Source organism: Pseudomonas soli (genome assembly GCF_900110655.1).
GTDB classification, from domain to species: Bacteria; Pseudomonadota; Gammaproteobacteria; order Pseudomonadales; family Pseudomonadaceae; genus Aquipseudomonas; species Aquipseudomonas soli.
The window spans coordinates 114,623-169,616 of the sequence record NZ_FOEQ01000004.1; the positions used below are offsets into that span (position 1 = coordinate 114,623).

A 54,994-nucleotide genomic window follows, 5' to 3' on the forward strand; every position below is an offset into this window, starting at 1 on the left:
AATCCCACCCGGCTTCTGGAGCCAGCATGGGGAGTCCTTGCGTCCGGCATGCGGCAACCTGATCTGGTCGGGGACCGAAACCGCCGAAATCTGGGCGGGCTACATGGATGGCGCGGTGCGTTCGGGTCATCAGGGCGCGCTGCAGGCGCTCGCTTCGCTGCGTCAGGCTTGAGGGGCGGTCATGAAAAAGAAACTGTTGTTGGTTACCGGTGTAGTGCTGGTGGTACTGCTGGCGCTGTTCGGGCGCGACCTGCTTGGGCTGTACCGGCTGCAGGACTATCTCGACACCACCACCCAGGCCTACGAGGCAGAGGGACCCTGGCCACAGACGGCGGATGCCTGCCTGGCGTGCCATGGCAAACAAGGCAGCTCCCTGCACCAACGTTATCCGAGCCTGGCGGGACAACCCGCGGACTACTTGAAGACACAGCTGCACACCTTTGCCAGTGGCCAGCGCATGAACCCGAACATGCAGCCGCTGGCCATGAGCCTGACTGAAAAACAGATCTTCGAACTGAGCGATTACTACGCGCGTCAGCCGGCGCTCGACAACCATGGGTTCGACCCCGACCCGGCCCTGCGCGCGCAAGGCGGCAAGCTGGCGGCGGCGGGCGCTTGCATGGCCTGCCATGGCGAGCATCTGCTGGGGCAGGGGCCATTCCCCCGCTTGGCGGGGCAGGGCGCCGACTACCTCCTGGCACAACTGGATGCCTTTGCCGAGGGGCGGCGGACCGATCCGAGCGGTTCGATGCAGGCGATCAGCGCAACCTTGTCACCAGCGGATCGCAAGGCGCTCGCCCATTACCTCGCCTCGCTCGCCACTGCGCCGAAATGACGTTCCGATTTCTATAACAAGAGAATTTCGCTATGGAAACCAAAGATGTTTTCGCCTTGCTCACCTGTGTGCTCTTGATCGCGTCCGGGGGTATCTACGGAATCAAGTTTCTACGCAAGGGCAATTTCCTACTGGGGTTGGAGTGGTTGATCGTCGCGTTTTCCGGCAGCAACCTGTTGATCTTCCTGCTGACCCAATCGCAGATCTCCTATGGCATCTCGTTCTTCTGCGATGCGTTCTCCCGAGGCTTCGGCATCCCCATCGTCACGGTGCTCGGCCTGATGGCGGTGACCCACAACTACAAGCCTTCGAAGCTCAAGGACGCGGTGATCTTCGCGATCACCTTCGCCAGCACGCTGGTCATGATCAAGAGCGACTTCATGGCCAAGCCATTGCCTTACTTCTATGTCGTCATGTGGTTCGCCTATTCGGCTTACCTGGCGTATTTCATCGCCAGGCTGGCCCGCGCGGGTGAGCGCCTGCATGCGCTGGGCGTGACCGTCGCGGCGATATCGGGATTGGTCGTGGCGTGCATCTACGACTTCTACCCGATCCCAGGCGACGATACCAAGGCGATCTTCCTGTCCATCGCCCTGGTCACCTGGTCGTACATGCTGATCCAGCTGTACTACGCCTTCTTCGCCCTGGAGCGCGCCAAGGGCTGCGCGCGCTGATGCAGCCGTTCGCGGGCTCTGCGCAGCCTTGCAATCCACCCCGGAGTACATCCCATGTCCATTGAACAAGTCGCGCCGGCGGTCGAGCGCATGCGCGAGGTATTTGTCCTCCAGCGCCAGGCGTTTGCCGAAGCACGTTATCCCTCGTACCTATCACGTCGAGCCAACCTTCAAGCGCTCAAGGCGCTGGTACTGGAGCACGCAGATGCGATCGCGGCGGCCATTTCCAGCGACTTCGGCCACCGCTCCGTACACGAGACCAAACTGCTGGACGTCTTTGGCCTGGTCAGCGAAATCAATCATGCGATCAAAAGCCTGAAACGCTGGATGAAACCGCGCCAGCGCGGAGTCGGTCTCTGGTTCCAGCCCGGGCGTGCGGCCGTGCTCGCCCAGCCGCTCGGCGTGATCGGCATTGCCGCGCCCTGGAACTACCCCCTCTACCTGACCTTGGGGCCGCTGTGCGGCGCCCTGGCCGCCGGCAACCGCGCCATGATCAAGGTCGCCAGCGATTCGAGCCACTTCGGGCGGCTGCTGGCCGAGCTGCTGGGCAGGCGCTTTGCCGAGGACCTGGTGGCGGTCATCCAGCCAGGTCCCGGTATCAACGACGGCTTCTCGCGTTTGCCGTTCGATCATCTGATCTTCACCGGCTCGCCCGCGGTAGGCCGGCAGGTCATGCGCAACTGCAGCGAGAACCTCACCCCCGTGACCCTCGAACTCGGTGGCAAGTCCCCGACACTGGTGGCCCCCGATTACCCCTTGCGCAAAGCAGCCGACACCATCCTCTGGGGCAAGTGCCTCAATGCCGGGCAGACCTGCGTCGCCCCGGACTATCTGTTCCTGCCAGCCGGCAGCGAAGAGGCGTTCATCGAGCATGCGAGTGCGGCGGTCAGCCGTCATTACCCGGTACCGCTGGCCGACAACCCCGACTACACCTGCATGATCAACCCGCGCCAGATGGCACGGGTCGAAGCCCTGCTGGCCGATGCCCGCGACAAGGGCGCGCGGGTCGTCGCCCTGGCCGACGCCGAAGGCGCCCGCCGGGTCGGCAAGCTGGCGCCGCACCTGGTGTTCGACGTGCGCGACGACATGCTCATCATGCAGGAGGAGATCTTCGGGCCGGTGCTGCCGGTGCTCGGTTATCGCCGGCTGGAAGAGGCGGTGGACTACATCAACGCCCACGAACGGCCGCTGGCCTTGTACCTGTTCGATGAGGACCAGGGGCGTGTCGAGACGCTGTTGCGGCAGACGATCTCCGGCGGCGTCTCGGTCAACAGCGTGATGCTGCACGTGCTCCAGGAGAACCTGCCATTCGGTGGCGTTGGCCACTCGGGGCTGGGCCACTATCACGCCGAAGAGGGTTTCCAGACATTCAGCAAGATGCGGCCGATCTTCTATCAAGCCAAACGCAACGGCAGCTTCCTGCTCAAACCGCCTTACGGTCGCCTCACCCAGGCGCTGCTGCGTCTGATGCTGCGCTGAGGCTCGGTGTGCTGGGCGGGCATGACGAAGTCGCTCCGCGTTGACGCTGCTCCCATGCTCGTCATGCCCTTTTTGGCGCCCTTCGGGGCGCCTTTTTTTTCCAGGGTGCTGCCTCAGGGGTAGGCTGGTGGAGCTTTCACGCAGGACGCCACCGCCGGATTGCTCGTTGGGCGGTGGCGACGTGGGGCCTGAACGATATCAGCCCTGGGCGACCCACTCGGCGCCGCGCTCGCCGATCATGATCGCGGCGGCATTGGTGTTGCCGCCGACCAGCGTTGGCATGATCGAGGCGTCGATCACACGCAGGCCATCGATGCCGTGAACCCGCAGCTGGCTGTCGACCACGGCCATGTCGTCCTGGCCCATCTTGCAGGTACCGACCGGGTGGTAGATGGTGTCGGTGCGTTTGCGCAGGATCTCGACCAGCTGTTCATCGCTGTGCAGGCCGGCGCTGTAGAAGTCGCGCAGGCCGAAGCTGGCCATCGGTGTCTGGGCGATGATCTCGCGGGTCATGCGGTACCCCTTGAGCAGGGTCTCGACGTCGTCGTCGTGGTCCAGCAGGTTCGGGTCGATGCGCGGGGCGACACGCGAGTCCGGTGAAGCCAGGCCCACGCTGCCGATGCTCTTGGGGCGCAACACGCAGACGTGACAGCTGAAGCCGTGGCCCCAGTGCAGCTTACGGTTGTGGTCATCGACCGTGCCGATCACCGAGTGCAGCTGGATATCCGGTCGAGCGAGGGTCGCGTCGGTCTTCAGGAATGCACCGGCTTCGGCGCAGTTGCTGGACAAAGGGCCGCGACGGTGGCGCAGGTAATCATAGGTCGCCTTGCCCATCTTCAGGCTGCCCGCCAGGGACACGCCAAGCAGCGAGGTATCGCTGCTCTTGTAGCACAGCACCACATCGGGGTGATCGCGCAGGTTCTGGCCCACCCCCGGCAGCTCATGCCTGACGGCGATACCCTGGGGTTCGAGCTCGGCTCGCGGGCCGATCCCCGAGAGCATCAGCAGATGCGGGCTGCCGAAGGACCCTGCGGCCAGCAGCACTTCCTTGCGCGCCTTCAGGTGTACCCGAGTTCCCTTGATCAGCGCCTGCACGCCAGTGGCGCGTTCGCCCTGGAGCACGATGCTTTCGACATGGGTGTTGGTCAGCACCGTGAGGTTACGGCGCTGGCGCACCGGTTTCAGGAATGCGGTGGCCGTGCTCCAGCGCCGGCCATCGCGGATGGTCACGTCGTAATAGCCGACACCCTCTTGCCGGGCACCGTTGAAGTCTTCGTTGAAAACGTGTCCTGCACGCAGGGCCGACTCGACGAAGGCTTCGGTGACGACATGGCGATGCGCGGGGCCGACGTAAAGCTCGCCTTCGCCGCCGTGGTAGTCGTTGTCACCGCCATGGTGCATCTCGCTCTTGCGAAAGTAGGGCAGCACATCGTCGAACGACCAGCCTTCGTTACCCAGCGCGTGCCAGTCGTTGTAATCGTCGTGATGGCCGCGGATGTAGATCATGCCATTGATCGAGCTGCTGCCGCCCAGCACCTTGCCGCGAGGCTGGTAGCCATGGCGACCGCCCAGGCCTCGCTGCGCAGTGGTCTTGAACGCCCAGTTGACATGCCGTGTCGGCAGGATCGCGGCCATGCCGACGGGGGTGTGGATCAGCGGCGAGCGGTCTTCCGGGCCCGCTTCGATCAGGCCCACGGTGACGCCGGGGTCGGCGCTCAGGCGATTGGCAAGGACGCAGCCGGCGGAGCCTGCGCCTACGATCAGGTAGTCGAATTCCATCTTGTTGTTCTCGAGTGGGTGGCAAGGTAGAGGAGGCGAGCGGGCGGGCTAGCCGTCCCAGGCGGTGTACTGGTTGACGAAACGGGTAATGTTGCGTTGCGCCGCCTGGGCCTGAGGCAGGGCGGCGATCATCTGGAACACATGGGGCAGGCGCTTCCAGATCTCCAGGTGAACCGGCACGCCGGCCGCCGAGGCCTTGGCGGCGGCGCGCACCGAGTCATCCAGCAACATCTCGGTGCTGCCTACCTGGAACAGCAGCGGCGGCAGGCCATCGAAGCGGCCGAACAGCGGCGATACTGCCGGCTGCCCGTGGGATTCGGCCGGGGCATAGAAGCCGCGAATGCCGATGGCGAAGGCCGGGGTGAAGATCGGATCATGGCGCGCATTGTCCAAGGCACTCGCGCCGCTGAGGGTGAAGTCGAGAAACGGCGAGAGCAGCACGGCGCAGCTCGGCAGCGGAGTGTCTTCGTCCCGTAGCCGTTGCAGCAGCGCAAGCGCCAGGTTGCCACCGGCGGAGTCGCCGGCGACGACGATGTCGCTGGCCTTGAAGCCCTGTCCCTGCAACCAGCGGTAGGCGTCGAGCGCTTCGTGAAGCGCGGTTGGGAATGGGTGCTCGGGGGCCAGGCGGTAGTCCAGCATCAGTGCCCGGGTCTTCAGTGGCCGGCACCAGCTCGCGACCATCGCGGCGTAGACCTGCGGGGTGTAGGCAACGAAGGCGCCGCCATGGATGTACAGCAATACCCGTTCAGGCCGGCAATGGGCCGGCGTCAGCCATTGGGCGGCGACGCCATTGCAGTTCACGTCGGCGCGGTGTACATCGGTCGGGAATGTCTTGGGCGCCTGGCCATCGAGCCGTTCGAACTGCCGGCGCAGCTTGCCGATGTCGATGCGCAGGCCATGGCTGGACTTCACCAGCAGGCGCAAGGCCAGGTTGAGCAGGCGGTTCTTCCAGCGGCCCTCGGCTGGGTCGATTTCGCGGGTATGAAGCTGCGCGTTCATGACACCACCTCGTGCTGGCTGGGGGTAGGCCAGTGGTAATCGTGCAACTGTTCGCGCAGCAGCACCTTGCTGACCTTGCCGGTTGCGGTGTGCGGCAATGCCTCGATGAACACCACATCGTCGGGGTAACAGAACCGCGCGACCTTGCCGGCGTAATGGGCCAGCAACGCTTCGCGGCTCACGGCCTGGCCGGGTTTGAGCACCACAACCAGCAATGGGCGCTCGTCCCACTTCGGGTGGGCGATACCCAGCACGGCGGCTTCGGCGACCGCAGGGTGGGCCATGGCGATGTTTTCCAGGTCGATCGAGCTGATCCACTCGCCACCGGACTTGATCACATCCTTGGCGCGGTCGGTGATCTGCATGAAGCCGTCAGGGTCGAGGGTGGCGACATCCCCGGTGGGGAACCAGCCATCGACCAACGGGCTGGCCTCGATGCCGAAGTACCGCTCGATCACCCAGTGGCCACGCACCAGCAAGGCGCCTGTGGTCTTGCCGTCACGCAGCAGCTCGTTGCCATGCTCGTCCACGATTTTCAGGTCCGTGCCGAAAGGCGGTCGCCCCTGCTTTACGCCGATGGCGAAGCGAGCTTCGTCTTCCAGGTCGAGGTGCGAGGCCTTGGGCGTGTTCACCGTGCCCATCGGCGACAGCTCGGTCATGCCCCAGGCGTGTTGCAGGCAGATGCCGAACTCCTCTTGGTAACTGCGCATCATCGCCGGTGGGCAGGCGGCGCCACCGACGATCATGCGGCGCAAGCGGGGAAGGCGGCTCCCGTATTGGCGCATATGCTGCTGCAGGCTCAGCCACACGGTGGGCACGCCAGCGGAGAAAGTGACGCGCTCGCGCTCGAAGAGTGCGAACAGGCTCTCGCCGTCCAGGCAGGCGCCTGGAAACACCAGCTTGGCGCCCACCAGTGGTGCGGAATAGGGCAAGCCCCAGGCGTTGACGTGGAACATGGGGACCACCGGGGCGACGACCTCGCAGGCAGACAATGCCAGCGCGTCCGGAAGGGCGCTGGCCAGTGCATGCAGCAAAGTAGCGCGATGTGAATAGAGCACCCCTTTGGGGTTGCCGGTGGTTCCCGAGGTGTAGCACAGCGCCGCCGCCGTATGCTCATCCAGCACGGGCCAGGCGAAGTCCGCCGACTCCGCCTCCAGGAGCTGTTCGTAGCACAGCAGGTTGGCGATCTGCATGGCTGGCATGTGCGCAAGGTCGGTCATAGCCACCCAGTGCCTGACGCCCGGGCAATCCGCTGCGATGGCCTCGACCAGCGCAGCGAAGCCAAGGTCGAAGCACACGACCTCGTCCTTGGCGTCATTGATGATCCAGGCCACCTGTTCGGGGAACAGCCGGGGGTTGATGGTATGGGTGATCGCGCCGGTGCCCGATATTGCGTAGTAAAGCTCGAAATGCCGGTAGCCATTCCAGGCCAGGGTGCCCACGCGACTGCCGGGCCCGGTGCCGAGGCGTAACAGCGCGTGGGCGGCCTGCCTGGCCCGTCGGTGCGCGTCGGCATAGGTATAGCGATGAACGGGACCTTCAAGGGTGCAGGAGACTATTTCCGTATCGCCGTGATAGCGCTCGGCATGTTCGAGCAGCGAAGGGGTGGTCAGCGGCAGCGTCATCATTTGGCCTTGCATCGGGTTCTACCTTTCTTGTTGTCATGCCCCGGCCACGCTGGTCGTAGCCAGGTGGACGGGAACGGGGTGTGGTCAACCGGTGACGCGGGAAGGTCGTGGGGCAGGGATTTCCCGTGTGCTCTGGAGGAAGGCCAGGCGCGGATCTTCGACGGGATCCTTGAGCAGCATCTTCTTGTCGCGGCCGTAGTGCATGAAGACGAACCACGGGTAGGCCTTGCCCTGGCGCGGGAGAAACTGCTGGTCGCGCTGGATGTAGCCGGACTTCATCGAGTTCATGATCCCGTCGTCCAATGCGTTGCAGGCATCGTCGCGGGGAGTCACGACATCGAAGTCGTGCTCGTCCATGTAGTGGAAAAGCCGGCACAGGTATTTGGCCGCCAGGCCGACCTTGAGGGTCCAGGAAACGTTGGTGTAGCCGAATATCCAGGCCATGTTCGGCAGGTTTTCCAGGAGCACGCCCTTGTAGGTCATCTGCTCGCCGATCGGATAGGGGGTGCCGTCCACCGACACGATCATCCCGCCCAATACCTGGAGCCTGAGCCCGGTCGCCGTGATGATGATGTCGGCCGGCAAGTGCTTGCCGGACTTGAGCACAATGCCGCTTTCGCTGAAGCGCTCGATGTGATCGGTTTCGATCGAGGCGCGGCCACTACGGATGGCTTTGAACAGGTCGCCATCGGGCACCGCGCACAGGCGCTCGTCCCACGGCATGTAGTGGGGGGTGAAGTGGCGCATGTCGGCGTCGGGGCCGACCTGGCGACGGACGTGCGAAAGGATGATCCTGCGCATCAGCCGCGGCCATTGCCGGCAGGCGATATAGGCCGCCCGATACAGCACGATATTGCGCTTGCGGGCCAGGCCATAGGCCCAGCGGGCGGGCATGATGCGCGAGAGCGTGGCCGTCAATGTGTCGGTGGAAGGCAGCGAGTAGATATACGACGGGGAGCGCTGCAGCATGGTGATATGCCCGGTTTTGTCGGCCATGGCCGGTATCAGCGTGGCCGCGGTGGCACCGCTGCCGATCACCACGACGTGCTTGCCGGTGTAGTCCAGGTCCTCAGGCCAGTGCTGCGGATGGACCCGCACCCCTTTGAACGCCTCCTCGCCGGGAAAGCTCGGCAGGAAACCTGCGTCGTGGTTGTAGTAGCCGGTGCAGCACAGCAGGAACTTGCAGCTGTATTGCCGCACCGTTGCGCTGGCCTCATGCACGGCGCTGACCTGCCACAGGCGTTGCTGGCTGCACCAGTTGGCGCCGGTGATCTTCACGCCGTAATGGATCTTCTTGTCCAGGCCATGCTGCCTGGCCGTGTCCTGGATGTACCGCCGGATCGAGGCGCCGTCGGCGAGCACCTTGGGGCTTCGCCACAAGCGGAACTTGTAGCCGTAGCTGAGCATGTCCGAATCGGAACGGATGCCTGGGTAACGGAACAGGTCCCAGGTGCCGCCCATGCAGGCGCGCCGCTCGAGGATCGCCATGCTGCGCTCAGGGAACTCCTGCGCCAGCTGGCAGGCGGTACCAATGCCTGACAGGCCAGCGCCGATGATCAAGGTGTCGAAATGTTGATGGTTCATGAGGTCTCCGGGCCTGGCGGCCCAGGCTTGTACTTGTTGTTATGGCGGACTGTAGAACGAGGAATAAATTTACGCAACAGATGTTATGTTTAGTGTCGAATCAACCCCGCTCAGGTCCTCCGGTCGCTGCGGCACAACTCCTTACGGATAGTGATTCACGATCGCCGCCCGGTTGAAAACAGGCATCTCTCTAGTCAGCGAACGCTCGGTGCGAGCCCTGCGATGTAGTGCGCCAGGGCCTCGAGTTCTTCCTCGGAAAGGACGGCGGCGGTAGCGTTCATGGCGCCGCTGGGATCGCTGCGCTGGCCTTGCTTGAACGCCTTGAGCTGCTCCAGCAGGTAGGCCTGGCCTTGGCCGGCCAGACGCGGCGCCACCGGGCTGCCGGACAGCGTCTCGCCATGGCATGCGGTGCAGCCCCGCGTAGTGGCACTGGCGTGGCCGCGGGCACGCATGGCGTCATCGGAGGCCGGTGCGTCGGTCACCCGCGGAACCTGACGGGCGAAGTATTCGGCCAAGGCCTTGATCCGTTCATCGCTCAGGGCGGCCGCCAGCGGCTGCATCTGCGCGCTGTGTCGCGTGCCCTGGGCAAACGCCTGAAGCTGCGCCTGGATATACGCTGCCGGCTGCCCAGCGAGCGCCGGGTAGAGGCTGTTATGCGGTTGCCCGCGAGCGCCATGGCAAAGCGAGCAGGCATCCTGCGGTTGCGGCCAGGCGCCGCCATTGGCCTCATAGCTGGCGTAATGCTGATCGAGGGCGTTCATGAACCTGTAGCCTGCGAGCAGCTCCGGGCCCTGGAAGGCCGTGACCCCAAGCAAGCCTGCGACAAGCATTGCACTGCCCAGCAGCAGGGTGCGCCTTTTCATGCGTGCCTCCGGGTGCCGGCAAGTGCCTGCAGGGCTTCGAGCGCCGCGCGGTGACCGGCGCGTACCGCGCCGTCCATGCTGCTGGCCCACAAGTCCGCGGTCTCGGTGCCCGACCAGATCAAGCGCCCGACAGCAGGCTTGAGATAGCGCCCCCAGCGGGTCAGGAAGCCGGGGGGAATGGAGCCGACGCAGGTCAAGGTCCAGGGGTCGACCTTGGCCCAGTCGTGATCGTGGAACTGCGTGACGTCGAGAGCTTCCTCGCCCAGGGCCTTGGCGTAGATGCTCGCGAGAGTGCGTGCGGCCTGCCCAGGGTCATCGCTGAGCTGCGCGCTGCGCACGAAGCCCATCAAGATGCCGACGCTGCCGTCTGGCGGTGAGTTGTCGCAGGACAGAATCAGCGGCCCGTCGGCCTGGATGACTTGGCCGTTGAGCCCTTTGTCCCGCCAGAAGGGGCGCGCATAGACATGCACGGTCTTGCGCATGGGCGCCGAGGACGGCCACAGGCGTTGCAACTGGGCACGGCCATCGGGCAGTGGCGGGTCGAAGACGATCTGGTTGCACAGCGCCGGATGCAGGGCGGCGATGACCTGGCGTGCGCGGATGAGCCCCTGGTCGGTGTGGATCTCGACGATGTCCTGGTCCCAGCCGACGATCCGGCGCACCGGGCTGGACAGTTTCACCCGATCGCCCAGCGCCTGCGCCATGCGTGTGCACAGCACCTGTGAGCCGCCTATGAAGCGGGTCTCCTGGGCGCCGCCCTTGAAACCCTCGAGCTTTGCCATGCTGCAGTCGGCGGAGTTGATGAGGGAGAGGTAGTGCAGCAGGGACAGGCTGAAGGGTGGCGTGCCGGTGGTCAGGCCGATGGAAGTGTCGAAGGTCAGCCGGCTGGTGTTGTCGATACCCTGACTCGCCAGCCATTGGCCCACCGACAGCTTGTCGAGTGCCTCGGCGTCCGCTGCGGTCCAGGGTTCTTTGCCAGGTACCCGGCGCGACAGCTGGTTGAGCTTTTCGGTCGCCGGGTGATGGGCGCCCTGGCCGCTGCTCAAGTCTTCCTCGTAGCGGGCTTCACCGACCAGGTAGACATTGCGCCCTTGGTAGTAGGTGGGGAAGGTTTCGACATCGAGCTCGCGTGCCAGGTCGAAGATCGCGGTCTGGCCTGGCCCGATCCATTCCCCGCCGGCTTCGGAGATCACACCATTGCCAAGCGGGTGGTTGTAGGTGCGTCCGCCCACGCGGTCCCGCGCTTCCAGCACGGTGAAGGACATGCACCCGGCGCGTTGCAGGTCACGGGCCGCAGTCAGCCCGGCCAGCCCGGCACCAATGATCACCACGTCCAGCACCTGCTCGGGTTCTGCTCGCAAGGCTTGCGCCATGGCCCGTCCGCTGAGGGCGGCACCGCCGATCAAGGTGGCGCTGGCAAGTGCTTGCACGAGCAAGCGCCGCTGCCGCGCCGACAATGGCAGTTCTGTGTTTTCCTGATCCATCTGCACCTCGGCCAACCTGTTCTTGTATTTAGATAACCTTAGTTATGTAAAATACTACTGCGCTCTTTCGGCAAAGGGAATACCCCCTGAACGGCGCTTGGTCAGGTTGGCTGGAGTCGCTGGAAGGAAGTTCGCGGGGAGCGGGCAGCGCTCTTGAGATCGAGCGCTGCGAAGCTGTCGTCAGGCAGTCTGTTGCCAGAACACGCTGGGTTACTGGGCTTTGGCCCGGCTCTTGCCCGTGGCTTTCGCGACCTTGGGCGGGGAGATGAGCAGGATCAGCGCGTCGAGCAGCGCCTGGCCACGCTTGGCACTGAACCGCTCCGGCTCGATGGGCATCATCATCAGCCAGCCGTCGCAGATGGTGCTGATCTGGTCGGCCAGCACATCGGCCGGAATATCGTCGCGGATCTTGCCCTGGGCCTGCCCTTGTTCGATCACCACGGTGAACACCTGGCGGAACTTCGCGTAGCGCTGCCTGATGATGTCGGCGAACACCGGTTCATGGCGGGCGTGGGCGAGCAATTGCAACCACGAGAGCCACATGGTCGATTCGTCGAAGTTGACCCATTGCAGCCATTGTCGAAGCAGTGAGGCGATGTCGAGGGAGGCCTGGTTGGTGGCCAGCAGCAGGTCGACCTGGTCGAACAGGCTCTGTGCGACCTCGCCGATCATGTCTTCCTTGTTGGCGAAGTAGTAGGTCACCGCGCCCGTGGTACAGCCAGCCTGTTTGGCAACCTTGCGCATCGAGGCCCCGGCATAGCCATCCTGCGCGATCACCGTGATCGCGGCCTCCAGCAGTTCCGCACGCTTTGCGTCGCGGTCACCGACAGGCCTGCCGCGACGGGCAACGGTTTCCGGCGCGCTGCTGTCTGCGCGTGAAGGGGCGGCTGTGGGGCGGGCTTTGGTCTCAGGCATGGGCGCTCAGAACTGTCGAGGTCGGTTAAAGGGGCGGTCACGGGTGTCGATGCGGGTGCAAAGGCCCCAGCATAGAGAACTTGCGTGAATAAAACATCCCGCCCCGGCGCAGCGTTCCAACCTGCGCACGCCCCGCTCAGGCGTCGCCGCACCCCGCGACTGCCACTGCGCGAATCTCGACCCTCAGCGGCTCCAGTGCCAGCTGGCTGATACCCACTGCCGTCCATGACGGATAGCGCGCCGGAAAGTACACATCCTTCACCTGGGCAAACGCTGCCATGTCGGCTTGCAGGTGGGTATGAAAGGTCGTCAGCTCGACCACGTCCGCCAGGCTCGCACCGGCTGTCTCGAGGACCAGCTTCAGCGACTGGAAGGCCAGGTGAGACTGCTCGACGATACCCTGCGCAGGTTGCATGGCCGCGTCGACGCCCACTTGCCCCGAGACCCAGATCAGGTCACCCACGCGGGTGGCCTGGGAAAAGTGGAAATTGTCGTAGTAAGCCTGGGTCGCAGCTGGATTGATGGCCTGACGCTTGAGCGGTTTCGCATTCATCGAGGAACTCCTGTCAGACCACTTGGCGGAAGGTGGGGTGGCGGAACGGGGCGCCCGCGACCAGGTGTTCGAGCTCTGTGCTGAACAGCACGCCTTGCGGGGGGTAACCGGCATCGCTGTGTGCCGGGAGTGGGCTGAAGGTGGCGTCGTCGCCGAAGAAACGGAACACGAATGTCCGTCGGCTTGGGAAGTCCTCGTCCACGGGTGCGCCGCCATGCAAGGAGCCCGGGTGCAGCAGCACCACATCGCCAGGCTCCGTGGCCCAGGACAGGATGTCGTAGGCCTGCGGGTCTTCCCGGCGTAACGCCTCGATATCCGGCAGGCGGGGCAGGGCGCCATTGCCGTGCAGTGGCTGGGTCGGGTCATCCGGGTTGGTGAAGGTCGTGCCGTCATAGCGCGGCCCACGATGGGAGCCACGGATGATTTCCAGGGCGTTGCGCTTGGGTACGGCATCGAAGCTGATCCAGGCGTTGCCCCAGTGGTGGCCGGCCCAGGGCAGGTAGGAGGTGTCCTGATGCCATAGCGTCCGGGCGCCCTGGCCCCCGGCCTTGAGGAAAACCTCCTCGGCGAAGTACCAGACATTCCGCGAGCCCCAGAGATTTGCGAACAACGACCCCAGTGGCAGCTCCGCCACGAGCGCCTCAAGGCGCTCCTTGGCCAACGGGTTGGCGTTGTCGACGTGGGATTGTTGGATCGTCCCGGCGAACATGCGGGTGGCATGCGGGCCATGGTTGAGCACGGCCCAGTCGTAGGCTTCCCGGCAACGCGACAACTGCTCCGGGTTCAGAAGCCCCTTGATCAACACCGCTCCGTCTTCGTGATAAGCCTTGCTCAGTGTGTCTTGCATGACCGTTCTCCTAGTGAGTTGAGCGCAGGTGAACGTGAGCCTAGCAAGCGAATTTAAAATACGCAACGATCGTTATTTAAATTGCCTCGATCTGTTTGCCGTGATGTGAGCAGTGGAGACCGCAGCAGGTGCTTTTCCTTCGAGTGCTACTCCACAGTCTCCGCCAGCCCCTGGTCCTCACCCAGGAACCCACCGCTCTGATGCCGCCACAGCCGTGCATAGGTGCCGTTCCTGTCGAGCAGTTCAGCATGGCTGCCTTGCTCGATGATGCGCCCCTCATCCATGACGATGAGCCGGTCCATGGCGGCGATCGTGGACAAGCGATGGGCGATGGCGATGACGGTCTTGCCCTGCATCATGTCGTCGAGGCTTTCCTGGATCGCGACTTCGACCTCCGAGTCCAGGGCGCTGGTGGCTTCGTCGAGCAGCAGGATCGGCGCGTTCTTGAGCATCACCCGGGCAATGGCAATGCGCTGGCGCTGGCCACCGGACAGCTTGATGCCACGCTCGCCCACCAGGGTGTCGTAACCGCTGTGGCCTTGCCGATCACTCAGCTGGCTGATGAAACCATCGGCCTGGGCATTGGCCGCGGCGCTGCGGATCTGCGCTTCGGTCGCTTCGGGGCGGCCATAGGCGATATTGTCGCGGATGGAGCGGTGCAGCAACGACGTGTCCTGGGTGACCATGCCGATGGCGCTGCGCAGGCTGTCCTGGGTGACGTGGGCGATGTTCTGCCCGTCGATGCGGATCTCGCCGCTGTTGACGTCGTAGAACCGTAGCAACAGGTTGATCAAGGTGGACTTGCCGGCGCCGGAGCGGCCCACCAGGCCGACCTTTTCTCCGGGGCGGATGTGCAGGCTCAGGTCATCGAGCACCTGGCGTTCGCCGTTGTAGTTGAAGCTCACCTTGTCGAAGGTCACCGCGCCACCGCGGGTCACCAGCGTGCCGGCGTCGGACGCATCCTGTACCTTGGGGCCGCGGGTCAGGGTGGCCATGCCGTCCTGCACGGTGCCGATGTTTTCGAACAGGGAGGTCATCTGCCACATGATCCAGTGCGACATGCCGTTGATCCGCAGGGCCATGGCCGTGACCGCCGCCACGGCGCCCGCGCCAACCTGGCCCTGGTGCCAGAGCCACAGGGCATAGCCGCCAGCGCCCAGGATCAAGCCGACCACCAGCGCCTGGTTGACGATCTCGAACTGACTGACCAGGCGCATCTGGCGAAAGCCGGTGAGCTTGAAGTCCTCCATCGCCGCCCGCGCAAAGTGCGCTTCGCGTTTGGAATGGGAGAACAGTTTCACCGTGGTGATGTTGGTGTAGGCATCGGAGATGCGCCCGGTCATCGATGACCGCGCATGGGCCTGCTCCTGGCCGACCTTGCCCAGGCGCGGCACGAAGTACAGCATGGCCAGCCCGAACAGGGTGCCCCAGGCCAGGAACGGCAGCATCAGCTGCAGGGCGAAACCGCCGGCCAGGGCGATGATGGCGATGAAGTACACGCCGATGCCGGGCAGGACCTCGATCAGGGTGAACAACACCTCGCGCACGGCCAGCGCGGTCTGCATCACCTTGGTGGTGACCCGGCCGGAAAACTCGTCGGAGAAGAACGACAGGCTCTGGCGCAGCATCAGCCGATGGAAATCCCAGCGCAGGCGCAGCGGCAGGTTGATCGCCAGCACCTGGTGTTGCATCAGGGTGCGCAGGGCCACCAGCACGATACTGCTCAGCAGGACAATACCGATGCTCCAGAGCACGCGGCTTTCCTGTTCGCTTGCGCCGCCTGCCTGCCAGGCGGGAAGCAGGTCGACCACCTGGCCAAGGAAGGAAAACAGCCAGGCTTCATAGATCGACACGCCGGCGCTGAACAGCGCGAGGGCCAGGATGTATCCGCGCGCCCCCCGCGTGCAGGCCCACAAGAAGCGCAGCAGGCCTAGCGGTGGCGGTGGAATCTCATCAGGCGGGAAGGGGTCGAGCCATCGTTCAAAAACACGCAGCATGCTGGTCTCCAGAAGGGCGCGGCGTTGATCGGCAACGCCGTAGCGATCGTGCAACCATACCGTACATCGAGGTTTTCGCCTTGCCGCTTGTGCCCCCCTGAGGCCAGCTGCTGCCCGGTGTCATCTACCGCGTTCGGTCAGCAAGGCTGCGCCGCCATCCGATTGGAGACATTGCGCCCGAGCACCAGTACCGCGACAAAACCGCAGCCCACCAGGGCCGTGGCCAGGCTCAGCAGCACCGCGGTACCGAGCTGATCGACAATGCGCCCGCCGAAGAACGAGCCTACCGCGATGATCACCTGGAACATGGCGACGAACAGCGGCATGCCGCGTTCGACATCCTTGGGCGCCACCACGAACATCCAGATACTGGCGCAGGCCGGGAAGGCGCCAAAGGCGAAGCCCCACAGCGCGATCAGCATCGCGGCGCCGGTCAAGCCGGTGGCGAAGTAGGGAAACAGGGCGGTGCTGATGCCGATCATCAGGGCGACCAGCAACAGGGTGTGACGCACACTGCGGTTGGCAGCGAAACCGGCGAAGATGTTGCCGATCACCCCGGCCACGCCATACAGCAACAGCAGCGAACCAATGGTCGGCCCATCGAAGCCGGCGCTCTGCTTGAAGAACGGTGCGACATAGGTATAGGCGGCAAAATGCGCCAGGCCGATCAGCAATACCGCGATCAACCCGACCCGCGCCTGTGGATTGACGAACAGCGCCGGCAGGTCGCTGATGCGAATGGCTTTGTCTGGGGTGAGCCGCGGCAGCAGGAAGACTTGCGCCAGCAGCACCGGCACACCTACCAGCGCGGTGGCGAGGAAGGTCATGCGCCAGCCCATCAGGCCGCTTAGCCAGGTGCCAACCGGCACGCCCAGCACGGTAGCCAGGGTCACGCCGACCATGATGATCGAGGTGGCCTGGGCCACGCCCACGCCCTTGGGTGCCAGGCGGCCACTGAGGGCAATGGCGGTGGCCCAGAAACCGCCAATGCTGATGCCCAGCAGTACGCGGCCGAACAGCAGCAGGCTGAAGTCGCTGGCGTAGGCCACGACGGCGTTGGCGAGGATCATGATCAGCGTCAGGCCGATCAGCAGGTAGCGACGGTCCAGGGCGCCGATGCCCACCGACAGCAAGGGCGCGGCGAGGGCGGCCATGATGCCGGGCAGGGTGACCATCAGGCCGGCCTGGCCGGCGCTGATGCCCAGGTCGCTGGCGACATCGTTGAGTACGCCCACCGGGAGAAACTCACTGGTGACCAGGGCGAAGGCGCCCACAGCGACCGAGAGAATCGCCAGCCACTGTTGGCTGACGCTTTGTTGACTGTGTTCGGGACGGCCGTGAGACGGCGGAGTGACGCTGGACATGGTGTTGGATTCCATGGGGGATGCCGCCTGGGGCGGACCGGGGAGCGGGAAAAATGGCTGGCGATTATAAGAGACGGTTTTGCCGAGCCGACAGGCGGGGCGCTCGATAGTAATCATCAGCCTGATCGATTGTTGTACCGCGAATACTGACCACCCCTGGCACGCCTGAACGCGCTTGCAATATACATATGGGAATCCGTATATTCGTATCTCCATATGTATTGGTGCAGCCATGATAACCCCGCCCGATGTGTTCAAGAGCCTGTCTGACGAAACCCGTGCTCGCGCCAGCCTGCTGATCGCCAGCCTTGGTGAGCTATGCGTTTGCGAGCTGATGTGCGCATTGAACGACAGCCAGCCGAAGATCAGTCGCCACCTGGCGCAGCTGCGCAGCAGTGGCATGCTGCTGGACCGCCGCCAAGGGCAATGGGTGTATTACCGCCTCAACCCGGATCTGCCTGCTTGGGTACACGAGATCTTGCAGGCGACACTGCAGGCCAACACGCAATGGTTGGCAGAGAACACCCTGCGCCTGCAGAACATGGACGGTCGCCCCGTTCGTGACGCTGCCTGCTGCTGATCATCACTGTACGAGGTCATCATGCTGGTAGCGATTGCAGTCTTCGTTTTCACCCTCATCCTGGTCATCTGGCAGCCGAAGGGGCTTGGCGTTGGCTGGAGCGCAGCGCTCGGTGCCCTCATCGCCCTGGCGGCAGGCGCCGTTTCGCTGCACGACATCCCGACTGTGTGGGCCATCGTCTGGAACGCCACCGTCACCTTCATCGCCGTCATCATCATCAGCCTGCTGCTGGATGAGGCCGGGTTCTTCGAGTGGGCCGCGCTGCACGTGGCGCGCTGGGCAAACGGCAGCGGCTACCGTCTGTTCGCCTTCTGTGTGCTGCTCGGCGCCGCCATGTCGGCGCTCTTCGCCAACGATGGTGCGGCACTGATCCTCACACCTATCGTCATGTCGATGCTGCTCGCGCTGCGCTTCTCGCCCGCCGCGACACTGGCCTTCGTCATGGCCGCCGGCTTCATCGCCGACACGGCGAGCCTGCCATTGGTGGTCTCCAACCTGGTGAACATCGTCTCGGCCGACTACTTCAGGTTGGGCTTCAGCGAATACGCTTCGGTGATGGTGCCAGTGAATTTCGCCAGCGTGTCGGCAACCCTGCTGGTGCTGTTCCTGTTCTTCCGCCGAGATATTCCGAGACAGTACGAGGTCGCGGCCCTGAAGATGCCAAACGAGGCAATCCATGACCGCGCAACCTTCAAGGTGGGTGGCTGGGTGCTGCTGGTGTTGCTGATCGGCTTGTTCGCCCTGGAACCACTGGGTATCCCGATCAGTGCGGTAGCAGCAACTTGTGCAGCGATCCTGTTTGCCGTCGCCGCCCGTGGCCACCGCATCTCGACCCGTCGTGTGCTGCGCGAGGCACCCTGGCAGGTGGTGATCTTTTCCCTCGGTATGTACCTGGTGGTATACGGGCTGAAGAACGCCGGCCTTACCGACATGCTCACCCACCTGTTCGACCGCCTTGCGCAGCAAGGGCTGTGGAGTGCCGCCATCGGCACCGGGCTGATCGCTGCATTGCTGTCCTCGGTCATGAACAACATGCCCAGCGTGCTGATCGGCGCTTTGTCGATCCAGGCCAGCGAGGCGCAAGGGCTGGTACGCGAGGCGATGATCTACGCCAACATCATCGGCTGCGACCTCGGCCCGAAAATTACCCCCATCGGCAGCCTCGCCACGCTGCTCTGGCTGCACGTGCTGGAGCGCAAAGGCATGCGCATTACCTGGGGTTACTACTTCAAAGTCGGCATCCTGCTGACGCTGCCAGTTCTACTGATCACCCTTTCGGCTCTGGCATTGCGCCTCAGCCTCTGAAACCCGCCACGAAGCGCAGGAGCCCTCATGCGAGTCCTATTCATGTGCACGGCCAACAGCTGCCGCAGCATCCTTTCCGAGGCCGTGTTCAATCACCTGGCCCCTCATGGATTTGAAGCCGTCAGTTCCGGCAGTTTCCCAAAGGGCCAAGTGTTGCCGCGCAGCCTGACCACATTGCAGCATGCCGGTATCCCGATCGAGGGGCTGAGCAGCAAGGGCAATGACGCGTTCGAGCATTGCCCTCCTGACATCGTCATCACCGTTTGCGACAACGCCGCCGGCGAAGCCTGCCCGGTGTATTTCGGCCCTGCGCTGAAGACGCACTGGGGGCTGGAGGATCCGTCCGCTGTCGTGGCTGACGAAGCGTCGGTCGACGCTGCATTCCGCGCCACGCTGGCCCGAATCCAGTCTCGCTGCGAGGCCTTCTTCGCGCTGCCATTCGAAAATCTCGACCGTGAGCAGCTCAAGAATGAGCTGGATCGCATCGCTACGCTTTGAGCAGGAGGAAACATGTCCGAGCAACTGCCTAATCTCGATCTCTCGCTGTTCGATCCAGCGCCAGCGGCAACCCGCTCCAGCGAGCACAAACCACGTATCCTGTTGCTGTATGGATCGACCCGCGAACGTTCCTTCAGTCGCCTGCTGGTGGAGGAAGCTGCACGCCTGCTGGAGCACTTCGGTGCCGAGACCAAGGTCTTCAATCCTTCGGGCCTGCCGTTACCTGACGATGTGCCTGTCGAGCACCCCAAGGTGCAGGAACTGCGTGATCTGGTGCAGTGGTCGGAAGGTCAGGTCTGGTGCTCGCCAGAGCGCCACGGTGCAATGTCAGCCGTATTCAAGGCGCAGATCGACTGGATTCCTCTGGCACTGGGTGCGGTTCGCCCCACTCAAGGCAAGACCCTGGCGGTCATGCAGGTGTGTGGCGGTTCGCAGTCATTCAACGTGGTCAACCAGTTGCGTGTGCTTGGCCGCTGGATGCGCATGTTCACCATTCCCAACCAGTCTTCGCTGCCCAAAGCCTACCTTGAGTTTGATGACGTCGGGCGGATGAAACCCTCGCCGTACTACGATCGCGTGGTGGACGTCATGGAGGAACTGGTGAAGTTCACCGTTCTGTTGCGCGACCGCCAGGCGTTCTTGGTGGATCGCTATTCGGAACGCAAGGAAAACGCCGAACAACTCTCTGCCCGTGTGAACCAGCGCTCTATCTGAGACGGATGCCCGGAATATCCGCTTTTGGCCAAGGGCGTCTCTTAGGAGATAGCCCGCTTGGGTCGTTAGCGAAGGGGCGCGACTGACTGCCAACGACTCCAACCGCTGGGTGTCTGGTTCATCGAGGCGCCGAGGAATGCCGCGAAGGTGAATAACGGTCCCGGGACGGCCTGAGCTGCGCCATAGCCCGCCAAGAATGCATCGTGATCAACCCATCCAGAAGGCACGAGGTCAGCCTGTAATAGTGGTAGCACTACATGTCCGCCACCGAAAACCAGTGAGCCGCTACTGACAGCATCTGACTTGGGAATAACTTTGCCAGAACCTGCAGCCCGAACAGCAAAACAAAGAACAGAGTTAGCCCGAATAGACCACATCCGCATAGCTGCGCTCGCTCAACCACTGTCGACGCACAACATCCCGGAAATACCCCAGCTGAGCAATTGGACCGCCGAAAGAAGTCAGACCCAATCGCAGAAAGATCAAGAAAACAGTCCAGCAGCTGCGGTCAGCGTGGAGGATATCGGTCACGTCCGTTTGATCCATCAGTGGCGAATTTCACCAACGATAAGCGAAAGTCGTTACGAAATACGATGAACCTAGCTGCGCAACCTGATCATGCAGAGGCTTATTGAACCATGCGCATAGCGAGTTTAGCCGAACCGCATCAACGCTGAGAGAAAGCTCCATAAGCTCATCTGCTTTCATAAGTGACCGCTTCTGGCCGATTACGGTCAGCTTTTAAACGGCTGCTATGGGTCGAGAGCAGTCATCCGCTTGTGGCTACTTTCGACCCAACGCAACCCTTCGTGGCTTGCTGCTATCGGCCAATAACAGCCTCTCAAGAGTGTCTAGGCAACCCAAGGTGATTCAGTTCTCGCATTCCGACAGCGTGCTCCCCCTTCAAGAGCATTGCCTTCGGTATCAGGTTGACTACGCTCTGAGTAGAGAAATGATCAAGGACAGTTCATATGAGAACGAAGTTGAATTTCGCCGTTGCGCTCTCGCTGGTAATGGGCGTGAGCCCATTGTCGTTGGCAGATCCCGGCAAAGGAAAAGGCCACGACAAAGGCAACCAACACGGCAATCAAGGGCATCAAGGCAACGGTAACGACTGGCAAAGTGGGCCTTCTGTCGACTTGGGGGCGGTGCGGGTCATCCTCAACGACAATCGCAATTACTGGAATCCAGGCGCATCTCTACCCCCTGGGATTCAGAAAAATTTGGCACGCGGCAAACCTCTCCCGCCCGGAATCGCCAAAAAATTGGACAGCAGGCTGATCGGACGACTTCCTCATTACGATGGCTATGAGTGGCACCAAGCCGGAGCTGATCTACTGCTTGTAGCTATTGCCTCGGGTGTGATCTATGAGGTACTGCACAACGTGCTGGATTAAAGTCATCAGCTTGGACAAAGCTGTAAGTAGCCGATGACTTTAAACCTGTCATTGTTCCTCCAGCAGGCCCGCCAGGGTGCGGGGGCCACGCTGAACAGTTAAGCCGGGAACTATTGCGTTGCGGCATGCCCATGTCCAGGAAGATGAACGATGGTCTGCCCGAGCGCAATGGCGCTGGCCTCAAGCTTCACACGCTCTGCTTCCAGAAAAACATACGTGGCTTGCAAGGTGGTGATCTTCGACTGAATTTCGGCCATCTTGCTGGCGACCAAGGCCGCGCCTTGCGCGCAATTGATCGTATTACCCCGCTTGGCAGCAAGAATGTCGCCAATCTCGGCGAGCGAAAAGCCCACGCCCTGGGCGTTCTGAATGAAGGCCAGGTCAACAACGGCCTGATCGCTGTAGCTGCGATAGTTGTTGGCTTGTCGATGGGCCACGATAAGCCCGAGTTGTTCGTAATAGCGCAGTGCATGGCGGCCAATTCCACTCCGGCGCTCCAACTCTCCAATGTTCACAGTAAAAATTCCTTGACTGTAGAGCAGGCTCTACACCTTAGCCTGCGCCCATCATCCAAACAAGGATTCAGGCATGAGCGTGGAGTGTTTCGTCACAGGCGGTAGTGGGTTTGTAGGCCAACATTTACTGGCCCGTCTTACTTCGACAGGGCACAAGGTCTGGGTGCTTATGCGCACCCCTGCAAACCTCGAGCGTCTGCGGGAGCAGGTAGGCCGACTGGGTGGTAATCCTGCCTGTGTCCATGCCGTTGAGGGCGATATCAGTAGAGAGGGGCTTGGGCTCAGCGAGGCAGACAAGCAGCGCGTGTCGTCGGCCTCTGTGGCCTTCCACCTAGCAGCGCAGTTTTCCTGGGGGCTGACAATGGAGCGCGCCCGCGAAGTCAATGTGCAAGGGGCGCTGAGAGTCGCCAGGCTTGCGGCGAGCCAGCGCATTCGCTTGCTGATGGTGGGTGGCTTCATGCTGCAAAACCTTGACCACCTTGCCAGTATCGGGGTTGACAATGAGTGCCCTGAGAACACGAACTGGCCTGCCGTCTACGGCCGTGCAGGTGGCTACGAAGGCAGCAAGCTCGAGGCCCATTTTGCGGTCATTCGTTACATGCAGGAAACGGGCGCGGATTACACAATCGTTCACCCTGCTACGGTGTGTGGCCACAGCGAGAGTGGCCACATTGTCGAAGGACAACCTTTGGCCGAACTCATTCGAAATCTGGCACAAGGGCGGTTCAAAGCTGTACCCGGCTCCACCAGGCACTGGTTGCCATTAGTCAGCGTCGATTACCTGGTAACAATGATAAGTTGCGCGGCATTCGACCCCTCGATGGCCAACCAGCAGGTCTTGGCGCTCTATGAACACACACCGAATTTGCAGGGGATGCTAGGGCAGATCGCCAAAACGCTGAATATCAAGGCACCCCGTCGCCATGTAGCGATAGGGTTGTTGAGATGGCTTTTGACAATTCCCGGCCTGGCGGCCCGATTCGCGATCAGCGCCGAGTCATTGAACTTTATTCAGACTCAACGCTTTGACATGCGGCTTAGCAGGCAATTGGAACTGAAGTATCAGATGGCACATCCCGACATGGCGCGAGCTTTGGAGAGGACAGTGCGCTACGTCAAAGGCAACTTGATTCATTGAGGCAACCCTTCAGGCAATAGGCATGGACCATGCCCATGCCATGGCGCTCGCCGTGCAATGCTTCATCTTGTTCGAGGGACCGATTGCGACCGTGGCTGCTCTTCACGAAGGGCTGCCATGGGGAAAACTGTCGGATGTATCTGAGCGCTAGCGACACTTTGCGCACAGCCAGAAGTTTGTCAGTCTCAACTTCGAATTGGCTTTCTCTAGACGTCATGACTCATGCGCTTGAATTAGCCGGGTGCACGATAGACGCACTGCTTGCAGCGAGCGCCAGCCGCCCTCGCAGCGCTGTCTCCAGGCAAGCTGCGCCTTCACTCTGCGGTGCTTTCGTATCGGATCCATCCTGCAACTTCGGCGCCTGCGACTACACGGTCTTTGGGATGAATCCGACCTTCACTGACAGGCACCTCTGGGAAGTCAAATGGGCTCATACCCTCGATACAGGCCACATTGACTCCATACTGATCAGGCGCAGAACGCCGCTGGTGAAAGGTGTAGATGCCACACTTCGAGCAGAAGTAGTGTTTTGCTTCGCGGGTGTTGAATTGATAAAGCGTGAGCGCCTCTTTTCCTTGGGTAACCGTGATGTCGCCCAGGTTAGCTGATACTGCCACGGCACCCCGCATACGGCAGAGAGAGCAGTTACACCTACGCGCTGTGCGCGTGCCGTCGGTCAAGCGCAATGAGAATTGCACCGTTCCACAGTGGCAGGCTGCTCGGTAGACAGGGCGATTATCGGTTGTTTCATTAACCATGGCGTTCCTCTACTTGGGTCAGAGAAGGCACAGTAGGTGTTAACGGACCTGTGCCCAGTGTTACCTCTGCAGTCTTGAAAATAGCCGCAAAGGCTTCTCATGAGGGCATGACTCAGGCCGACCAGCATAAACCCTATGGACCTGGCGGTAAGGTATGTTTCACGGACACCTACGGCGGGTCAGGCGACGCCCTTGGCCTGTTGCTCCAGATGCACCTGCAATGCCGGATCGAGTTGCAGTGCGCCGGCCAGCTCATCCAGGTAGGCCCGCTCAGCTTCCTGCTGGTCATCCACCAGCATCACGCTGGCCAGGTACATTTCTGCGGCCATGGCCGGGTCCCGCGCCGACTGCGCCACTTCGGCAGCATCGAGTGGCTTGCTGACTTCTTCATCCAGCCATTGCTGCAGTTGCGGGTCGCTGGTCTGGCGTTTGATTTCGGCGTAGATCAACTGTTCTTCCTGCGGGTCGATGCGCCCATCGGCCTTGGCCGCCGCAATCAGCGCGCGCAGGATGGCATGGCTGTGATCCTCGGCCTCGGGGCCGGACAGTTGATCCACCGTGCGGACCGCCTGCTGCGGGGCTGCCGCCTGGCTGCGCTGCCAGCTCTGATAGGCCTTGAATGCCATCATCCCCAGCGACGCCAGGGCCGCGTAATTGACACCGCCTGCGGAACGCCCCTGGGTAGAGCCGCCAGTGTTGCTGCCAGCGCCGCCCAACAGACCGCCCAGCAAACCACCAAGGCCGCCCCCAGCCGTCGAACCGCCACCGCCAAGCAGGCCGCCAAGCAATCCACCCAAGCCACCCTGGCTGTCTTGCGATGACCTGCCGCCGCTCCCTTGTTGCGTCTGCGAAGCTTGTCCGGCCCGCAGCAGCTGTTCGAGTAGATCACTGGTATTCATGGCACCGCCCTCGTCGGTCGTGGTCGCCCAGACAAGCAACGATAGCCCCCTGAAGGCGATCCACCATGATCGCCTGACCAATGGGGCGTTCAGCTCAATGCGTTGTCTTTGCTCGGATTGAGGGAGGGCAATAGCGCCTGCGCAAGGGTGATGGCAAAAGGCCGTATTCCTGCTCGCCTGATCCGTTGCCGCGCTTTATCATTGCGCCCCCGCAGCTGAGGTGCTTGCTCGCTGATTGCAGCGGCCGATGGACCGAGACCCGCCCCAAGGATTTTTCATGTCTGAATTGCTCCGTGCGTTCGCACGTCTGTTACCGCTTGCCCTGCTTACCGGCTGCGCCGCCAAATCCCCCGCCCTGGTCAGCGAGGCCCTGCAACCGGCCGCTGGTGGTCCAGTAACGTACCTGGTAGGCAGCATCGGCCCCCTTGGCCGCGATAGTGCCTACACCAACCAACGCATCCTCCTGCGCAAACGTGGCGCGCAGGACGGCGCGGCGGCATGGTGGGGGTTCGCCGAAGTGGCCCACACCCCGAAGGACATCGAAGAGGTGCGTGGCCCCGACAAGCAGGCGCTGCCCGGCGAGGCCAGCGTGTTCGTCATGCCCCTCAAGCCCGGCGACTACGAGTTCTATGACTTCCAGTTCTTCTGGAACGGCTACAACGGTGGCTACAGCTCCATCCGGGCACGGGAACAGTTTCTTGTGCCCATGCACCTGGAAGCAGGCAAGGCGTACTACATCGGCGAATTCCGTTCGCGTTGCCTCGGGCTTTCCGCGTGCATGTTCTTCCATGGCGACCAACAGCCGCGCGATGAAGTGATCGCCCGGCGCTACACCCCCGGGTTGCCGCCCCTGCAGGCCCTGAACTTGAACATGGCGCCGGCATTCCCCTTCGTCATGCCACTGCCCCAAGCCGCCCAGCCGGCGAAGTGACCCGTACCCAGGAAAACCCGCTATGAAAAAGATTCTGTTCCTCAGCGCCAGCCTGCTGCTGGCCGGCTGCGCAGGTACCCAGACCTTGCCCGATCCGCGCATCGAGGCAGGCCAGGATTACCTGCCGCCGATCGCGGTAATGGTCGATTCGCTCGAACACGGCACCGAGCTGCGCAATTACCTGCGCGAGAGCGGCGTGTTCAGCAAGGTCGAGAACGGTGCCGCTGGTGAAGGGCAGACCCAGGTGATGGTCAAGCTGGATGCCCAGCGCAAGGTTGCGCCTGCACCGTTGCTGTTCCTCAGTGCCGCCACTCTGTTCCTGTTGCCCTTGCAGAGTGACCTGGACACCAAGGCCGACTTCACCGTGATGCGTGATGGCAAGGTGCTCAAGCGTTATCACTATGAAAACTACATGGCCAAGTACGCCTGGCTGCTCGACCTCGGTATTCCTGAGCGCGAAGAAAACATCCGTCGGGTCGCCCGTGCTTTCGCCCGTGACATGCAGGCCGCCAACCTGGCCAGCAAGCCGCTGGAGGCGCAGCGATGAACAACCTGGTCAAGGCGGCGCTGATGGCGGCCGGGCTGGCATTGCTCGGTGGCTGTAACCCATCGATGAAGCCGCTGGGTTATCACGCGCAAAAGCCCTATGTGCCGATGAGCCTGTTGGTGCTGCCCGATGGCTACACCCGCTTCGACGTCCAGGAGCGTGACGAGCTGACCAGCGCAGTCAGGTCGTCCGGCGCGTTCTCTTTCGTCGATCACGGACTGCCGCGCAAGGGTTACGCCCTGGTCATCAGCCAACCACCAGGCGAAGGGGCTGGTTTTCTGGTCGCGCTCAACGCCCTGACGCTGCTGACCTTCCCGGTGCCCTACAGCTACGTGCACAACCTGACCGGCAAGGTCTACAAGGACGGCGAGCTGCTGCGCACCTTCAGCTATAAGCGTGAGGGCATGAGCGTGGGCGCCTGGTATGTGCCGCCGCCGATCACCGAGAACCAGCGGCAGATGCTGACTGAACTGATGCGCGACCTGGAGGCCAGTGCGCTGATTCCCCATGTTGACGATGCGGGGCAGGTGGGGTTGGTTGATCAACGGTAAGTCGTGGGCAGCACAATGAGATCTCCATTGCACATCAAGGCCGCTTGAGCGGGCATTGCATCAGCGCATCCTTGAGACTCAGCTCAAACTCGACCAAGCCGTCATGCACTTGTTGCAAGGCCTGGATCTGTCCCATCACTTCCTGTTTTTTGTTATCGATGGCCTGTATGGCCAGACCCCAGGGCAGCTCTTGGTCGCGATGATCCTGCAGGATGGCCTGCATTTCCTTGAGTTTGAAACCGAGTTGCTGAGCGCATTTGATGAAGGTCAGCAGCTCGACGCTTTGCTGGCTGTAGATGCGGTATTTGCCTTTGCGTTGCGGGGGTGGCAACAGGCCGATTTCTTCGTAATGTCGAATGCTTTTGACGGTGGTGCCCGACAGCTGGGCGGCTTTGCCGATGTACATGAAAATCCCTTTTTTGGGCGCATCAGAAGCGAAAGGATGTCGCGCGCTGGTACAAGCGCGCGACATCTTTGCATAAGCGTCGGGGGGCATGAAGCCGGGTTGGACATGGGATCATAGCAGGGAGACTCGGCTGGACAGCGCAGGGGCACGGCCCAACCGTGGCCGATCAGCGGCTGGCGATCGCCTGGACTTGTTTGAGCCAGGCTTCACGCTGTTCCGGTGTGGAGCCCAATACCGGACCGAAGGTCAGGGTTTTCAGGGGTTTTATGCCGCAGAACTCCAGGGTGGTCTTGCGCATTTGCTGCAAGCCCGGCATGCGATACACCCAGCGGTAGTACCATGGCGGCGTGTCCATGGTCACCAAAAGGTGAGCCGTGCGGCCCTTGAGCAGTTTGTCCGGGAAGGGCGAGCCCTTGCGGTACTTGAAGGCAAAACCGGGCAGAAACACGCGGTCGAAGAAGCCCTTGAGCAACGCCGGAATGCCGCCCCACCAGATCGGGTACACCAATGTGAGGTGTTCGGCCCAGCTAATGTCGTTCTGTGCGTTGAGCAGATCGGGCTCGAGCAACTGGATCTCGTTATAGCCAGCGTGCAAGACCGGATCGAAATCCAGGGTGCCCAGACGCAGCAGACGCACCTGATGGCCTGCTTGCGTGGCAGCTTCGACGTAACGTTCGGTCACTGCGCCGCAAAAGCTGTCGTTCGAAGGGTGACCGAGGATCACAAGCATGCGTTTGCTCTTCATGACGAACTCCAGATAATGGAGTGCCAAGGGTAAAGTCTGCCCTTAACGGTAGAGTCAAGCCTTGCCGGCTATTGGTAGAGACAAACAGTCCAGCAGCGCTCGGGTGCAAACCGGCAGATTGCTTGCCGGAAGTGTCAACCATGTCTCCGCACACGTGTCTACCATGTGTCCGGTCCATACATGAGCCCAGAAGTCGGTCATTGCCGGGTGTTGGTTGACTGTTCGGATTTTGACGTGCGATCGCTCACCCAGTCGCGCAGCTTATGCTTTGGGCTCTTCCCGGTAAGGGATTATCTTTGCGCGGTCAATTTCGGTTGGTGGTTGATTGCTCCAAGATCCCTAGAGGCTGTCCGGATCCCCGAAGAACATCTGTATCCGCGACCTCAACCACCGCTCCGCCGGATCATTGTCCTGCGCCCCGCGCCAGGCCATGTGCAGCTCGAAGCTGCGCACCTCCAGCGGCAGGTCCTCGGCCCGCAGGCCGCCCGCTGCCGTGAGGGCATCGGCGGTGTAATCCGGCACCGTGGCAACGATATCGGTCCCCGCCAGCAAGCTCCCCAAGCCGTTGAACTGCGGCACGGCCAGCACCACGTGGCGCTTGCGGCCGATCTCCTCCAGCGCCTCGTCGATGAACCCGGACAGGTCGCCGGCGAACGACACCAGCGCGTGGGGTCGGGCGCAGAAGTCGTCCAGGGTGATGTTGCCGGGCATGCTGTCGGCGCGCAGCAGCTTGGGCATGCTGCGGCGCAGTACCTTGCGCTTGGCGTTGGCCGGCAGGTCGCTGGTGTAGCTCACGCCCACCGAGATTTCGCCGGAGGCCAGCAGGGTGGGCATCAGCAGGTAGTTGACCCGGCGCACCACCAGCACGATGCCGGGCGCCTCGGCGCGGATGCGCTTGAGCAACTGGGGTAGCAGGGCGAATTCGGCGTCATCCGACAGGCCGATGCGGAACACTGCGTTGCTGGTGGCCGGGTCGAACTCGGCGGCGCGGCTGACGGCGGTGGAGATCGAGTCCAGCGCCGGCGACAGCAGGGCGAAGATTTCGTGGGCGCGCGCCGACGGCTCCATGCTGCGTCCGGTACGTACGAACAGTGGGTCGTCGAACAGGTTGCGCAGGCGCGACAGCGCGGCGCTGATCGCCGGCTGGCCGAGGAACAGTTTCTCGGCGGCGCGGGTCACGCTGCGTTCGTGCATCAGCGTTTCGAACACAATCAGCAGGTTGAGGTCTACGCGACGCAAGTCGTTACGATTCATTCGATGCGGCTCGCCTGAAGTGGGGCAGGGGTGAATCTTAAGGCCAAAGGCTGGTACCCTGCACCGATTTCCGGGTGCCAATGCACAGATTTGTCAGGGGCCCAATCAATGACAGGCATGTCGACTATTAACAGCCACTGATGGTCCAACCGTGAAAGCCCGGATAAAGTCCGTGGTAATACGAGATTCACAAAGGCGAGGTATGCGATGTCCCGCATGATCCGTTTCCACAAGTTCGGCCAGGCCGATGTGCTCCGTTGCGAGGAGCAGGCCGAACCGTCCCCGGCCACCGGCGAGGTGCAGATCCGCGTCGAGGCGATCGGCATCAGCTGGTACGACGTGCTCTGGCGGCAGAATCTGGCGCCGTCCCAGGCCCGGCTGCCGGCGGGTATCGGCCATGAGATGGCCGGCGTGGTCACCGCGGTCGGCGAGGGCGTGGACGATATCGCGGTGGGCGACCGGGTCGCCAGCTTCCCGGCCACCAGCCCCAACGACCATCCGGTCTACGGTGACGTGATCGTGCTGCCGCGCAGCGCCATCACCCGTTACCCTGACGTGCTGACCCCGATCGAGGCCAGCGTGCACTACACCCCGCTGCTGATTGCCTACTTCGCCTATGTCGACCTGGCCCGGGCCAAGGCCGGGCAGACCGCGCTGGTCACCGACGCCAGCCACTGCGCCGGGCCGGCCTTCGTGCAGCTGGGCAAGGCCCTGGGGTTGAAGGTGTTCGCTGCCACCAAGGAACCCGAGCAGCGTGAATACCTGCTGGGCCTGGGCGCGGACAAGGTGATCGTCACCGAGGAGCAGGACCTGCTGATGCAGATCGGCAAGTACACCGATGGCCGTGGCGTGGACATGGTCCTTGACGGCCTGGGCGGGCCGCAGATGTCGTTGCTCGGTGATGTCCTGGCGCCGCGCGGCAACCTGGTGCTGTATGGCCTGCAAGGCGGCAACCAGACGCCGTTCCCGGCCTGCGCGGCGTTCCAGAAGAACATTCAGTTCCATGTGCACTGCATCGGCAACTTCACCGGCAAGCCGGAACTGGGCATCGCCCAGGACCAGGTGGCCCTGCAGCGGGCCTTGCGCGATATCAACCAGTTCACCGCCGACCAGTTGCTGACGCCGCAGATCATCAAGGTGTATCCGTTCGAGCAGGTGGTCGAGGCGCATAGGCATATGGACGCCTGCCCATGTGGTGGACGGGTGGTGCTGGACATGGGCGGGCAGGGTTGACGCTGGCAACTTCTGCGCCGGGCAAGCCCGCGTCTACCGCGATGGCATGACGCCCGTCCTAGCGGGGGCGGGCTTTGGGTCGTGTCTTCACCGCCTAACTTAGCTAATTGTCTTACCTGGTTTTGGGAAGTTTCCTTCAATCCCGGTCAGTTATTCATCTGCCAGAATCGGACTTCAATTCGAAGCCGTCAGGGAGATGGAGCGATAGCATGACCGAAACCCACAACCAAGCCATGCACTATATCTACCAGCAAGTCCTGCAGCGCCTGCTGGAGCACATGAGCCAGGCCCAGCGCGCCTCGGTGCAGTTGCTGGTCCAGCGTCTTCTGGTAATCGCCGGTGGCCAGGAGTGCATCGGCAACGTACGAGTACTGGCCCTGCACGGCGTGGACCGGCGCAGTGCGCATCTGCTGGCTTGCCTGCGTGCCGCGCAACTGAGCATCGCGATTCGCCATGCCGACACCTTTCGCCTACGGGTGCTGGCGGCTCGCCTGCCAACCCTCGACGACACAGCCCTTGCCCTTCATGACCGTTGCTTCAGCGCACTGTTCCTGTACGACGATCCGCGGGTGGAGTTATTACGCGCCGATGGCGGGCGGCTTGGCCTGTTTGGTGCCCGGCAGGCCTGCTCGGCCGAACAATTGGCCGCCGCAGGTAACGCTTGGCTGCTGTTCGGACACCTAGCCGGCGGGCAGCCAGCGGCGTTGCTCGGGGCCAGGGGGTATCTGGATCTGGGAGGCAGCCTTGGGCAACTGCTGGGTGGGCAAGACGGCGAGCAACTCCTGGTCAGCGCCGCGCCGCTTGCCCAGCGCCACCGCTTGCTGGCCTGGGGGCGGCGTTGCCTGCGCCATTGCGGGGAGGTCGCGCACACCGTGACACCCCACAGCGTCCTGGCAGCCGGCATTGAACAACTGCACCAGGTGCTTTCCGACCCGTGGCAGCCGCCGACAGCGCCCATGCACGATAAACCCTGGGGCGATACGCGTTTGATGACGGTGGAGGATCTGCTGGGCCATCTCGATGACAGCGATCAGCTTGACCACATGCTTGGGCGCGAGGAGGCGCAGCCCTGGCAGGCCCAGGGGCCTGCCGGATTGTTCGATGCCTTGCCGCTGGCTCACCTGCATGGCCTGAAGGCGCAGTATCTGGAGCAGCGTAGCTATCGCGAGGGCGCGCAAGCGTTCTACCAGCGCTTGCGCCAGCCGTCGATGGCCTGGCCCCAGGGGCGGGCATTGCGTGACGAGGCGCAAGCGCGGCTGCATGCTGCCTATGGCGTCAATGAAGCGCAGTTGGTCTGCCAATTGTTCACCCCGTTCGATGCGCAGGGGCACAACCTCGAAGCCTTCGTGCTGCGCTGCCATCCTGGCATGCGCGTGGCGTTGCCCTATCTGCACCGTGCCCTGCAGGGCCGGCCTTGCCCGGAGCCGGTCAGCCAGTGGCTGGTGGACACCAGTGGCCTGCAGCTTGCTCAGTTACGGGCACTGTACGCCGGCACGCTCGGCAGCCAGGCACTGCGCCTGTTCCGCGTGCTGGGGCGGCGCGACCTGTGGCTACGGCCGCTGCCGACCAGTCCGTTGAGCAGCGCGTGACCGTTGATCCAGCGCGCTTGCCCCAGCAGGCGATCTGTATGTATAACCAGTGCGTGTTCCCCGTATCTGACCTGCGCCGTGATCGCCCATTCCGTCGATGATCCCTTGTATTACCTGTATAACTTCCGCCAGGTCCTGAGCTGGGTTGGGCAACGCTACGCCGACCTGTTGGACCACGACGAGCACGGTTTCATCCAGATGTTCGGTGAGTTGCCGGTGCCGACCCAGGCCTTGCTGGTACGCATGGTCATGCGCAAGGGCGAGTGGTTTCGCCGGGACAAACTCGACTACGCCGAGATCGGCGATGTCGACGTGGCCCTGGTGCCGCTGCTGGCTTTGGGCTGGGTAGCGACCGACGCACCGTTGGCCGTCGAGCAATTGTGGGCTTTGCTGCGCAAGGATGAGCTGGCCGGGCTTTTCGCCGGAAAAATTCCCCGCCCACGGGCCAGCAAGGCCGAATTGCTGGAACAGTTGCAGGCACTCGAACTGGTGCCCAGGCCCCTGGCACAGTGGTGCGCCGATTTCCCGACCCTGATCCTGCACTGGAGCCGGCAGCCATTATGCGACCGGCTGCGGCTGTTGTTCTTTGGCAACCTTTACCAGAGCTGGTCCGATTTCGTGCTGGCCGACCTGGGCGTGTTCCGTTACGAACAGGTGGCGTTCAGCGATGATTCGCGGGCATTGCGCCAGCGTGCCGAAGTCGACCTGGCCATGGCGCTACACCAGTGCGCCGAGCGCCTCGAGCAGGGTGCAGCGCCCGCCGAACTGCTCGCGGCTATCGCGGGTCTGGACGTCAGCAACGCCTGGCTCGCCCGCCGTCGGTCGCGTCTGCTCTTCAATCTTGGCCAGCACTGCGAGCGCCTGGGCGACTGGGAGCTTGCCTTGCACATCTATTCTGATTGCACCCACCCTGAGGCGCGCATTCGCCGGGTACGGGTGTACGAACGCAGCGCACAGTGGCAGTCAGCGTTCGCGCTGGCTCAGGACATGGCCCTGGCGCCTGCCAACGCATTGGAGCGCCAGGCGCTGGAGCGCATGCTGCCACGCCTGGCGCGCAAACTCGGCGGCCCCCCACAACCGCGTCGACGCACGAGCTCGGTTACGCTCATCGAGCTTGATTTGCCCGCCGCGATGGCGGCAGTGGGGGTGGAAGAGGCCGTACGCCTGCATCTGGAGCAGCAGGGCGGGGCCGCCCATTACGTCGAGAACACGCTGTTCAACAGCCTGTTTGGCCTATTGTGCTGGGAGGCGATTTTCGCACCGATACCCGGCGCTTTCTTCAACCCATTCCAGGCCGGGCCGCAGGACCTGCACGACAGCGATTTTCAGCAGCGTCGCGGCGCGTTGTTCGACACCTGTCTCGGGCGCCTGGACGACGGCAGCTACCGTCAGGCCATCCGCGACTGCCATGCAGCCAAGCAAGGCCTGCAGTCGCCGTTCGTATTCTGGCAGATGCTCGATGAGCCACTGCTCGAACAGGCGCTCGAGCACTTGCCGCCCGAACATTTGAAAGCCTGCTTCCTGCGTTTGCTGCAGGACATTCGCGCCAACCGTGCTGGCATGCCCGACCTCATCCAGTTCTGGCCGGGGCAGGGCGGCTATCGCATGGTCGAGGTCAAGGGCCCGGGCGACCGCCTGCAGGACAATCAACTACGCTGGCTCGAGTTCTGCCACGTCCACGGGCTGCCGGTGGCGGTCTGCCATGTACGTTGGCAGGCCACGCCGGCATGAGCTACACCGTGGCCGTGCGCGCCTTGTGCGAATTCAGCGCCAAGGTTGGCGACCTCGACCTGCGCTTCACGCCGTCGCCCAGTGCCCAGGAAGGGATTGCCGGACACCGCCGAGTAGTGGCCAAGCGCGGCGCCGACTATGAGCCGGAAGTGGCGCTGGAGGGCCAGTACCAAGGCCTGCGGGTTCGCGGGCGGGCCGATGGCTATGACCCGGCACGCAACCGGTTGGAAGAGATCAAGACCCACCGCGGCGACCTTGCCCGCCAGCCCGACAATCACCGCCAACTGCACTGGGCCCAGGCCAAGGTCTACGCCTGGCTGCTGTGCCAGGCGCGGCAGTTGCCGGCGATCGACGTGGCGCTGGTCTATCTGGACGTCGACAGCGATGGCCAGACCGTGATCAATGAGCATTATGGCGCCGACGACCTCAGGCGCTTTTTCGAGAACCAGTGCCAGTGCTTCCTGGCTTGGGCGCAGGCGCAGGAACTACGCCTGGCCGAACGTGACCGGGGCCTGCAGGCCCTGAGCTTTCCTTACCCTGCGCTCCGTCAAGGCCAGCGGCAACTGGCCGAGACCCTTTACAAGGCGGTGAGCACCGGCCGTTGCCTGATGGCCCAGGCGAGTACTGGCATCGGCAAGACCCTCGGTACCCTGTTTCCGCTGCTCAAGGCCGTGGTGCCGCAGCAGTTGGACAAGCTCTACTTCCTCACGGCGAAAACACCAGGCCGGGCCCTGGCCCTCGATGCGCTGCGCCAGATCACCCAAGCGTCGCCACAACCCGCTCTGCGCAGCCTCGAGCTGATCGCCCGCGACAAGGCCTGCGAGTACCCGCAAAACGCCTGCCATGGCGAGTCCTGCCCCTTGGCGCGGGGCTTCTACGACCGCCTGCCCGGCGCTCGTGAAGCTGCCGCGCAGGTGCCGTTGCTTGACCGCGCCAGCCTGCGCGAGGTGGCCCTGGCGCACCAGGTCTGCCCCTATTACCTGGGGCAGGAGATGGCGCGCTGGGTCGACCTGCTGGTGGCCGACTACAACTACTACTTCGACGCCCATGCATTGCTGTTCGGCCTGGCCCAGGCCAACCAGTGGCGCACGGCGGTGCTGGTGGACGAGGCGCACAACCTGGTCGAGCGGGGCCGGCAGATGTACAGCGCCAGCCTTGACCAGGGCCAGTTGCTGGCGCTGCGTCAGGGCAAGCCGGCCGGGCTGGGCAGCGCCCTGGACCGCCTGAATCGGCAATGGAACGCGCTGTACAAGGCGCAGGTTGCGCCGTACCAGGCCAGCGAGCAGCTGCCCGACGCCTTCCTGCGTGCCCTGCAGCAATGCATCGGGCTGATCCAGGAACGCATGAACCAGGCGCCCGCCGAGGTCGAGCCCAAGGTGCTGGAGTTCTACTTCCAGGCCTTGCAGTTCAGCCGTATCGCCGAGTTGTTCGACGAGCACTTCCTGTTCGATATCAGCCCGCGCAACGGCCCCCGTGGGCGGCGCCTGGCCACGTTGTGCCTGCGCAACGTGGTGCCTGCCCGGCTGCTGGGCCCGCGCATGAGCGCGGCGCGTAGCGTCACGCTGTTTTCCGCCACGCTCAATCCCCGGCACTTCTACACCGATCTGCTGGGCATGCCGAGCGACACTGCCTGGCTGGAGGTCGCCGCGCCGTTTCGCGCCGAGCAGTTGCAGGTGCGCATCGTCAGTGAGGTGTCCACCCGCTACCAGCAGCGCCAGGCGTCACTGGCGCCGATCGTCGAACTGATCGCCGCTCAGTTTGCCGGCCAGCCGGGCAACTACCTGGCCTTCTTCAGTAGCTTCGAGTACCTCGAACAGGTGGCGCGGTTACTGGCCGAACGCTACCCGGCGCTACCCATCTGGCGACAGTCTCCCGGCATGGACGAGGCCAGCCGCGAAGCCTTCCTGGCACGGTTCGTGGAGCACGGGCAGGGGGTGGGCTTCGCCGTGCTCGGCGGCGCCTTCGGCGAGGGGGTCGACCTGCCGGGCACTCGCCTGATTGGCGCCTTCGTCGCCACCCTTGGCCTGCCACAGGTCAATCCGGTCAACGAGCAGTTCAAACAGCGCCTGGGTCGGCAGTTCGGCGCCGGTTTCGACTATGCGTATCTCTATCCTGGGGTGCGCAAGGTGATCCAGGCCGCAGGCCGGGTGATCCGCGGCGACCAAGACCGCGGCGTGCTGGTGCTGATCGACGAGCGTTTTGCCGAACCGCGGGTGCGACAGATGTTCCCCGGCTGGTGGCAACTGGCGTGAACGCCGCCATCGCCTGGCGCTGAAACTCCCAGTACACTGCGCGTTCAAACACCAACATTCGTTGATTTCGAGGTTCCGCATGACGCTCAGTCCTTTGGCAGGCAAGCCGGCTCCGGCCAGCGTGCTGGTCGATATCCCCCGCCTGTTGACCGCTTACTACACCGGCCGTCCCGACGCCGCGGTGGCGGCCCAGCGCGTGGCCTTCGGCACCTCGGGCCACCGCGGCACTTCGTTCGAACTGAGCTTCAACGAATACCACGTGCTGGCGATCACCCAGGCCATCTGCCTGTATCGCCAGGAGAAAGGCATCGACGGCCCGTTGTTCATCGGTGCCGACACCCACGCGTTGTCCGCCCCGGCCGCCGCCAGCGCTCTGGAAGTGCTGGCCGCCAATGGCGTGCAGGTGATGTTGAGCAAGGACGACGAGTACACCCCGACCCCGGCGGTGTCCCATGCCATCCTCTGCTACAACCGTGGCCGCCAGCAGGGCCTGGCCGACGGCATCGTCATCACTCCGTCGCACAACCCACCGCAGAGCGGCGGCTTCAAGTACAACCCGCCCAACGGCGGCCCGGCCGACAGCGACGTGACCAAGTGGATCGAGGCCAAGGCCAACGAGCTGCTGGCGGCGAACCTGGCTGGCGTCAAGCGCATGGACTACCAGCAGGCGCTGGCGGCGCCGACCACCCAGCGCCACGACTACGTGAGCAGCTATGTCGCCGACCTGGAAAATGTCATCGACTTCGACGTGATCCGCAGCGCCAATCTGCGCCTGGGCGTCGACCCATTGGGCGGTGCCGGCGTGCGCTACTGGTCGGCCATCGCCGAGCACTACCAGCTGAACCTGGAAGTGGTGAATACCGAGGTCGATCCGACCTTCCGCTTCATGACCGTCGACTGGGACGGGCAGATCCGCATGGACCCGTCCTCGCCTTACGCCATGCAGGGCCTGATCGGCCTGCGCGAGCGGTTCGACGTGGCCTTCGCCTGCGACCCGGACCACGATCGCCACGGCATCGTCACCGCCGACGGCCTGCTGCAGCCGAACAACTACCTGGCCGTGGCCATCGACTACCTGTACCGCAACCGCCCGCAATGGCGCAGTGATGCCGCCGTGGGCAAGACCGTGGTTTCCAGCGGCCTGATCGACCGCGTCACCGCGGGCCTGGGCCGTGAGCTGTATGAAGTGCCGGTGGGCTTCAAGTTCTTCGCCCAAGGCCTGTTCGACGGTTCGCTGGGCTTCGGTGGTGAAGAGAGCGCGGGCGCCTCGTTCCTGCGCAAGGACGGCTCGGTCTGGGCCACCGACAAGGACGGCCTGATTCCGGCGCTGCTGGCGGCCGAGATGACCGCCCGCACCGGGCGCAACCCGAGCCAGATCTACGCCGACCTGACCGCCAAGCTGGGCAAGCCGTACGCCACCCGCGTCGAGGCCAAGGCCGACGCACGGCAGAAGGCGCTGCTGAGCAAGCTGGCGCCGGAGCAGGTCAAGTCCACCGAGCTTGCCGGCGAGCCGATCCAGCAGATCCTCAGCCATGCGCCGGGTAACAACCAGGCCATCGGCGGCCTGAAGGTGATGACCGCGAACGGCTGGTTCGCCGCGCGGCCGTCCGGCACCGAGGATATCTACAAGATCTACGCCGAAAGCTTCATCGACGAGGCGCACCTCAAGCGCCTGGTGGCCGAAGCCCAAGTGCTGGTGGACGCGGCGATCGCCTGATCGATCCTGATACGCATCGCGGGGCAAGCCCGCTGCCACGCCTGAACAAAGCAGGCAGTGGCAGCGGGCTTGCCCCGCGATGCGTTTGGTTGTTCCACTGATGGAACGATCCATGCCATTTCAGCTATCTACCGCAGTATTGGCCTCATCTGTAAGGTGTAACCCATCAACAGGAGGCTTCTCATGAAAAAGATCCAGGGTATCCACCGCAGCCCCAACGCCCACTGGGTGGGCGACGGCTTCCCGGTGCGCAGCCTGTTCACCTACGACCATCTGGCGCGGCATATCAGCCCGTTCCTGCTGCTGGATTATGCCGGCCCGCATGACTTCGCCCCGACCACTGCCCGGCGTGGCGTCGGCCAGCACCCGCACCGCGGTTTCGAGACCGTCACCATCGTCTACCAGGGCGAACTGGAGCACCGCGACTCCACCGGCGCGGGCGGTCTGATCGGCCCGGGCGACGTGCAATGGATGACCGCTGCGGGCGGCATCATCCACGAGGAGTTCCATTCCCCGGCCTTTGCCCGTAGCGGCGGCACGCTGGAGATGGTGCAACTGTGGGTCAACCTGCCGGCCAGGGACAAGCGCGCCGCCGCCGGCTACCAGACGCTGTTGGCCAGTGACATTCCGGTGGTGACGCTGGAAGGCGAGGCGGGCAGCCTGCGGGTGATCGCCGGGCGTTACCTTGACCAGCAGGGGCCGGCGCGCACCTTTACCGAGATGGACGTCTGGGACCTGCGCCTGAAGGCGGGCGCCACGCTGCAACTGCCGGTGGCCGCCGGGCGCAATGCCGCGCTGGTGGTGCTGCGTGGCACGCTGCGGGTCAACGATGAGCGCGAAGCCGGTGCGGCCAGCCTGGTATTGCTGGAACGCGACGGCGACGGTGTGCGTCTCGAGGCGCAGGATGACGTCAGCGTGCTGCTGCTCAGCGGCGAGCCGATCGACGAGCCCATCGTCGGGTATGGCCCGTTCGTGATGAACAGCCAGGCCGAGATCGCCGAATCGTTCGATGATTTCCAGGCCGGGCGGTTTGGGCAGGTAGGTGGCGCCGAGCGCGGCATCGTCCGATAGCACCCATCGCGGGGCAAGCCCGCTCCCATGTCATGAGTTCATCGTGACGGGGGAGCGGGCTTGCCCCGCGATTTAGTTTCAACGCTTTATAGCAGGCCTCGTCGAGGCCGCATCAATCTCCATCAGCCACTCGGCCTGCGCCAACCATCTGGCAAAGGTTCAGAGTTGCGGGCCGTAGATGGCTCTTCTGATTCCTTTGTTGACACGCTGCATCTCATCCTCTGAATCCGAGTTGTAGGGCGTCGAATCGGTTGAGGAGATTGCTTCGTTCCACCTGGCTCTTTCTTCTTTTGCCTCTCTCAGCAGGCGAAGTAACTCCAGGGGCCCGTCTTCTTGTTTGATATGGAGAACATCGCGGAAGAAGGGGAGCGGTGCGACATTTAGGTTTTTTCTCGCTGATGCGGGCATTTGCCGAATACCGCCCGTCTTGGCCGATATTATCCTGGCACGGGCAGGCAACTGATCGTCGTATTTGCCTAGTGCGGGAGCGGTCAGCTTGTTCGTCAATCTTGAAGTATTGGAAAGAGAGACAAGGTCTTCGAGAGATAAATGCTTGATAATCGATGTGAATATGTCCGGTTCGAAACTGATCAATTTCTGAAAATTGCCAGTGTGGCCGGAAGGGTCGACCTTATTGATCGGATCATTGTTGCAATAATTGTAGGCATTCACTCCACCATCCTCGAACGGGCTCAGCGAGTCGGGTGAGAGAAAGCGCATCAGCGCTGGGCTGAACGAACGGTAGCCATTACCGAGAAGGTAGCGCCCAGTCAATGGGGCGCGGTGCTGAGCATTGAAGCCGAGTGTAACGACTGATACGCCGACAGGTTCTGAATACCCATAAGCGGTGTAGGTGAGTGCACGAGACTGTTGGTCTTCTCTGCACCAAAAAATGGACCCTGGCCTATCTGTTGCCAACAGGGATGTGACCTTATGGACGACAATTGGCTTCGTCATGGGGTTACTTGATCTAGGGGCTTGGCAAGGAAATCTAGGCGTAAAAGGCTCGCTATTGGAACTGGCAAAATTATCAGGAGCCATTCTCGGCCCTCGTCTTACTGCCGGCAGGCCCGATGAGGCCGCAATGCGGCCCCGTGTACTGGTAACGCTCAAGCCTGATCCGGCACCACCGCGATCACATCAATCTCCATCAGCCACTCGGCTTGCGCCAACCCTGCCACCACCAACCCGGTGGAAATCGGGAACACGCCCTTGAGCCACTTACCCACTTCCTTGTACACCGGCTCGCGGAAGCGCGGGTCGGTGATGTAGGTGGTGGTCTTGACGATATGCGACAGGTCCGAGCCTGCCTCCTCAAGCAACTGCTTGACGTTCTTCATCGCCTGTTCGGCCTGCGCCTGCGGGTCGCCCAGGCCGACCAGGCGGCCTTCGAAATCGGTGCCGACCTGCCCGCGCACGTAGATGGTGTTGCCGGCGCGCACCGCCTGGCACAGGTCGTTGTCCAGGGTCTGGTTGGGGTAGGTGGCCTTGGTGTTGAACATGCGGATGCGAGTGTGAGTAGGCATCAGTGGGCTCCGAAGGTGCTGACGTTGCTGATCGAGGGTTGCTGCTCATCCGCCGTGCGCTGTTCGCGGTCGCGGTAGGCCAGGTAGGTGCGCTGGGTGGCGATGTGACCGGCGACGTGCTTGGCGTCGTGCCACACGCCCCAGATGAACGACGAGCCGCGGCGTGACAACCAGGGCAGGCCGAGGAAGTACACGCCTGGTTCTTTCGACACGCCACGCTGGTGTTGCGGCTTGCCGTTGGCGTCGAAGGCGTCCACCTGCAGCCAGCTGAAATCCACACCGTAGCCGGTGGCCCAGATGATGGTGGTGACGTTGGCCTGGGCCAGGTCCAGCTCGCGCAGCGGGTTGCTGACGCAGGCCGGGTCGGGCAGGCGCTTGCGCGCTTCAGGCTCTGGTGGCAGGTCCAGGCCGTTGCGTTCGACATAGGCGTCGGCGGCGTCCAGCAGGGCCAGGTAGTTCTCGTCGCCACGGTTGATGTTCTCGGCCAGGTTGTCCTGGAAGCGCGCCACGCCGCCCTCGAACGACTGGGTCAGGCCGACCAGGGTCATGCCCTGGTGGGCGAGGGCGCGGAAGTCCACGGTATGGCCGCCACGGGCACCGGACACGGCGATGGTCACGTGCTCGCGGCCAGGCTTGGCGATCTCGGCATCCCATTCGCCGAGCACGCCGAGCCACCAGCAGAAGTCACGGTTGCGGTAGCTGCGTGGCGGGCGGTCGTGGGCGCCCACCGACAGGTACACCTGGCGCCCGGCGCGCATCAGCTCCTCGGCGATCTGCACGCCGGAGGAGCCGGCGCCCACCACCAGCACCGCGCCTTCAGGCAGTTGCTCGGGGTTGTAGTAGGCGGCGGAGTGGATCTGGTGCAGGCCGTCGTCCTTTGGCGCGATGGCCGGGATCACCGGGCGCTGGAACGGGCCGGTGGCGGCCACCACGCGGTTGGCGCGGATCACGCCCTGGTTGGTTTCGATGGTGAAGCCCGGGCGGTCGGCGTTGCGTACCACCTGCCTGACCTCGACACCGGTGCGCACTGGCAGGTTGTACTTGCGCACGTACTGCTCGAAGTAGTCGGCGACCTGGTCCTTGCCGGCGAAGGCGTCGGCGTCGAGGTCGAATTCCAGGCCCGGGAAGCGGTCGTGCCAGGCCGGCCCGTTGGCCACCAGCGAATCCCAGCGGCCGGTGCGCCAGGCCTCGGCGATGCGCTTGCGCTCCAGCACCAGGTGCGGCACGCCGAGCTTGCTCAGGTGTTCGCTCATGGCCACGCCGGCCTGGCCGGCGCCGACTACGAGGGTGTCGATTTCGATGTTGTTCAGTGTCATGTCCCAGCCCTTCTTCAGCGGCGTTCTTGTTCAGGTCGGTGGGGACCGCCTTTGCCTGGGGCCAGACTAGGGATGGGGGGGCAATCGCGAAAATAGTATTTAGCTGGGGCTTGCCGATAAATTGGCGAAGGGTGGATGGGCACCGCCGCGCGCCGAGCCGCCATAGTTTTTTCCTGCCCTGTGCCGAGGAAAATGTTGGTTTCGCCGCTGCCTTGGCCCGCCGAGAATGCCGGTAACTCACCACAGGAGCTGCACCATGACCTTCTCCATCATCGGCCGCTGCCAGGAAACCGGCCAGGTCGGCATCGCCATCAGTTCATCGAGCATCGCCGTCGGCGCCCGTTGCCCGTGGGTGCGCGCCGGGGTCGGTGCCGTGGCCACGCAGAACATCACCCTGCCGGCCCTCGGCCCGCAGATCCTCGATGCCCTGGAACAAGGCCAGCTGCCGCCTGCCGCGGCGCTGGAGCGGGTGCTGAGTGCCAATGGGTGGAGCGAGTACCGCCAGGTCACGGTGATCGACAGCCACGGGCAGGTGGCGCTGTTCACCGGCAAGGAAGCGCTGGGCACGCACAACGCGGTGGCCGGTGAGCAATGCGCGGCGGCCGGCAACCTGCTGTCGTCGCAGGCGGTGATCGCGGCGATGGTTACGGCATTCGAGCAGGCCGGCGGCCATCTGGCCGACCGCCTGCTGGCGGCCATGCACGCGGCGATGGCGGCCGGGGGCGAGGCGGGGCCGGTGCATTCGGCGGCGCTGAAGATTGCCGGCGAGCTGACCTGGCCGTTGGTCGACCTGCGGGTGGACTGGACCGAGCAGGACCCGATCGCTGAACTGGACACCCTGTGGCAAGCCTATCGCCCGCAGATGCAGGACTATGTGACCCGCGCCCTGAACCCGACCGCCGCGCCCAGCTACGGAGTGCCCGGCGATGAGTGAGGCCAGCAGCCGTGCGCTGTTGGAGCGGCTGGTCGGCTTCGCCACAGTGAGCCGTGATTCCAACCTGGAGCTGATCGCCTTCATTCGCGATTATCTAGCCGGGTTTGGCGTTCACAGCGAGCTGTTCCACAACGACGAAGGCACCAAGGCCAACCTGTTCGCCACGATAGGCCCACTTGACCGAGGCGGCGTGGTGCTGTCCGGCCACACTGACGTGGTGCCGGTCGACGGCCAGGCCTGGAGCGTCGAGCCGTTTCGCCTGAGCGAGCGCGACGGGCGCCTGTATGGCCGCGGCACTGCCGACATGAAGGGCTTCATCGCCTCGGTGCTGGCGGCGGTACCGGCGTTTCTCGCCCAACCCCTGAAGATGCCGGTGCACCTGGCGTTCTCCTACGATGAGGAAGTCGGCTGCCTGGGCGTGCGTTCGATGTTGGCGGCGTTGGCGCGGCGCCCGCACAAACCGCGCCTGTGTCTGATCGGCGAGCCCACCGAGCTCAAGCCGGTGCTCGGCCACAAGGGCAAGCTGGCCATGCGCTGCGAGGTGCACGGTGCCGCCTGCCATTCGGCCTATGCCCCCTATGGCGTCAACGCCATCGAGTACGCGGCGCGGTTGATCGGCAAACTGGGCGAGATCGGTGATGAGCTGGCGCATCCCGAGCATCACGACGGGCGCTTCGACCCACCGTTCTCCACGGTGCAGACCGGGGTGATCAAGGGCGGGAGGGCGTTGAACATCGTCCCCGAGGAATGCGAATTCGATTTCGAAGTACGCGCCTTGCCGGGCTTCGAGGCCCAGGTGGTGGCAGACCAGCTGCAGACCTATGCCGAGGCTGAGCTGCTGCCGCGCATGCGCACTGTCAATGCGGCCAGCGCGATTCGCTTGCGGCCGTTGAGCGCCTACCCGGGGCTGGCCACGCCTGCCGCCAGCGAGGCCGCGCAACTGGTGGCGCGGCTCAGTGGCTCGGATGACTTCGGCACAGTGGCGTTCGGCACCGAGGGCGGGTTGTTCGACCAGGCGGGGATTCCCACCGTGGTTTGCGGGCCGGGGAGCATGGAGCAGGGGCACAAGCCCGATGAGTTCGTCAGCGTCGAGCAGTTGCATGGCTGTGACGCGATGCTGCGGCGCCTGGTCGAGTACCTGGCGCAGGCATGATGGATCTCGAAGCACACCCGCCCCCAGCCGGGGCGGGGACCCAGTTGACTGTTACGCCGGCACCATCGCGAAGCCCACGCCGAAGCGGTTCCAGGCATTGATGGTGGCGATGGCCAAGGTCAGGTTGGCGATTTCCTTGGCGCTGAAGTGCTCGAGCAATGCCTGGTACTCGTCTTGCGGCGCGCCGCGTTCCGGGAGGCGGGTCAGGCTCTCGACCCAGGCCAGGGCGGCACGTTCGCGTGGTGTGAAGTAGCGGGTCTCGCGCCAGACGCTCAGGGTCTGCAGGCGCGCCTCGGTTTCACCGGCCTTGCGCGCATCGTTGGCGTGCATGTTGACGCAGTAGGCGCAGCCATTGACCTGCGAGGCGCGCAGGCGGATCAGCTCCAGCAGCGAGTGTTCCAGGCCTGAGGCGACCAGCGCCTGTTCGAGGCCGATCATGGCCTTGTAGGCTTCCGGCGAGTGCTTGGCCCATTCGATACGGTCATGCATGGTGAGGCTCCAAAGATGTGCAGGTGGCAAGTGGCACTACCTTAGCGCCCGGCCGCGTCGTGCCGAATAGCCAATCCCGCGCTTTGCCAGGAGGCCAATCGCGCATTTGGATGGCCACTGACAGGCATCCAATCTCTTCATTTCTGTCGGCGCGTCGCAGCCGGGATAATGGCCGGGTCAATACCGGAGAACCGTTTCATGTCCGCAGATCGCTACATGCGCGAGGCCCTCGAGCTGGCCCGTGCCAACATCCAGGCCGGCGGCCGCCCGTTCGGCGCCGTGCTGGTCTACCAGGGGCAGGTGATCGCCCGCGCCGTCAACGAGATCCACAGCACCCAGGACCCGACCAGCCACGCCGAGATGCAGGCCATCCGCCAGGCTGCCCAGGTCCTTGGCCGGCCACGCCTGGAGGGCGCCGAAATCTATGCCAGCGGCCACCCGTGCCCGATGTGCCTGGCAGCCATGCACCTGTGTGGCATCGAGCGAGCCTGGTTCGCCTACGACAATGACGAAGGCGAGCCCTATGGCCTGTCCACCGCCGCGGTGTATGCGCAGATGGCCCGCCCGCCGCAGCAGCAGAGCCTGCCCCTGCGCCCGCTGAAGCCCGCGGGTGAGAGTGGCCTGTACCGTGAATGGCAGCAGGCCAGCCAAGGATGAGGGGCGCGCTGAACCTGTTGCTGGTGGTGCTGCTGGCCCTGAACCTACGACCGATCCTCACCAGCATCGGCCCTTTGCTCGAACCCATGCGCCAGGGCACCGGCCTGGGTTACCAGCAGGCGGCGTTGCTGACCGCGTTGCCGGTGCTGTGCATGGGCCTGATCCCGTTGTTGCAACCCTGGCTGCGACGCTGGCTGAGCGAGCATGGCGGCATGCTAGCGGGGCTTGCGGCTATTACCCTGGCTTGCCTGTGGCGCCTGCAGCTGGACAGCGCCTGGGCGTTGATCGCCAGCGCCGTGGTCGCCGGCTTGGGCGTTGCCGTGGTGCAGGGCATGATGCCGGGGCTGGTCAATCGCTGGTTCCCCAACCGCCTGGCGGCGAGCATGGGGCTGTATTCGGCGGCATTGATGAGCGGTGGTGGTTTGGCTGCGGTGCTCGGCCCTGGGATTGCCGCACACTTCGGCGATTGGCAGTTCGGCCTGGGCCTCTGGGCGCTGCCGGCGCTGCTGGCAATGGCTGCCTGGGTACTGCTGCGTCCGCGCCAACCTACGCCAAGCCAGGCCGCCGGCAGTGGCGGGCACTGGTTCGGCAACCGCCGGGCCTGGCTGCTGGCGTTGTACTTCGGGCTGATCAATGGCGGCTATACCAGCATGGTGGCGTGGCTGCCGGCCTATCACCTGGAGCACGGCGGCACGGCCCAGGGGGGCGGCGAGCTGGTTGGCCTGATGACCATCTTCCAGGTCTGCGGTGCCCTGGGCTTGCCATTGCTGCTGCGGCGCCTGGTCGATCGCCGGCCCGGCCTGTGGCTGGCCTTGCTGATCCAGCTCGGTGGCTTCCTCGGCCTGCTGCTGGCGCCGGCCAGCGCCATGGGCCTGTGGGTGGCGATGATCGGCCTGGGCCTGGGGGCCTGTTTCAGCCTCAGTCTGACGCTGACCTTGGAGCACCTGCGCAGCCCCGGCGAAGCCGGCAGCCTGGCGGCATTCGTCCAGGGCGTGGGCTTCATCGTCACCGGCATCGTGCCGTACATCACCGGCTGGCTGCGCGATGTCAGCGGCGACTTCCAGGCCTCCTGGACGTTACTGGCCTGCACCGTGCTGGCGATGTTGCTGGTGACTGCGTGCTTCGCGCCGAAGGGCTACGCCAGGGCGATTGCCCGTTGCCGGCAGCCCGCTGAAGCGCTGGTCAACTGAGGCGCTGCAGGGTGTCGGCGACGCGGTCCAGCGCCGGGTCGATATCCAGCAGCTCGATGGCGCCGAAGCCCAGCAGCAGCCCCGGCCGCACCGGGGCCTCGCTGAAGAACGGCGCCAGGGAATAGAGGCCCACCTCCACCTTGCGCGCCAGGCTGATCAGCAATTCGACATCCACCCCCGGCTTGGCCAGCGCGCTAAGGTGAAAGCCCGCGCTGGCCGGCACCGCGTCGAACCACGGCGCCAGGTCGCCGCCAAGCCGCGCCAGGATCCGCTCGCGGCGTGCGCTGTAGACCTCGTGGCAACGGCGGATGTGCTTGTTCAGGTGGCCTTCGGCGAGGAACCGCGCCAGCGCCCATTGCTGCAGGGTCGGGCTGTGCCAGTCGCTCAGGTGCTTGGCCACGCAGGCGGCCTGCAGCACGGCGGGCGGCAGCACCGCGTAGCCCAGGCGCAGTTCGGGCAGCAGGGTCTTGGAGAACGTCCCTACATAGGCCACCAGGCCATGCCGGTCCATGCGTTGCAGGGCCTCGGCGGCAGGCCCCTGGTAGCGGAACTCGCAGTCGTAGTCATCCTCGATGATCAGCGCGCCAAGTTCGGCGGCCCGCGCCAGCAGCGCCTCGCGCCGTGGCGCGGCCATGGGCATGCCCAGCGGGAACTGGTGCGAGGGGGTCACGTAGATCAGCCGGGTGCCATCCTCGATCTGCTCCACGCACAATCCCTGGTCGTCCACCGGCACTGACTGCATGCGCGCGCCCAAGGCCTGGAACAACTGCCGGGCCGGCGGGTAGCCCGGGTCTTCCATGGCCACCTTGCAGCCGGGCTCGACCAGCACCCGGGCGATAAGGTCCAGCGCCTGCTGGGCGCCGTTGCACACCAGCACATCGCTGGGCGCGCACTGGATGCCACGGGTGAAGGCGATGTGATGGGTGATGGCTTCGCGCAGTTCGGGCAGGCCCTGGGCGGAAAACTGCCGCTCGGGGTGCCGCTGGCTACGGCGCAGGGCGTAGTTCATGCAACTGCGCCATTGATCGTAGGGAAACTGCGACTTGCTCGAGGCTCCGCCGATGAAGTCATAGCGCGAAGGCGCGTCCAGCGCCCGCTGGGCCAGTACCGTGGCGCGCTGGCGCCAGCGTTCGAGCGTGTCGGCGGCGGCCAGCGGGATGTGCTCGCTGTCGCCCTGGCGCAAGGTGTGGCGTGGGCTGATGAAGGTGCCGCGGCCAACCACGCCGCTAAGCAGGTTGTCGTAGGTCAGGCGTGAATAGGCTTCGGCCACGGTCTTGCGCGAGACCCCCAGCTGTTCGGCCAGCAGGCGGGTGGGCGGCAGTTGCGTGCCGGCGGCGAGGTGGCCGCTGTCGATGCCGGCGCGCAGTTGCCGGTAGAGCTGCTCGGCAAGGCCTTTGCGGCCTTCGAGGCGGATGTGCAGTTCCATCGTGGGAAGGGTCCGAAGCGCAGGGATGTAGAAGCTTCGGGGTTTATCGGCAAAGCCGCAAGGGCCGCAGGCGCGAGCCAGGCCCGCGCCTGCAGGCAGCGGGTGTTCACAGGCGGGCGGTACTGATGGTGATGTAGCCTTTTGCGGGCAGCGCGATGCGGATCACCGTTTCGTCGTCGCAGGCCTTGCGTTTCTGCTTGATGCATACGCCATCCACCGTGGCCTCGCGCATACGGGCGGGGATGGCGCGGCCCTTGGCGTCGAAGAAGGCCTCGCTGGCGAGCAGCTCGACGCGCTCGATCAGTTGGCGGGTGTGCTCGTCGGTGGCGCAGAAGAAGCGCACACCGGACAGGTGTGGGTTGTCATCGGGGTTGCTGACTTCATGGGCCAGCAACTGGCGCAGGGTATGGCGCAGTTCGCGGGTAGGGCGGTCGTGTGTGGGCATGGCATGGCCTCGTCTGGATGGGGTTGGCCGCGCCGGGGCGGCCGTAACGTCTCCAGGTCGGATGATGTTTCGCCGCGGATGTGGCAACAATCAAGAAGCGTCCTTGCTTTCGGTAGGAGGGTTCCGAAAATACAGGCAGGAGGTTGAACATCGCCTTGATCCGCGTCAGCTCCAGCACCTGTTGCCACGGTCTTGGATGCCCGGTCAGACAGGCTACAGCGTCGCAGTGCGCGTGGCATCGAGCGCCGCCTCGACAATCTCGACCCAGTGCCGCACCGGCGTTCGCCCGGCACTTGCAAGGTGCACCTGGCAACCGATGTTGGCCGTGGCAATGACCTGTGGGCTGCCGCTCTCCAGGGCATTGATACGCTCATCGCGCAATTGCCGCGCCAGCGTCGGCTGGGTCAGCGAGTAGGTGCCGGCCGAGCCGCAGCACAGGTGGCCATCGGGCACCGGGGTGAGGTGAAAGCCCAGGCGCGTCAGCAGGCCTTCCACCGCACCGCCGAGCTTGAGGGCGTGCTGCAGGGTGCAGGGGCAGTGGAAGGCCAGGCGCTGCTCGGCGCACAACCCCAGGTGTTCCAGCGGCTCGGCCTGCAGCACCTGTACCAGGTCCCGGGACAGCGCGCTGACCCTGGCGGCCTTGGCGGCGTAGCGCGGGTCGCCTTCGAGCAGGTGGCCATAGTCACGCACGAATGCGCCGCAGCCGCTGGCGGTCTGCACGATGGCCTCGGCGCCGGCCTCGATGGCCGGCCACCAGGCGTCGATGTTGTGTCGGGCACGCTCCAGGCCGCGTGCCTGGACATCCAGGTGATAGTCCACGGCGCCGCAGCAACCGGCCTCGGCTATCGGTTCGACACTGATGCCGAGGCGGTCGAGCAGGCGCGCGGTGGCGGCGTTGGTATTGGGTGAGAGCGCCTGCTGCACGCAACCTTCAAGCAGCAACACGCGGCGAGCGTGCCTTGCTGACGGGCGCTGGCCGGCGGCGGCGATCTGCGGCGGCAGCTTGGCCTTGAGGTTGACCGGGAGCAGGGGGCGCAGGGCAAGGCCGCTGTGCAGCAGGGCCCTGAACAGCGCCGGCCTCGGCACTACCGCACGCAAGCCACTGCGCAGCAGGCGCTGGGCCAACGGCCGCGGCACTTGGCGGTCGACCACGGCGCGGCCGATGTCGAGCAGGTTGTGGTACTGCACGCCGGAGGGGCAGCTGGTCTCGCAATTGCGACAGCTCAGGCAACGGTCCAGGTGCGTCTGGGTGCTGGCGCTGACCGGTTCGCCTTCGAGCACCTGCTTGATCAGGTAGATGCGCCCACGTGGGCCGTCCAGCTCGTCGCCGAGCAGCTGGTAGGTGGGGCAGGTGGCGGTGCAAAAGCCGCAGTGCACGCAAGACCGCAGGATGCGCTCGGCCTCGTCGGCGCGGGCCAGGTGGCGGGCGGAGTCACTCAGTCGGGTTTGCATGCCGTGGCCTCACAAGTGTGCATACAGGCGACCAGGGTTGAAGATGCCCTGGGGGTCGAGTTGGCGCTTCAGCGCCTGGTGGTAGCGCAGCGTCATCGGGTCCAGTGGCGCACTGCTGTCGTCGCCGGGCGCGTAGGCGGTGGCATGGCCGCCGGCCTCGGCCACCAGGGCGCGCAGGGTGGCCGCCGGCGCCTCGGACTTGAGCCAGCGCTGGGCGCCGCCCCAGTCGATCAGTTGCTGCCCGGGCAGCTCGAGCACGCCGCAGGTGATGGGCAGGGACAGGCGCCACAGCGTGGCCGGCGCACTGAAGAACGCCAGTCGTTGCTCGCGCAGGTCGCTCCAGTAGCGCGGGTCGACGACCTCGCCGCCCAAGCGCTCGCGGGCCGAGCGCACCGAGCCTTCGCCGCCCTCCAGGCGCAGGTGCAGCGCCTCGCCGTCGTGGCTGGCGGCGCTGATCGGCAATGGCTGCTGGCCCCATTCGGCCAACCTGGCCAGTGCCTGGCGGGCATCCATTTCCAGGCGCAGGCCCAGGCACTGGCGCGGCCTGGGCAGCACCTTCAAGGAAACCTCGGTGAGCAGGCCAAGGCAGCCGAAGCTGCCCGTCATCAGCCGCGATACGTCGAAGCCCGCGACATTCTTCATTACCTCGCCGCCAAAGCGCAGGTGCTTGCCGTTGCCGGTGATCAGTCGTGTGCCCAGGACATAGTCGCGCACCGCGCCTGCCCAGGGCCGGCGCGGCCCCGAAAGCCCGGCGGCGACCATGCCGCCCAGCGTCGCCTCGGGCCCCAGGTGCGGCGGCTCGCAAGGCAGCATCTGCCCGGCCTCGCGCAGCGTCGCCTCGATCTCCCGCAGCGGCGTGCCGGCACGGGCGGTGAGCACCAGTTCGGTGGGGTCGTAGCTGACGATACCGCGGTGCCCACGGGTGTCGACAAGCTCGCCGGCCACCGGGCGGCCGAGCATGGCCTTGCTGTTGCCGCCCTGGATGCGCAGCGCGGTGCCCTGGCGCAACGCCTGGTTGACCTGCCCCAGCAGCTGCTGGCTGAGATCGGTGCCCATCAGAAGCGCTCCAGGTCGGGGAAGGGCAACTGCCCATGGTGTACATGCAGCGCGCCGAACTCGGCGCAGCGCTGCAGGGTGGGAATGTTCTTGCCCGGGTTGAGCAGGCCCCGTGGGTCGAAGGCGGCCTTGACCGCGTGGAACAGGGTGATCTCGTCGCTGTTGAACTGGGCGCACATCTGGTTGATCTTCTCCCGGCCCACGCCGTGCTCGCCGGTGATGCTGCCGCCCACCGCCACGCACAACTCGAGGATCCGGCCACCGAGGGCTTCGGCGCGTTCCAGCTCGCCGGGCAGGTTGGCGTCGAACAGGATCAGCGGGTGCATGTTGCCGTCGCCGGCATGGAAAACGTTGGCGACCCGCAGGCCGTATGTCTCGGACAGTTGGCTGATGCCAGCGAGCACTCGCGGCAGCTCGCGCCGCGGGATGGTGCCGTCCATGCAGTAGTAGTCCGGCGAAATGCGCCCCACCGCCGGGAAGGCGTTCTTGCGCCCGGCCCAGAAGCGCACGCGCTCGGCTTCGTCGCAGGCCAGGCGCACCTCGCGGGCACCGGCCTGGCGCAACACGGCATCGACGCGGGCGCAGTCGTCGTGCACATCGGCCTCGACGCCGTCCAGTTCGCACAGCAGGATCGCCGCCGCGTCCACCGGGTAGCCGGCGTGGATGAAGGCCTCGGCGGCGCGGATCGCCAGGTTGTCCATCATCTCGAGGCCTGCCGGGATGATCCCGGCGGCGATGATATCGGCCACCGCGCGCCCGGCGTGCTCGACGTTGGCGAAGCTGGCCAGCAGCACCCGCGCTACCTGTGGCCTGGGCAGCAGCTTGACGGTGACCTCGGTGACGATGCCGAGCATGCCCTCGGAGCCGGTGAACAGTGCCAGCAGGTCGAAGCCGGGGCTGTCCAGGGCATCGCTGCCGAGGGTCAGGCGCTCGCCCTCGACGGTGAGGATCTCCACTTTCAGCAGGTTGTGCACGGTCAGCCCGTACTTAAGGCAGTGCACGCCGCCGGCGTTCTCGGCGACATTGCCGCCAATCGAGCAGGCGATCTGCGAGGAAGGGTCTGGCGCGTAGTACAAACCGTGGGGCGCCGCCGTCTGGGAAATCGCCAGGTTGCGCACGCCAGGCTGGACCCTGGCGAAGCGGCCCTGCGGGTTGACTTCGAGGATGCGGTTGAAGCGCGCCATCACCAGCAGGATGCCCTGGCTCAGCGGCAACGCGCCGCCCGACAGGCCGGTGCCGGTACCGCGCGCGACCACCGGCACGCCGCGCTGGTGGCAGAGCCGCAGCAGCGCCTGCACCTGCTCCAGCCGCTCGGGCAGTGCCACCAGCAGGGGCAGTGTGCGGTAGGCCGAGAGGCCGTCGCATTCATAGGGCTTGAGGTCTTCGCTGCGGTGCAGGATGTCCAGGTCGGGCAGGGCCTCGCGCAGGGCGGCCAGCAGCGCCGGCTTGTCCACGCTTGGCAACGGGCCGTCGACACGTTCGTCGTAGAGGATGTTCATGGGCGCTCCTGCGCAGTGGCCTATTGCGCCAGTTGCCTGATCATTGCCACCGTCAGGTACAGGCGCGGCGCCACGCTGGCGATCTCCATGTACTCGTCGTCGCCATGCAGGCCGGCGCCGACCACACCCAGGGTCTCCAGCACTGCGGGCTTGTCGCTGTCGGGCAAGTAGGCGTAGCCGGCGTCGGTGCCGAAGCGCATGGCGATCGGCTGCAGTTGCCGGTCGATCTTGCTGTAGAGCTGCCGCGCAGTTTGTGCAAGCTGCGTGGAGGCGTCGTTCTTCGCCAGAGGCGGACGGCCTTTTTCCATGACCAGCTCGACCTGGGTATCGGCGACCAACTGCTTCTTGATGATCCGCAAGGCATCCTCCTGTACCCGCTCGGTCTCGCTCAGGTCGGAATAACGCATGTCGGCCTCGGCGCTGGCCAGGGCAGGGATGATGTTGGCCTTCTCTCCGGCCTTGGCCAGGGTCCAGTTGACGGTGGTGCCCTTGTCCTTGTCGCCGAGGGCATTCAATTGCAGCAACTGGTGCGCCAGTTCGATCAGCGCGTTGCGCCCGGCCTCGGGCGCGGAGCCGGCGTGGGAGGCGCGGCCGTTCACCGTGAGTTTCAGGCGGTTGATGCCGTTGGTGGCGACGGTCACCGCGTCCTTGTCCGGCGGCTCGTAGGAAAAGACGAAGTCATGCTGGCGCGCCAGCTCGGCGATTAGCTGCCTGGAGCCTGCCGAGCCCATTTCCTCATCCGGGTTGAACAGCACGGTGAGGGTGCGATAGCCCTTGTACTGCTGGTCCTGCAGCAGCTTCAGCGCATGCAGGATCATCGCCACGCCGCCCTTGGCATCGGCCACGCCAGGGCCATAGGCGCGCTCGCCTTCGATGCGGAACGGGCGCTTGGCCACGGTACCGGGGCCGAACACCGTGTCGTAGTGGACCATCAGCAGGAAGTCCTTGTCGCCGGTGCCCTTGAATGTGCCGACGATGTTGTCGCCCACCGACGGCGTGGCTGGTTGGGTGGTGACCTTGGCGCCGAGGGCCTCGAGGCGTTTCACCAGCTCGGCACCGACCTGTTTCAGGCCCGCCTCGGTACCGGTGCCGGTGTCTACCGAAACCAGGGACTTGAGGGTTTCCAGGTAGTGCGGCTGTTCGGCCTGGGCCTGGCTGTACAGCTCCTGGTGCGTGGGCTCGACGGCCTGGGCGGTGGCGCAGGTGAGGGCGAGGGCCAGAGTGCAAAGTCGCAGATGCATGGGCAGGGTCTCGTTGTCATGAACCCTTCAGCGTAGACCCTACCCGATGAATGGCCGCCCGAGTTGTTGCGCCTACAGCCCGTAACGATGTGCCAGACGCCGGTTTGATAGGCGTTCGGCGTTCATGGTCGCGACTCTGTGGGGTGGGGGAGGCCAGGCTTTACCGGTGACGGAAATGACCCATACAGTACGAATTCGAGACATGCTCTGGAGTGTGCCCATGCATCGGGTCGGTTATCTGTTGTGCGAAGGTTTCCATGTGATGGCGCTGGCCTCGCAGTCGGTGTTCGAGATCGCCAGCCTGCTGAGCGGGCGGCCGGTCCATGCCCCGCGCAATTTCAGCGTCGCCGGCGGTAAGCTGCGTTCGTCCCTGCGCGACAGCGAGGTGCCGGCATGAAGAAACTCGTGCGCATGGACGACCTGCAGGTATTCGTCAGTACCGTGGCAACCGGCAGTTTCTCCGCGGCGGCGCGCCAGCTGGACATCTCGCCGGCCCTGGCCAGCGGCGCCGTGCAGCGCCTGGAGCGCAGCCTGGGGTTCCGCCTGCTGGTGCGTTCGACCCGGCGTCTGCGCCTGTCGGATGAAGGCCAGCGCTACCTGCCCCATGCGCGACAGGTGCTTGAGGCACTGGTGGAGGGCGAGATGGCCCTGGAGCAAGGGCGCGAAGAGATCGGCGGGGTGCTGCGTCTGTCGATGCCCTCGGACCTGGGGCGCAATGTGCTGCTGCCCTGGCTCGACGAGTTCCAGTTGCAGCACCCGGGCATCAGCCTGCAACTGCGCCTGAGCGACCAGGTGGCGGACATGGTGGGGGATCGCCTGGATGCCAGTATCCGCTACGGCCAGTTGGCCGATTCGGGCCTGGTGGCGCTGCCGTTGGCCCCGGACAACCGCCGCACGCTATGCGCTGCGCCGAGCTACATCGCCCGCCATGGCGCGCCGCGCACGCCGGAGGAACTGGCCGGGCACAACTGCCTGCGCTATGTGATGGGCGAACAGACCCACGAGCGTTGGGGGTTTCACCTGCCGGACGGGGTCAGGACGGTGAGCGTTTCGGGCGACCGCACCAGTGACGATGCAGATGTGGTCCGCCGCTGGGCGGTGGCGGGGCTGGGGATCGTCTACAAGTCGCGGCTGGATGTGCTGGCCGATGTGCGGGCCGGGCGGCTGGTGGAGCTGTTCCCATCGGAATGCGGCCAGGCGGCGCCGCTGCAACTGGTGTGCGTGCACCGTCAGGCGGTGTCGCCGGCGATCCAGCGGTTGCGGAGCTACCTGGGGGAGAAGTTTGCCGAGTTGGGTTAGCTGAGTAATCTGCAGGAGCGGCGTAGCGCCGCTGCCTGGCCCCTCGGAAATCTAGAAACCTTCCAGTACAACCTTGCCCTTTGCCTTGCCGCTTTCGATCAACTCGTGGGCGCGGCGCAGGTTGGCCGCGTTGATCGCACCGAAATGCTCGCCCAGCGTGGTCTTGATCACGCCTTCATCGACCAGCCCGGCAATTCGCTCCAGCAGTTCGTGCTGCTTGATCATGTCGGCGGTCTGGTACAGCGAACGGGTGAACATCAGCTCCCAGTGCAACGACAGCGACTTGCGCTTGAGCGGCACCACGTCGAGGCTGGCCGGGTCGTCGATCAGTGCCAGGCGGCCTTGTGGGCGCAGCACCTCGACCAACTGCGCGAAGTGGCGGTCGGTGTGGGTCAGGCTGATCACCAGGTCCACCTGGCCTATGCCCACAGCCTCAAGCTGGGGTGCCAGCGGCTGGTTGTGATCGATCACCTGGTGGG

General features: G+C 64.4%; 54 protein-coding genes and 1 pseudogene (2 of these 55 cut by a window edge). 25 read left to right on the plus strand and 30 right to left on the minus strand.

Annotated elements, in window-relative coordinates; genetic code table 11:
* The 4 genes in view from BMY03_RS11550 to BMY03_RS11565 are tightly spaced (at most 54 nt apart) and all read left to right on the plus strand, a layout consistent with a single transcriptional unit that may run on beyond the window.
* On the plus strand, window positions 1-172 hold the 3' end of the coding sequence (locus BMY03_RS11550; RefSeq protein ID WP_094011119.1) for a flavin monoamine oxidase family protein. 1,313 nt of this gene lie to the left of the window's left edge; the window shows 172 of its 1,485 coding nt (coding positions 1,314-1,485); its start codon lies beyond the left edge, outside the window; its stop codon occupies window positions 170-172.
* Window positions 173-181: 9 nt separating this feature from the next.
* Complete coding sequence (locus tag BMY03_RS11555) at window positions 182-835, plus strand: c-type cytochrome (protein ID WP_094011120.1); 654 nt, start codon at window positions 182-184, stop codon at window positions 833-835.
* Between the two features lie 32 nt (window positions 836-867).
* Window positions 868-1,509 carry a hypothetical protein gene (locus BMY03_RS11560; protein ID WP_094011121.1) on the plus strand — a complete coding sequence of 214 codons (642 nt, stop codon included), beginning with the start codon at window positions 868-870 and terminating at the stop codon, window positions 1,507-1,509.
* 54 nt (window positions 1,510-1,563) lie between these two features.
* Entirely contained in the window at window positions 1,564-2,988 is a 1,425-nt protein-coding gene (locus tag BMY03_RS11565) for a coniferyl aldehyde dehydrogenase (protein ID WP_094011122.1), read from the plus strand.
* A gap of 198 nt (window positions 2,989-3,186) precedes the next feature.
* On the opposite strand, the gene BMY03_RS11570 is transcribed toward BMY03_RS11565, so the two are convergent.
* The 11 genes from BMY03_RS11570 to BMY03_RS11620 form a co-directional block, all read right to left on the minus strand.
* Entirely contained in the window at window positions 3,187-4,767 is a 1,581-nt protein-coding gene (locus BMY03_RS11570; RefSeq protein ID WP_094011123.1) for a GMC family oxidoreductase, read from the minus strand.
* A gap of 48 nt (window positions 4,768-4,815) precedes the next feature.
* Complete coding sequence (locus tag BMY03_RS11575; RefSeq protein ID WP_094011124.1) at window positions 4,816-5,766, minus strand: alpha/beta hydrolase; 951 nt, start codon at window positions 5,764-5,766, stop codon at window positions 4,816-4,818.
* A complete protein-coding gene (locus tag BMY03_RS11580; RefSeq protein ID WP_201755098.1) occupies window positions 5,763-7,406 on the minus strand; it encodes a 3-(methylthio)propionyl-CoA ligase in 1,644 nt (547 codons plus the stop codon). Before BMY03_RS11580 ends, BMY03_RS11575 begins: the two co-directional genes overlap by 4 nt.
* Window positions 7,407-7,478: 72 nt before the next feature.
* Window positions 7,479-8,978, minus strand: coding sequence for a flavin-containing monooxygenase (locus tag BMY03_RS11585; RefSeq protein WP_094011125.1), 1,500 nt, complete (start codon window positions 8,976-8,978; stop codon window positions 7,479-7,481).
* A 194-nt stretch (window positions 8,979-9,172) separates the two neighbouring features.
* A complete protein-coding gene (locus BMY03_RS11590) occupies window positions 9,173-9,841 on the minus strand; it encodes a c-type cytochrome (RefSeq protein WP_094011126.1) in 669 nt (222 codons plus the stop codon).
* On the minus strand, window positions 9,838-11,325 hold the full coding sequence (locus tag BMY03_RS11595) for a flavin monoamine oxidase family protein (RefSeq protein WP_094011250.1): 1,488 nt from the start codon (window positions 11,323-11,325) through the stop codon (window positions 9,838-9,840). The genes BMY03_RS11590 and BMY03_RS11595 overlap by 4 nt, the downstream gene beginning before the upstream one ends.
* Window positions 11,326-11,535: 210 nt before the next feature.
* Window positions 11,536-12,240 carry a TetR/AcrR family transcriptional regulator gene (locus BMY03_RS11600; RefSeq protein ID WP_094011127.1) on the minus strand — a complete coding sequence of 235 codons (705 nt, stop codon included), beginning with the start codon at window positions 12,238-12,240 and terminating at the stop codon, window positions 11,536-11,538.
* Between the two features lie 136 nt (window positions 12,241-12,376).
* On the minus strand, window positions 12,377-12,793 hold the full coding sequence (locus tag BMY03_RS11605; protein WP_094011128.1) for a RidA family protein: 417 nt from the start codon (window positions 12,791-12,793) through the stop codon (window positions 12,377-12,379).
* Between the two features lie 13 nt (window positions 12,794-12,806).
* Window positions 12,807-13,640: a phytanoyl-CoA dioxygenase family protein gene (locus BMY03_RS11610; protein ID WP_094011129.1), complete on the minus strand. Its 834-nt coding sequence runs from the start codon at window positions 13,638-13,640 to the stop codon at window positions 12,807-12,809.
* A 146-nt stretch (window positions 13,641-13,786) separates the two neighbouring features.
* Window positions 13,787-15,637 carry an ABC transporter ATP-binding protein gene (locus BMY03_RS11615; RefSeq protein ID WP_094011130.1) on the minus strand — a complete coding sequence of 617 codons (1,851 nt, stop codon included), beginning with the start codon at window positions 15,635-15,637 and terminating at the stop codon, window positions 13,787-13,789.
* Window positions 15,638-15,774: 137 nt separating this feature from the next.
* The gene (locus BMY03_RS11620) at window positions 15,775-17,016 is read right to left on the minus strand and encodes an MFS transporter (protein ID WP_371041465.1); all 1,242 of its coding nucleotides are present in this window, start codon (window positions 17,014-17,016) and stop codon (window positions 15,775-15,777) included.
* Window positions 17,017-17,233: 217 nt separating this feature from the next.
* On the opposite strand from BMY03_RS11620, the gene BMY03_RS11625 reads away from it, so the two are divergent.
* Genes BMY03_RS11625 through arsH form a run of 4 tightly spaced genes read left to right on the plus strand, consistent with a single transcriptional unit; the run spans window position 17,234 to window position 20,098 of the window.
* The gene (locus BMY03_RS11625) at window positions 17,234-17,581 is read left to right on the plus strand and encodes a metalloregulator ArsR/SmtB family transcription factor (protein WP_094011131.1); all 348 of its coding nucleotides are present in this window, start codon (window positions 17,234-17,236) and stop codon (window positions 17,579-17,581) included.
* 21 nt (window positions 17,582-17,602) lie between these two features.
* Complete coding sequence (locus BMY03_RS11630) at window positions 17,603-18,886, plus strand: arsenic transporter (RefSeq protein ID WP_023630037.1); 1,284 nt, start codon at window positions 17,603-17,605, stop codon at window positions 18,884-18,886.
* A 27-nt stretch (window positions 18,887-18,913) separates the two neighbouring features.
* Entirely contained in the window at window positions 18,914-19,384 is a 471-nt protein-coding gene (locus BMY03_RS11635) for an arsenate reductase ArsC (protein ID WP_023630038.1), read from the plus strand.
* A gap of 12 nt (window positions 19,385-19,396) precedes the next feature.
* A complete protein-coding gene (gene arsH / locus BMY03_RS11640) occupies window positions 19,397-20,098 on the plus strand; it encodes an arsenical resistance protein ArsH (RefSeq protein ID WP_094011132.1) in 702 nt (233 codons plus the stop codon).
* A gap of 98 nt (window positions 20,099-20,196) precedes the next feature.
* On the opposite strand, the pseudogene BMY03_RS27105 reads toward arsH, so the two are convergent.
* Both BMY03_RS27105 and BMY03_RS27110 read right to left on the minus strand, forming a co-directional pair.
* A pseudogene (locus BMY03_RS27105) lies at window positions 20,197-20,471 on the minus strand (chromate transporter); the annotation flags it as partial.
* The gene (locus BMY03_RS27110; RefSeq protein ID WP_430310135.1) at window positions 20,456-20,644 is read right to left on the minus strand and encodes a chromate transporter; all 189 of its coding nucleotides are present in this window, start codon (window positions 20,642-20,644) and stop codon (window positions 20,456-20,458) included. The gene BMY03_RS27110 and the pseudogene BMY03_RS27105, both read right to left, overlap by 16 nt.
* A 425-nt stretch (window positions 20,645-21,069) precedes the next feature.
* Here BMY03_RS27110 and BMY03_RS11650 point away from each other — a divergent pair, with 425 nt between their 5' ends.
* The gene (locus BMY03_RS11650) at window positions 21,070-21,495 is read left to right on the plus strand and encodes an anti-virulence regulator CigR family protein (protein ID WP_094011133.1); all 426 of its coding nucleotides are present in this window, start codon (window positions 21,070-21,072) and stop codon (window positions 21,493-21,495) included.
* 110 nt (window positions 21,496-21,605) lie between these two features.
* Here the strand turns inward: BMY03_RS11650 and BMY03_RS11655 are convergent, their stop codons facing one another.
* Entirely contained in the window at window positions 21,606-22,010 is a 405-nt protein-coding gene (locus BMY03_RS11655; protein ID WP_094011134.1) for a MerR family transcriptional regulator, read from the minus strand.
* A gap of 73 nt (window positions 22,011-22,083) precedes the next feature.
* Here BMY03_RS11655 and BMY03_RS11660 point away from each other — a divergent pair, with 73 nt between their 5' ends.
* Window positions 22,084-23,148, plus strand: coding sequence for an SDR family oxidoreductase (locus BMY03_RS11660; RefSeq protein ID WP_094011135.1), 1,065 nt, complete (start codon window positions 22,084-22,086; stop codon window positions 23,146-23,148).
* A 314-nt stretch (window positions 23,149-23,462) separates the two neighbouring features.
* Here the strand turns inward: BMY03_RS11660 and BMY03_RS11665 are convergent, their stop codons facing one another.
* The gene (locus tag BMY03_RS11665; RefSeq protein WP_081941238.1) at window positions 23,463-23,906 is read right to left on the minus strand and encodes a GFA family protein; all 444 of its coding nucleotides are present in this window, start codon (window positions 23,904-23,906) and stop codon (window positions 23,463-23,465) included.
* Window positions 23,907-24,085: 179 nt separating this feature from the next.
* Window positions 24,086-24,805, minus strand: coding sequence for a tellurite resistance TerB family protein (locus tag BMY03_RS11670; RefSeq protein WP_038705926.1), 720 nt, complete (start codon window positions 24,803-24,805; stop codon window positions 24,086-24,088).
* Between the two features lie 277 nt (window positions 24,806-25,082).
* Here BMY03_RS11670 and BMY03_RS11675 point away from each other — a divergent pair, with 277 nt between their 5' ends.
* The 3 genes from BMY03_RS11675 to BMY03_RS11685 are packed head-to-tail and all read left to right on the plus strand — an operon-like array spanning window position 25,083 to window position 26,834.
* Window positions 25,083-25,736, plus strand: coding sequence for a hypothetical protein (locus BMY03_RS11675; RefSeq protein ID WP_023628921.1), 654 nt, complete (start codon window positions 25,083-25,085; stop codon window positions 25,734-25,736).
* Between the two features lie 22 nt (window positions 25,737-25,758).
* On the plus strand, window positions 25,759-26,283 hold the full coding sequence (locus BMY03_RS11680; protein ID WP_094011136.1) for a hypothetical protein: 525 nt from the start codon (window positions 25,759-25,761) through the stop codon (window positions 26,281-26,283).
* Window positions 26,280-26,834: a hypothetical protein gene (locus BMY03_RS11685; RefSeq protein WP_094011137.1), complete on the plus strand. Its 555-nt coding sequence runs from the start codon at window positions 26,280-26,282 to the stop codon at window positions 26,832-26,834. Before BMY03_RS11680 ends, BMY03_RS11685 begins: the two co-directional genes overlap by 4 nt.
* Before the next feature lie 34 nt (window positions 26,835-26,868).
* On the opposite strand, the gene BMY03_RS11690 is transcribed toward BMY03_RS11685, so the two are convergent.
* The 3 genes from BMY03_RS11690 to BMY03_RS11700 form a co-directional block, all read right to left on the minus strand.
* A complete protein-coding gene (locus BMY03_RS11690; protein WP_094011138.1) occupies window positions 26,869-27,240 on the minus strand; it encodes a MerR family transcriptional regulator in 372 nt (123 codons plus the stop codon).
* 166 nt (window positions 27,241-27,406) lie between these two features.
* Window positions 27,407-27,985: an NAD(P)H-dependent oxidoreductase gene (locus BMY03_RS11695; protein WP_094011139.1), complete on the minus strand. Its 579-nt coding sequence runs from the start codon at window positions 27,983-27,985 to the stop codon at window positions 27,407-27,409.
* Between the two features lie 339 nt (window positions 27,986-28,324).
* On the minus strand, window positions 28,325-29,239 hold the full coding sequence (locus tag BMY03_RS11700; protein ID WP_046855927.1) for a LysR family transcriptional regulator: 915 nt from the start codon (window positions 29,237-29,239) through the stop codon (window positions 28,325-28,327).
* Between the two features lie 207 nt (window positions 29,240-29,446).
* Between BMY03_RS11700 and BMY03_RS11705 the strand changes: the two genes are divergently transcribed.
* The 6 genes from BMY03_RS11705 to BMY03_RS11730 all read left to right on the plus strand — a co-directional run bounded on the left by BMY03_RS11705 (window position 29,447) and on the right by BMY03_RS11730 (window position 38,832).
* Window positions 29,447-30,472, plus strand: a complete 1,026-nt coding sequence (locus BMY03_RS11705; protein WP_094011140.1) for a zinc-dependent alcohol dehydrogenase family protein — start codon at window positions 29,447-29,449, stop codon at window positions 30,470-30,472.
* Window positions 30,473-30,681: 209 nt separating this feature from the next.
* A complete protein-coding gene (locus tag BMY03_RS11710) occupies window positions 30,682-32,061 on the plus strand; it encodes a hypothetical protein (RefSeq protein ID WP_038705930.1) in 1,380 nt (459 codons plus the stop codon).
* A gap of 78 nt (window positions 32,062-32,139) precedes the next feature.
* Window positions 32,140-33,792: a VRR-NUC domain-containing protein gene (locus tag BMY03_RS11715; protein ID WP_094011141.1), complete on the plus strand. Its 1,653-nt coding sequence runs from the start codon at window positions 32,140-32,142 to the stop codon at window positions 33,790-33,792.
* On the plus strand, window positions 33,789-36,044 hold the full coding sequence (locus BMY03_RS11720) for an ATP-dependent DNA helicase (protein ID WP_094011142.1): 2,256 nt from the start codon (window positions 33,789-33,791) through the stop codon (window positions 36,042-36,044). The genes BMY03_RS11715 and BMY03_RS11720 overlap by 4 nt, the downstream gene beginning before the upstream one ends.
* A 79-nt stretch (window positions 36,045-36,123) precedes the next feature.
* A complete protein-coding gene (pgm, locus tag BMY03_RS11725; protein WP_094011143.1) occupies window positions 36,124-37,761 on the plus strand; it encodes a phosphoglucomutase (alpha-D-glucose-1,6-bisphosphate-dependent) in 1,638 nt (545 codons plus the stop codon).
* 183 nt (window positions 37,762-37,944) lie between these two features.
* Window positions 37,945-38,832 (plus strand): pirin family protein, encoded by an 888-nt coding sequence (locus tag BMY03_RS11730; protein ID WP_094011144.1) that lies wholly within the window; start codon window positions 37,945-37,947, stop codon window positions 38,830-38,832.
* 159 nt (window positions 38,833-38,991) lie between these two features.
* On the opposite strand, the gene BMY03_RS11735 is transcribed toward BMY03_RS11730, so the two are convergent.
* From BMY03_RS11735 to BMY03_RS11745, 3 genes are all read right to left on the minus strand, one after another.
* Complete coding sequence (locus BMY03_RS11735; RefSeq protein ID WP_244891315.1) at window positions 38,992-39,789, minus strand: RHS repeat-associated core domain-containing protein; 798 nt, start codon at window positions 39,787-39,789, stop codon at window positions 38,992-38,994.
* 152 nt (window positions 39,790-39,941) lie between these two features.
* The gene (locus tag BMY03_RS11740) at window positions 39,942-40,358 is read right to left on the minus strand and encodes a RidA family protein (protein WP_094011146.1); all 417 of its coding nucleotides are present in this window, start codon (window positions 40,356-40,358) and stop codon (window positions 39,942-39,944) included.
* Window positions 40,358-41,674 (minus strand): flavin-containing monooxygenase, encoded by a 1,317-nt coding sequence (locus BMY03_RS11745; RefSeq protein WP_038705934.1) that lies wholly within the window; start codon window positions 41,672-41,674, stop codon window positions 40,358-40,360. Before BMY03_RS11745 ends, BMY03_RS11740 begins: the two co-directional genes overlap by 1 nt.
* Window positions 41,675-41,930: 256 nt before the next feature.
* On the opposite strand from BMY03_RS11745, the gene BMY03_RS11750 reads away from it, so the two are divergent.
* Entirely contained in the window at window positions 41,931-42,608 is a 678-nt protein-coding gene (locus BMY03_RS11750; protein ID WP_094011147.1) for a DUF1028 domain-containing protein, read from the plus strand.
* Window positions 42,601-43,761: an acetylornithine deacetylase gene (argE, locus tag BMY03_RS11755; RefSeq protein ID WP_023632335.1), complete on the plus strand. Its 1,161-nt coding sequence runs from the start codon at window positions 42,601-42,603 to the stop codon at window positions 43,759-43,761. The genes BMY03_RS11750 and argE overlap by 8 nt, the downstream gene beginning before the upstream one ends.
* Window positions 43,762-43,812: 51 nt before the next feature.
* Here the strand turns inward: argE and BMY03_RS11760 are convergent, their stop codons facing one another.
* Window positions 43,813-44,250: a carboxymuconolactone decarboxylase family protein gene (locus BMY03_RS11760; protein WP_038705936.1), complete on the minus strand. Its 438-nt coding sequence runs from the start codon at window positions 44,248-44,250 to the stop codon at window positions 43,813-43,815.
* Between the two features lie 198 nt (window positions 44,251-44,448).
* Between BMY03_RS11760 and BMY03_RS11765 the strand changes: the two genes are divergently transcribed.
* Window positions 44,449-44,907 carry a nucleoside deaminase gene (locus BMY03_RS11765; RefSeq protein WP_094011148.1) on the plus strand — a complete coding sequence of 153 codons (459 nt, stop codon included), beginning with the start codon at window positions 44,449-44,451 and terminating at the stop codon, window positions 44,905-44,907.
* The gene (locus BMY03_RS11770; RefSeq protein WP_094011149.1) at window positions 44,904-46,097 is read left to right on the plus strand and encodes a cyanate transporter; all 1,194 of its coding nucleotides are present in this window, start codon (window positions 44,904-44,906) and stop codon (window positions 46,095-46,097) included. The genes BMY03_RS11765 and BMY03_RS11770 overlap by 4 nt, the downstream gene beginning before the upstream one ends.
* Here BMY03_RS11770 and pdxR read toward each other — a convergent pair.
* The 6 genes from pdxR to BMY03_RS11800 form a co-directional block, all read right to left on the minus strand.
* Window positions 46,090-47,523: a MocR-like pyridoxine biosynthesis transcription factor PdxR gene (gene pdxR, locus BMY03_RS11775; RefSeq protein ID WP_094011150.1), complete on the minus strand. Its 1,434-nt coding sequence runs from the start codon at window positions 47,521-47,523 to the stop codon at window positions 46,090-46,092. The genes BMY03_RS11770 and pdxR overlap by 8 nt on opposite strands.
* Before the next feature lie 106 nt (window positions 47,524-47,629).
* Entirely contained in the window at window positions 47,630-47,968 is a 339-nt protein-coding gene (locus BMY03_RS11780; RefSeq protein ID WP_046855914.1) for a hypothetical protein, read from the minus strand.
* Between the two features lie 213 nt (window positions 47,969-48,181).
* On the minus strand, window positions 48,182-49,420 hold the full coding sequence (gene glcF / locus BMY03_RS11785) for a glycolate oxidase subunit GlcF (RefSeq protein WP_094011151.1): 1,239 nt from the start codon (window positions 49,418-49,420) through the stop codon (window positions 48,182-48,184).
* 9 nt (window positions 49,421-49,429) lie between these two features.
* Window positions 49,430-50,476 carry a glycolate oxidase subunit GlcE gene (glcE, locus tag BMY03_RS11790; RefSeq protein ID WP_094011152.1) on the minus strand — a complete coding sequence of 349 codons (1,047 nt, stop codon included), beginning with the start codon at window positions 50,474-50,476 and terminating at the stop codon, window positions 49,430-49,432.
* The gene (gene glcD / locus BMY03_RS11795) at window positions 50,476-51,975 is read right to left on the minus strand and encodes a glycolate oxidase subunit GlcD (protein ID WP_094011153.1); all 1,500 of its coding nucleotides are present in this window, start codon (window positions 51,973-51,975) and stop codon (window positions 50,476-50,478) included. Before glcD ends, glcE begins: the two co-directional genes overlap by 1 nt.
* A 20-nt stretch (window positions 51,976-51,995) precedes the next feature.
* The gene (locus BMY03_RS11800; protein WP_094011154.1) at window positions 51,996-53,216 is read right to left on the minus strand and encodes a M20/M25/M40 family metallo-hydrolase; all 1,221 of its coding nucleotides are present in this window, start codon (window positions 53,214-53,216) and stop codon (window positions 51,996-51,998) included.
* Between the two features lie 220 nt (window positions 53,217-53,436).
* Here BMY03_RS11800 and BMY03_RS26350 point away from each other — a divergent pair, with 220 nt between their 5' ends.
* Together BMY03_RS26350 and BMY03_RS11805 are read left to right on the plus strand one after the other, a co-directional pair.
* Window positions 53,437-53,613: a hypothetical protein gene (locus BMY03_RS26350; RefSeq protein WP_160291334.1), complete on the plus strand. Its 177-nt coding sequence runs from the start codon at window positions 53,437-53,439 to the stop codon at window positions 53,611-53,613.
* Complete coding sequence (locus BMY03_RS11805; protein WP_094011155.1) at window positions 53,610-54,515, plus strand: LysR family transcriptional regulator; 906 nt, start codon at window positions 53,610-53,612, stop codon at window positions 54,513-54,515. The genes BMY03_RS26350 and BMY03_RS11805 overlap by 4 nt, the downstream gene beginning before the upstream one ends.
* Before the next feature lie 51 nt (window positions 54,516-54,566).
* Here BMY03_RS11805 and BMY03_RS11810 read toward each other — a convergent pair whose 3' ends face one another.
* A protein-coding gene (locus tag BMY03_RS11810) for a zinc-binding alcohol dehydrogenase family protein (protein WP_038705944.1) crosses the window boundary here: on the minus strand, window positions 54,567-54,994 show its 3' portion. 583 nt of this gene lie beyond the right edge of the window; the window shows 428 of its 1,011 coding nt (coding positions 584-1,011); its start codon lies off the right edge, out of view; its stop codon occupies window positions 54,567-54,569.

Bases quoted from the DNA above. Each gene is read 5' to 3' on its own strand.
- BMY03_RS11555 (WP_094011120.1), top strand. From the start codon at position 182: ATGAAAAAGAAACTGTTGTTGGTTACCGGTGTAGTGCTGGTGGTACTG.
- BMY03_RS11560 (WP_094011121.1), top strand. From the start codon at position 868: ATGGAAACCAAAGATGTTTTCGCCTTGCTCACCTGTGTGCTCTTGATC.
- BMY03_RS11565 (WP_094011122.1), top strand. From the start codon at position 1,564: ATGTCCATTGAACAAGTCGCGCCGGCGGTCGAGCGCATGCGCGAGGTA.
- BMY03_RS11570 (WP_094011123.1), bottom strand. From the start codon at position 4,767: ATGGAATTCGACTACCTGATCGTAGGCGCAGGCTCCGCCGGCTGCGTC.
- BMY03_RS11575 (WP_094011124.1), bottom strand. From the start codon at position 5,766: ATGAACGCGCAGCTTCATACCCGCGAAATCGACCCAGCCGAGGGCCGC.
- BMY03_RS11580 (WP_201755098.1), bottom strand. From the start codon at position 7,406: ATGCAAGGCCAAATGATGACGCTGCCGCTGACCACCCCTTCGCTGCTC.
- BMY03_RS11585 (WP_094011125.1), bottom strand. From the start codon at position 8,978: ATGAACCATCAACATTTCGACACCTTGATCATCGGCGCTGGCCTGTCA.
- BMY03_RS11590 (WP_094011126.1), bottom strand. From the start codon at position 9,841: ATGAAAAGGCGCACCCTGCTGCTGGGCAGTGCAATGCTTGTCGCAGGC.
- BMY03_RS11595 (WP_094011250.1), bottom strand. From the start codon at position 11,325: ATGGATCAGGAAAACACAGAACTGCCATTGTCGGCGCGGCAGCGGCGC.
- BMY03_RS11600 (WP_094011127.1), bottom strand. From the start codon at position 12,240: ATGCCTGAGACCAAAGCCCGCCCCACAGCCGCCCCTTCACGCGCAGAC.
- BMY03_RS11605 (WP_094011128.1), bottom strand. From the start codon at position 12,793: ATGAATGCGAAACCGCTCAAGCGTCAGGCCATCAATCCAGCTGCGACC.
- BMY03_RS11610 (WP_094011129.1), bottom strand. From the start codon at position 13,640: ATGCAAGACACACTGAGCAAGGCTTATCACGAAGACGGAGCGGTGTTG.
- BMY03_RS11615 (WP_094011130.1), bottom strand. From the start codon at position 15,637: ATGCTGCGTGTTTTTGAACGATGGCTCGACCCCTTCCCGCCTGATGAG.
- BMY03_RS11620 (WP_371041465.1), bottom strand. From the start codon at position 17,016: ATGGAATCCAACACCATGTCCAGCGTCACTCCGCCGTCTCACGGCCGT.
- BMY03_RS11625 (WP_094011131.1), top strand. From the start codon at position 17,234: ATGATAACCCCGCCCGATGTGTTCAAGAGCCTGTCTGACGAAACCCGT.
- BMY03_RS11630 (WP_023630037.1), top strand. From the start codon at position 17,603: ATGCTGGTAGCGATTGCAGTCTTCGTTTTCACCCTCATCCTGGTCATC.
- BMY03_RS11635 (WP_023630038.1), top strand. From the start codon at position 18,914: ATGCGAGTCCTATTCATGTGCACGGCCAACAGCTGCCGCAGCATCCTT.
- arsH (WP_094011132.1), top strand. From the start codon at position 19,397: ATGTCCGAGCAACTGCCTAATCTCGATCTCTCGCTGTTCGATCCAGCG.
- BMY03_RS27110 (WP_430310135.1), bottom strand. From the start codon at position 20,644: ATGGATCAAACGGACGTGACCGATATCCTCCACGCTGACCGCAGCTGC.
- BMY03_RS11650 (WP_094011133.1), top strand. From the start codon at position 21,070: ATGAGAACGAAGTTGAATTTCGCCGTTGCGCTCTCGCTGGTAATGGGC.
- BMY03_RS11660 (WP_094011135.1), top strand. From the start codon at position 22,084: ATGAGCGTGGAGTGTTTCGTCACAGGCGGTAGTGGGTTTGTAGGCCAA.
- BMY03_RS11665 (WP_081941238.1), bottom strand. From the start codon at position 23,906: ATGGTTAATGAAACAACCGATAATCGCCCTGTCTACCGAGCAGCCTGC.
- BMY03_RS11670 (WP_038705926.1), bottom strand. From the start codon at position 24,805: ATGAATACCAGTGATCTACTCGAACAGCTGCTGCGGGCCGGACAAGCT.
- BMY03_RS11675 (WP_023628921.1), top strand. From the start codon at position 25,083: ATGTCTGAATTGCTCCGTGCGTTCGCACGTCTGTTACCGCTTGCCCTG.
- BMY03_RS11680 (WP_094011136.1), top strand. From the start codon at position 25,759: ATGAAAAAGATTCTGTTCCTCAGCGCCAGCCTGCTGCTGGCCGGCTGC.
- BMY03_RS11685 (WP_094011137.1), top strand. From the start codon at position 26,280: ATGAACAACCTGGTCAAGGCGGCGCTGATGGCGGCCGGGCTGGCATTG.
- BMY03_RS11690 (WP_094011138.1), bottom strand. From the start codon at position 27,240: ATGTACATCGGCAAAGCCGCCCAGCTGTCGGGCACCACCGTCAAAAGC.
- BMY03_RS11695 (WP_094011139.1), bottom strand. From the start codon at position 27,985: ATGAAGAGCAAACGCATGCTTGTGATCCTCGGTCACCCTTCGAACGAC.
- BMY03_RS11700 (WP_046855927.1), bottom strand. From the start codon at position 29,239: ATGAATCGTAACGACTTGCGTCGCGTAGACCTCAACCTGCTGATTGTG.
- BMY03_RS11705 (WP_094011140.1), top strand. From the start codon at position 29,447: ATGTCCCGCATGATCCGTTTCCACAAGTTCGGCCAGGCCGATGTGCTC.
- BMY03_RS11710 (WP_038705930.1), top strand. From the start codon at position 30,682: ATGACCGAAACCCACAACCAAGCCATGCACTATATCTACCAGCAAGTC.
- BMY03_RS11720 (WP_094011142.1), top strand. From the start codon at position 33,789: ATGAGCTACACCGTGGCCGTGCGCGCCTTGTGCGAATTCAGCGCCAAG.
- pgm (WP_094011143.1), top strand. From the start codon at position 36,124: ATGACGCTCAGTCCTTTGGCAGGCAAGCCGGCTCCGGCCAGCGTGCTG.
- BMY03_RS11730 (WP_094011144.1), top strand. From the start codon at position 37,945: ATGAAAAAGATCCAGGGTATCCACCGCAGCCCCAACGCCCACTGGGTG.
- BMY03_RS11735 (WP_244891315.1), bottom strand. From the start codon at position 39,789: ATGACGAAGCCAATTGTCGTCCATAAGGTCACATCCCTGTTGGCAACA.
- BMY03_RS11740 (WP_094011146.1), bottom strand. From the start codon at position 40,358: ATGCCTACTCACACTCGCATCCGCATGTTCAACACCAAGGCCACCTAC.
- BMY03_RS11745 (WP_038705934.1), bottom strand. From the start codon at position 41,674: ATGACACTGAACAACATCGAAATCGACACCCTCGTAGTCGGCGCCGGC.
- BMY03_RS11750 (WP_094011147.1), top strand. From the start codon at position 41,931: ATGACCTTCTCCATCATCGGCCGCTGCCAGGAAACCGGCCAGGTCGGC.
- argE (WP_023632335.1), top strand. From the start codon at position 42,601: ATGAGTGAGGCCAGCAGCCGTGCGCTGTTGGAGCGGCTGGTCGGCTTC.
- BMY03_RS11760 (WP_038705936.1), bottom strand. From the start codon at position 44,250: ATGCATGACCGTATCGAATGGGCCAAGCACTCGCCGGAAGCCTACAAG.
- BMY03_RS11765 (WP_094011148.1), top strand. From the start codon at position 44,449: ATGTCCGCAGATCGCTACATGCGCGAGGCCCTCGAGCTGGCCCGTGCC.
- BMY03_RS11770 (WP_094011149.1), top strand. From the start codon at position 44,904: ATGAGGGGCGCGCTGAACCTGTTGCTGGTGGTGCTGCTGGCCCTGAAC.
- pdxR (WP_094011150.1), bottom strand. From the start codon at position 47,523: ATGGAACTGCACATCCGCCTCGAAGGCCGCAAAGGCCTTGCCGAGCAG.
- BMY03_RS11780 (WP_046855914.1), bottom strand. From the start codon at position 47,968: ATGCCCACACACGACCGCCCTACCCGCGAACTGCGCCATACCCTGCGC.
- glcF (WP_094011151.1), bottom strand. From the start codon at position 49,420: ATGCAAACCCGACTGAGTGACTCCGCCCGCCACCTGGCCCGCGCCGAC.
- glcE (WP_094011152.1), bottom strand. From the start codon at position 50,476: ATGGGCACCGATCTCAGCCAGCAGCTGCTGGGGCAGGTCAACCAGGCG.
- glcD (WP_094011153.1), bottom strand. From the start codon at position 51,975: ATGAACATCCTCTACGACGAACGTGTCGACGGCCCGTTGCCAAGCGTG.
- BMY03_RS11800 (WP_094011154.1), bottom strand. From the start codon at position 53,216: ATGCATCTGCGACTTTGCACTCTGGCCCTCGCCCTCACCTGCGCCACC.
- BMY03_RS26350 (WP_160291334.1), top strand. From the start codon at position 53,437: ATGCATCGGGTCGGTTATCTGTTGTGCGAAGGTTTCCATGTGATGGCG.
- BMY03_RS11805 (WP_094011155.1), top strand. From the start codon at position 53,610: ATGAAGAAACTCGTGCGCATGGACGACCTGCAGGTATTCGTCAGTACC.